Below are 57,671 nucleotides of genomic sequence, written 5' to 3' on the forward strand. Positions count from 1 at the left end.
ATCGGCGTATTGGTGACGATGATCCGCGCGAGCTCGGCCAGGGCGATCGTCGCCATCGAGAAGTAGTGGCCCTTCAGCCGCAGCGTCGGCCGGCCGACGACGAGCGCCAGCAGGAGCGACACCGCGACGCCGAAGGGCGCGCCCAGGATCGGCGCCCATTCGAACCAGGTGAAGCCCAGCAGCGACGCATAGGCGCCACAGCCGAAGAACAGCACATGGCCGATCGAGATCTGGCCGGCATAGCCGCCGACCAGGTTCCAGGCCGAGGCGGACAGCGCGGCCAGCATCACCAGCGCGCCGACGCGCTGGTAGAACTGATCCTCGATCAGCAGTGGCCAGACCAGCACGGCGGCCAGCACCAGCGCGCCAAGGAGCAGCCGGCTCGCGGCGCGGGGCGCTGCCGGCATCGTCTTCGCGCTCATGCCTTGCCCAGCAGACCCTGCGGCCGGAACCACAGAACGGCGAGGAAGAGAATGAAGACGACGACGTCCTTGAAGGCCGGCCCGATCCAGAAGGAGGTCAGGGATTCGATGATCCCGATGGTCAGGCCCGCCACCAATGCCCCCGGCACGCTGCCGAAACCGCCCAGACAGACGACCACGAAGGCGATCAGCGCGAGGGATTCGCCCACCGTTGGCGTGATGTAGAAAAACAGCGCGATGAGGGCGCCGGCCACCCCCGTGCAGGCAGCACCTAGGCCCCAGGCCAGGGCCTGCATGGGATCAGGCCGGATGCCGACCAGCATGGCCGCGTTCCGATCCTCCGCCACGGCGAGCAGGCGGCTGCCCAGCGCGGTTCGCGTGAGCAGCAGATGCAGGCCGATGGTCAGGATCAGCGCCGCGATCCCCGCCACGACACGCGAGGGTTCCAGGCGCAGGCCGGCCACGGTCTGCACTTCCCCCAGCAGGTTCTCCGGCAGCGACAGGAAATTGGCGGAGAATATCCAAAGCGTGGCGTAGCGAAGGACCAAGGCCAGCCCGAAGGTGCCCAGGATCTGCGCCAGGATGGGGCCGCGCATAACGTGGCGCACCAGCCCGTAATAGACGACGACACCGAGAAGAAAGAGCATCATCGCGGCCAGCGGCACGAAGAACTCCGGCCCCAGATGCAGCGCCGTGAAGGCGATGAAGGCGACGTACATCGCGATCATGACGAAGTCGCCATGGGCGAAGTTGACCACGTTCATCATGCCCCAGATCAAGGTGAGGCCGGATGAGAACAACGCATAAACGGCCCCTACCAGGAAACCGTTCAGCACCACCTGCGCAAGGATCATGGGGAGTTGCTCACTCCCAGCCGCGATAGGGAAGCTGCAATTGCGAGGTGGCGGTCTCGGTCGGCCAGACCGAGACATATTCGCGGCCGCGCAGCTGCACCAGCAGAACGGAGGCCAGCGTGTTCTGCCCCTTCTCGTCGAAGCGCACGCCGCGATACCCGATCATCAGCTGCTCGGCCTTCAGGTCAGTCGCGCGCAGCGCCGCCTGGATGGCGGCCGGCTGCGTCGAGCCCGCGCGATTGATGGCGTCGCAGGTGACGAGGAAGCCCTGCATGGTGCGCGCGGTGGTGTCGTCCATCTCGCGGCCGGTGCGGGCCTTGTAGAGCGCGTTGATCTTGAAGGAATTGCTACCCGGCCGGCTCGGGTCGAAAGCGCTGCGGTTGATGATGCCCTGCGCGGTGTCGCCCGCCGTCTGCACGAAATTGTCGTCCGAGAAGCCGGAGTTGTCGCCGATCAGGATGGGCGGACGGTAGCCCTGCGCGCGCATGGTGCGGGCATAGAGGATGGCATCCGAGGTGTAGCTGATGAAGATCGCAACATCGGGCTGCGCGTCCTTCAGCTGCAGCACCTGCGCCGAGACGTCGGCGCTGTTGGCCGCGTAGGGGATCTGCAGCGCGATGGAGAGGCCATGGGCATCGGCGGTGCGGCGGATGACGTCCGCGATCGACGTGCCGTATTCGGTGTTCTCGTTGACGATCGCGATCTTCGAGATCGGGCGGTCATTGACGCGGGCCGCCTTCAGGAACTCCATGTAGATGGCCGCGATGTCGGGGCCGATGGGCGTCGTGCGGAAGAACCAGCGGAAGCCGCGCTCCGTCAGGTTCGTCGCGACGGACTCGCCGTTCACGTAAGGAATGCCGTGCCGCTCGGCGATGGCGCTGGCCGTCTGGGTCAGGCCCGACTGATAGCCGCCGGTCAAAGCGACGACGCGCTCCTGCGTGATGAGGCGCAGCGCCTGGTTCTGCGCGACCGAGGGACTGCCCTGCTGGTCCGCCAGGACGAGCTGCAGCGGGCGGCCGCCGATCGCGGGGAAGCCCGTCGTCGCCATCAGCGGCATCGCCGCAAGGTCGGGCTGCGGCGTGTTGATCAGCTCCACAGCGAGTTCGAGGGCGGCTTTCGCGGCATTGCCGGCCGAGGCCGCGACCCCGGTGAGGGGGTGCAGCGCGCCGACCTTGATGGGCGCGCCCTGCGCCAGGGCGGGCACGCCAGTCAGCAGCGCGGGCGCGGCCAGCATGGAGCGTCGGGTGATGGACATTCGTTTTCCCCTGGGTGAACGCGGTCTTCGCCGCTGTTCATTACGAGGGCAGCCTAGCGACCTTGCGCGCCACCGCAAAGTGGCATCGCCCTTGCCTGCGGCGCGCAGCTGCGCGAGTTAGGCGCGACGAGGAGCGGCATCATGCAACGACGTGGATTGATGGGCGCGGCGGCGGGGGTTCTCGCGGCCGGCAAAGGGCAGGCGCAGAGCGCCGATCCGGCGGCGCGCTGGCCCCAGCGGGCGGTGCGCCTCATCGTTCCTGACTCGCCCGGCACCGGCAACGACACGACGGCCCGCCTCCTGGCGCCGCTGCTGGAAGCGGCGATGGGCCAGCCCTGGATCGTGGAGAACCGCGTCGGCGCCGGCGGGCGCATCGGCGTCGAGGCCGCCTATCGCGCGACGCCGGACGGCTACACCTTCCTGCTCGGCAATGCCGGCTCCAACGGCATCAACGCCGCGATCTACCGCGACCTTCCCTACGACCTCGCCACCGCCTTCGACCCGGTGTCGCTGCTGGTCGTGGGGCCCAACGTGCTCTTCGTGAAGCCCTCGCTGCTGCCGGTGACGACGGTCGCCGAGCTCGTCGAGACGATCCGGGCGCGGCCCGGCCAGTTCAGCTATGCCTCGGCCGGCGTCGGCTCCTCGGCGCATATGTCCATGGAGCTGTTCCGCCACCGCACCGGGCTCGACATCCAGCACGTGCCCTATCGCGGCGCCGCGGGCCTCGTTCAGGCGGTGCTGGCGGGCGAAACGCCGCTGGCCTTCGCCAACCTCGTGAACGTCATGCCGCAGCTGCGCAGCGGCGAGGTGCGGGCGCTGGCCGTGACCTCGCGCCGCCGGCAGCCCGACCTGCCCGAGCTGCCCACCATGGAGGAGAGCGGCCTGCCAGGCTTCGAGACACTGGCCTGGAACGCCCTGCTGGCGCCGCGCGGCACGCCGCCCGCCATCCGCGAGCGCGCCCGCGCGGAACTCGCGAAGCTGCGCGAAGATGCGGCGCTGAGCTCGCGCATCCGGCAGCTCGGCGGCACGCTCGTCGTCTCCTCGCCCGAGGAGCTGCAGGCCCGCCTCCAGAGCGACATCACGCAATGGCGCGGCCTGGCCGATGCCGTGGGGATCCAGGCGCAATGACCCGCATCGCGAGCGTCGACTTCCTCGGCGTCAACGTCACGCCCAAGACCAACTGGTGCTTCGTGCTCGTCCGCACCGAGGACGGGCTGACCGGGATCGGCGAATGCACCCTCGCCGATCACGAGGCGCTGCTGGAGGCCGAGGCCCGCCGGCTGGCGGCCCGCCTCGCCGGCGCCGATGCCCTGGCGCGCAACGCCATCGCGCGCCTCATCCCGCATGCGCCCGGCGGGCTGGTCGCGCATTCGCTGATCTCCGCGCTGGAGCAGGCGCTGTGGGACATCGCGGGCCAGGCGGCCGGGCGGCCGATCCACGCCATGCTGGGCGGCGCGCTGCGTGCGGCGGTGCCGCTCTATGCCAACATCAACCGCGGCGCGAACCCGCGCACGCCCGAGGGCTTCGCCGCCGCCGCGCGCCGCGCGCTGCAGGCCGGCTTCCGCGCCGTGAAGCTCGCGCCCTTCGAGCCCCTGGTCTGGGAGGACGCGGCCGATCCCGCCCAGCGCGCGGCCTATCACCAGGGCCTCGCGCGCATCGCCGCGGTCCGCGAGGAAGTCGGGCCGGCGGTGGACATCATGGTGGATGCGCATTGGCGCTTTTCGCCGGGCGGGGCCGCGGGCCTGGTGCGCGACGTCGCGCCCTTCGGGCTCTTCTGGCTGGAATGCCCGGTTTCCGAGGCGAACCACGCCGCGATCCGCGCCATCCGCTCGCTGGCCAACGACCGCGGCATGCGCCTCGCCGGCGCGGAGACGCTGGCCGGGCTCGGCGCCTATCGCACGATCGTCGAGGCCGGCTGCTATGACGTGCTGATGCCCGACATCAAATACGCGGGCGGGCATGAGGAGATCCGGCGCATCGCGGCGCTGGCGCAGACCGCGGGCATCGAGATCGCGCCGCACAACCCGACCGGGCCCGTCTGCCACGCCCATTCGGTGCATCTCTGCGCCACGCTGCCGAACCTGCTGCCGCTCGAGGTGCAGTTCGGCGAGACGGAGCGCTTCTTCACCATGGCCCCCGGCCACGACCTGCGCTTCGGCCCCGGCGAGGCCCGCCTGCCCGAGGTTCCCGGCCTCGGCATCGCGCTGGACGAGGACGGCGCCCGGGCAACGCCCTGGATCGAGATGACGCAGCCCTGGCTGGACCCGCGGCTGGGTTGAATTACCGCGATTGACGGAGCCGCCGGCGCGGCGCGACACTTCCCGGACCATCATCCGGGGAGGCCAGCGCCGCATGTGCGCCGCCGGCGAACATCCGCTGCCTTCATCGAAGCGCGACCGCGATGCGGGCACGCGCGAACACGCTCAGCCTGTATCCCCGTTTCCCCTGACCGGAAGGATCGTGCCATGCCGTTGGAAGGCCTGAACCACTACACCATCCGCGCCGTCGATCTTGCCCGGACGCGCGACTTCTACGTGGAGGTGCTGGGCCTGGAGGAGGGCCATCGCCCACCGCTCGGCTTCGAGGGGCACTGGCTCTATTGCGGCGGCGCGCCGACGGTCCATCTGGTCGGCGCAAGGCCACAGCGCGAGGCCGGCTGGCCCGATCGCGTCGCGGGCCCCACGGGGCTGTTCGACCATATCGCCTTCTCCTGCACCGGCCTGGCCGAGATGCGGGAACGGCTGAAGAAGAGCGGCGTCGCCTTCGAGGAGCGGATCGTCCCGCGCGACCGCCAGACGCAGCTCTTCCTGCACGATCCCGACGGCATCGCGGTGGAGCTGAACTACCCGCCCCGCGAGACCGCGCCCGCCTGACCGGCCGGCACCGAAAGGGCCATTGAGCATTCCCGATGCCGGGGAATAGGCTGGCGCCAAGGCCCGCATCCAAGCCGGGCCCTGGGAGATTCCGGTCCATGAGGAAACTGCTTCTGGCGAGCCTGGCCCTGCTGGCCCTCACCGCTGCGCCGCCCGTCCGTGCGGCCGATCCCCTGCCCCGCGCCGCACCGGAGGCCCTGGGCTTCTCGGCCGAGAGGCTGGACCGGATCCGCACCACGATGGAGGCAGACGTCGCGCGGGGGCAGCTTCCCGGCGCGGTCATCGCCATCGCCCGCCGCGGCCGGCTCGCCTATTTCCAGGCCTTCGGCCATCTGGACGGCGCGCGCACGCGCCCCATGCCGCTGGACGCCATCTTCCCCATCGCCAGCATGACCAAGCCGCTGACCGGCGTGGCGCTGATGACGCTGCTGGAGGAAGGGCGCCTCGCCCTCGGCGACCCCATCACGCGCTTCTTCCCCACGCTCGGCGACCGCCGCGTGGCCGTGGACGGCAACCCCGACAACACCGTGCCGGCGGTCCGCCCGATCACGCTGACGGACCTCGCGCGGCACACCTCGGGCATCACCTATGGCGGCCGGGGGACGACCGCGCTGCACCGGCTCTACCCGGCCTCCTCCAGCGCCGCCGCGCGCGACTACGACACGAACGGGCTGATCGCGAAGCTCGCCTCGCTGCCGCTGCTTTATCAGCCCGCCAGCGTCTGGGACTACAGCCTGTCCATCGACGTGCTGGGCGCCGTGGTCGAGCAGCAGACCGAGCAGCGGCTCGGCGAGGTCATGGCGCAGCGCATCTTCACCCCCCTCGGCATGGCCGATAGCGGCTTCCTGGTGAGCGAGGCGCAGCGGCCGCGCTATGCGACGCCCCTGCCGACGGATCCGACGACGGGCCGGCCGCAATCCGTGGAGATGGGGCTGAGTGCCCCGCGCCTGGACTGCGGCGGCGGCTGCGCCGTCTCCACCGCCGGCGACTATATCCGCTTCGCGCAGATGCTGCTGAACGGCGGCGCGCTGGACGGCCGGCGCATCCTCTCCCGCGCCAGCGTGGCCGAGATGGCGCGCGACCATCTCTACCCCGACATCCGCAACAACCTGACCCAGACCGAGGGCAACATGGTGAACTGGGGCTTCGGCCTCACCGTCGCCGTGCGGCGCGAGGGTGGCGCCACGATGCTCGGCAATCCGGGCATGTTCAGCTGGAACGGCGCCTATGGCACCGCGATGTGGGTGGACCCGCAGGAGGAGCTGGCCGTCGTCTTCATGGCCTCCACGCCCGGCGTGCTGCGCCAATACTATCGCCGCGTCATCAACGCCCTCGTCTACCAGGCGATCCTCGACTGAGGCCGGCCGGAAGGGGCTTCGCGCGGGCCGGGATCGGGGACAGCATCCCCGCCTGATTCGCGAGGATTTGATCATGCCCCTTCCCGCCCATCCCGTCTGGCGCTCCGGCCTCTTCGTGCCGGTGAATGTCGAGCGCTTCCTGGCCAAGGCTTCCTCGCGCGGCGCGGACGTCATCCAGCTCGACCTCGAGGACAGCATCGCCCCCGCCGACAAGGCCGAGGCGCGCAAGGCCTTGCCCGCCGCGGTGGAGCGCATCCGCAGGGAGGGCGTCTCGGACATCCTGGTCCGCATCAATCAGCCGCTGGAGCTCGCCGTGCGCGACCTGGAGGCGGCGGTGCTGCCCGGCGTCGACGGCCTCATGATCACCAAGGCCGAGGGGCCGGACCATCTGCGCCTGCTCGACGAGCTCGTCTCGCGGCTTGAGGCGCAGCGCGGCATCCCCGACCGCACGCTGCGCTTCATGGTGCTGATCGAGGCGCCGGGGCCGCTGGCCAACGCGCAGGAGATCGCGCGCGCCACGCCGCGCAACCTCGGCCTCTCGCTCGGCGCCGAGGACTACGCCACGGAGATGGGCGGCGAGCCGACGGCCGAGACGCTGCTGCTGCCCAAGCAGCAGGTGCTGCAGGCGGCGCGGACGCATGGGCTGATGCCCATGGGCACGATCGGCACCGTCGCCGACTACTCGGATCTGAAAGAATACGAGCGGATCGTGCGCCTCTCGGCCTCCTATGGCTTCGTCGGCGCCTCGGCGATCCATCCGGCGCAGGTCCCCGTCCTCAATGCCGGCTTCAGCCCCTCGGCCGAGGCGGTCGCGCGGGCCGAGAAGATCGTGACGCTGGACAAGGAGGCCGCGGCAGCCGGTCGCGGCTCCTGGTCGCTGGACGGAAAGATGATCGACATCCCCATCGTGCAGCGCGCCGAGGCGCTGCTGGTGCGCGCCCGGGCCATCGCGGAACGGGCGAAGCGCGCGGGCTGACGAGGCGCGGGGCGGGGCGGAACGGCGGCGGGTGCCGTTTCGCCCCGATGACCTGGTCGGCGAAGTTGACACCTCGAATTCCGGAGTCCAGATTTTCGTCAGTATATTACTGAAATCACTTAATATTATAGAGTGGCACGGAACCTGCTTTGCCTGATTGGTCGGCACTCCAACCCCGGGGCGCGACGAAACCAGGGAGAGCTATCATGTTCATGAATATGCGCGGCGCCGCTTCTGCCGCCGCCCTATCGATGGCAGTCATCTTCGGCCCTGCTGTCGCCAGCGCCGCCTCCGTCACCATCAATGCCACGGCGCCGAGCTGGTCGAACGTGGTCGGCGGCACCAACGTCAACACGGGCACCTCGGGCACCGGCAACAACACGGTCACGCAGGTCCATTGGGGCTCCCCCTCGAACAGCCAGAGCGGCCTGGGCTTCAATCCCGCCAACCCGCCGGCAGCCGTCGTCAACACGGACACCACCTTCCTGCTCGGCACGCTGACGCACTACAATGAGCCGATCAACAGCGGCACGGCGGCCAGCTCCGCCCGCCTGAACCTCGCGACCACCATCGCGGGCGCCGTGCCCAGCACGCAGACCTTCAGCTACCAGTTCCTGATCGACGAGACCCCGAACACCCCGCCCTGCGCCTATCCCAGCACCACGCCCTGCGCGGACCGCATCACCTTCAACAACCTGACCACCTCGTCGTCCTTCATGATCGGCGGCGTGCCCTACACGATCGAGCTGCTCGGCTTCTCGAGCAATGGGGGCGCCACCATCAGCAGCTCCTTCATCAGCCAGGAAGGCGGCTCGAACAGCATCCAGCTCTATGCGCGGATCACCACCCCGACCCCCGTGCCGGAGCCTGCCAGCTTCGCGATCCTCGGTGCCGGCCTGCTTGGCCTCGCCGCGGCCCGCAAGCGCCGCCAGAGCTGATCTCCGGATCGCTCGATGGGGAGAGGAAGGCTTGCCTTCCTCTCCCGCCTTCCGCTGCGGCGCCTCTCGGAGAGGCGTAAAGTTTACCTGCAGCTCCGTTTAAAATCCTTGCATTGTTGCGATGCGGCATACATTTCGCCGCCACCGACCAGGCGCGATCCGTCGCGTTTCCAGCCCAGGACCGCCGAAGGCGGGGACCGGCTCGGGGAGGACGGATGGCAGCAGACTGGCGCAATCGCCCGCCTCGCCGGCCACCCGGCCTCTCCTCCCTGGCCCTCACGACGCGGCCCTCATCAGGAGATCAGCCACGCGGCCTCGGTCGCAGCGCCCCATCCCTATGGCAAGTCCTATATCCAACACCGGCGATACCGCGCTCACGCGCGCCATCGCCTCGTGCCGCGGTCTTTTCTGGACCGTCGGCGTCTTCTCCGGCGTCGCGAACCTGCTGCAGCTGACGGTGTCGCTGTACATGATGCAGGTCTTCGACCGCGTGCTGACCACGCGCAACACCGACACCCTCGTCTATCTGACCATCATCGCGATCGCGGCCATCGGCGTCCTCGCCGCGCTGGACGCGATCCGCGGCGCCATCATGCGCCGCATGGCGGGATGGATGGAGCGCCGGATCGCGCCCGAGGGCTTCGCGCGCGCGCTGGAGGCGCGGCTGCGCGGCCGGCCCTATCGCATGGAGGCGCTGCGGGACCTTTCCACGGTTCGGGGCTACCTCGGTTCGCCCGGCATGCTGGCGATCTACGACCTGCCCTGGGTGCCGGTGTACCTCTTCGTGATCTTCCTCCTGAACCCGATCCTCGGCGCCGTGGCGCTGGGCGGCGCCCTGCTGCTGATGCTCCTCACCCTCGTCAGCGAGGCCGTGACCACGCGCCTGCTGCGGGAGGCGGGAACGGCGGCCCAGGCCACGCAGCGCCGCGCCGACGCCATCGGCCGCAATGCCGAGGTGATCGACAGCATGGGGATGCTGCCGGCCGTCCTGTCGCGCTGGCAGGAGGAGGTGGCGCGGATGATCCCGCCGCAGTCCCGCGCGGCCGACCGGGCCAGCTGGATCACCGGCCTCACCCGCTTCGCCCGCCTCGCCGTCCAGCTCGCGATCCTGGGCCTCGGCGCCTGGCTGGTGCTGCGGCAGCAGATGACGGCGGGCTCCTCCATCGCGGCCTCCATCATCATGGGCCGGGCGCTGGCCCCGGTCGAACAGCTGGTCGGCGCCTGGAAGCAGCTGGTCGACGCGCGGCAGTCCTTCCGCCGGCTGCAGACCTTCCTGGCCTTGCCCCGCCTTCGACCCGAGGGGATGCGCCTGCCCTCCCCGGCCGGCTGGCTCTCGGTCGAGCGCCTTTCCTACGTGATCCCGGGCAGCCAGGAGGCCGTGCTCAAGGGCGTCGGCTTCGCCCTCTCGCCCGGCGAATCCCTGGCCATCATCGGCCCGTCGGCCGCCGGCAAGACGACGCTGCTGCGCCTGCTGGTCGGCGTGGCGCCGCCTTCCACCGGCCATGTCCGGCTCGACGGCGCGGATGTCTTCCTCTGGCAGCGCGAGGATTTCGGCCGCCACGTCGGCTACCTGCCGCAAGATATCGAGCTCTTCGACGGCACCGTGTTCAGCAACATCGCCCGCCTGACCGATTCCGGGCCGGAAGCGGTCTTCGAGGCCGCGAAGCTCGCCGGCTGCCACGAGATGATCCTGCGCCTCCCCGAAGGCTACGACACGCAGATCGGCGAGGGCGGTATCCATCTCTCGGGCGGGCAGCGGCAGATGATCGGCCTGGCCCGCGCCTTCTTCGGCGATCCGAAGTTCGTCGTGCTGGATGAGCCGAGCGCCAGCCTCGACGGCGAGGGCGAGCAGGCGCTGGCCCGCGCCCTGGCCACGCTGAAGGAGCAGGGCACGACGGTCGTGGCCGTCACGCACCGGCCCTCGCTGGTCCAGGCCCTCGACAAGGTGCTGGTTCTGAAAGCCGGCACCGTCGCCACCATCGGGCCCAGGGGCGAGGTCATGCGCCGGCTGGCGCCGCCCGCCGCCCGCCTCGCCGCCGTTGCGGAGGAAACGCCATGAACATCCGCCAGGGCCTCGTGCCCGCCACCGCCATCGGCCTGGACTTCAGCACCGGCGACCGGGATCGCCCGCACACGAAGCGCCTCGTCGCCGCCGGCCTGATCATCACCGTGGGCCTCTTCGGCGGGTTCATGACCTGGGCGGTGCTCGCGCCGTTGGCCGAGGCGGCGATCGCGCCGGGCGTCATCAAGGTCGAGGGCACGCGGCGCACGCTGTCGCATCTCGAGGGCGGCATCGTCCGGGAGATCCTGGTGCGCGACGGCAGCCGCGTCGAGGCCGGGCAGCCCGTCATGCGGCTGGACGACGTTCAGTCCGGCTCGGCGCTCGAAGGCTTCCGGGCGCAACGCTTCGCGCTGCTCGCCCAGGCGGCACGGCTGGAGGCCGAGGCCGCCGATGCCTCCGCGATCAGCTTCCCCGCCGATCTCGCCTCCGCCGGGAATTTCCGCGCGCAGGAAGCCATGGCCGGCCAGCGCGCGCTTTTCGACGCGCGGCAGGCCAGCCTCGCCAGCCAGCTCACGGTCCTGGAATCGCGGGTGTCGCAACAGCAGGCCGCGATCGCGGGCGCCGAGGGGCAGATCGAGGCGACGCATCGGCAGCTCGATCTCATGCGGCAGGAGGAGGCGATGCGCAGCAACCTGGTGCGCCAGGGGCTGGCTCGCATTCCCGACCTGCTGGCCCTGCAGCGGGGCCTGGCGGCGCTGGAAGGCCAGGAGCAGGACCTTCTGGGCCAGGTGCGACGCGCCGAGGGCATGATCGCCGAGGCGCGGAACGGCATCACCCAGGCCCGCGACATGCGCCGGCAGGAGGTTGGGACCGAGGCGCGGGACGTCGCCGGGCGCCTGGCCGAGGCGGAGGAGCGCCTGCGCGCGGCCGCCGATGTCTCCGCGCGCCGCGAGCTTCTGGCGCCGGAGGCCGGCACGGTGGTGAACCTGCGCCAGTTCACGCTGGGCGCCGTACTGCGGCCCGGCGATCCCGTCATGGATCTGGTGCCCGCGGCCGATCGGCTGGTCGCCGAGGTCAATGTGCAGCCGAACGACATCGACGTGGTGCATGCCGGGCTTCCGGCCGATGTGCGGCTCCCGGCCTTCCGTGCGCGCCTGGTTCCGGTGCTGCACGGCCACGTGACCTTCGTGGCCGCCGACGTGACGACGGACCCGCAGACCCAGGCCAGCCATTTCCGCGCGCATATCCGCATCGACGAGGAGCAGCTGGCGGCGCTTCCCGGCGTGACGCTCGTCGCGGGCATGCCGGTTGAGAGTTACATTCAGATCGGGACACGAAGCTTCTGGAAATATTTGACTCAACCTATCCGCGACAGTCTGACCCGCGCCTTCACGGAGCAATAGGCTCCAGCTTTTCTGTCGTCGGCGCGGAAATATCGACGGATCATCCACGCCTGGGACGCTCCGACAAGGTGCGATCCCAGGGATGTGAATAACACTTACAATTAATTCTATTTTTGGACGCAAAAAGAAAATTAGTTTCACAAAATATAAAATTTACTCGTATTTTTCGCTGATTTTATTAATGGCGGCCAGTCGGCAATTCGGTATCATATAAACCAGAATGCAAACCGAGATGGCTCTCCCGATGACCGCCCATTCGCTCGGACAGCGATGACGAGGGGACGCGCTTGAACGCCGACTCCCCCAGCACCTGCCTGGCGGAGATCATCGTCACGCTGCAGGCAGAAGGATTGGAAAAGGCCGCGGATCTCCTGGCGGTCCTGCCGCTTGGCAGGCGGATGGGCTTCGTCCTCTTTCTCGACACGCAGGAACAGGTGGCCCAGCTGACGAAACAGCTGTCGACCTCGCCGCCCCTTCCGGCCGTCACCGCCGCCGATGGAATGCCCATCCTGGCCGACCAGCTTCACGTGAGCGCGGCGGGCGCCTTCAACGTGACGGCGGGGGCGCTGCATGCACTGGCGCCGGCCTCCCGCTCCGATCCGCGGGCTGCCTTCGACGACATGCTGCGCGACCTCGCGATGAGCCACGGCGCCAAGGCCGTGGCCATCATGCCGAGGGCCTCGCGACAACTCCCCGGGGCCGAGCTGTTCCGCGAGGCCGGCGGGCATCTCATCGACGCGGAACTTGCCCTCCGCCACGCCGGCTGGGCGGAGGAATTGTTCCAGGGCGAGACAACCCCCCCTGCCCGGCTCGACCCCAAAAGCGTCGAGGCCCGGCCGCTTCGCGCCCGCCGGGCGGCCCGGCGCGCAATCCCGCCCAGCGAAAGCCCGCGGATGGACGCCGCGATTGGTGCTGCTTCCCAGAAGCCGGAAGGCCTTCTCGGCGATCCCGCCGATCTTGCGATGCTCGAGGAACGCTTCCTGCCAGCGCTGGCCGCCGCCCGTGCCCCTGCCTCCGCCCACCTTCGCGTCTGGGTGCCAGGCTGCGGCACCGGCGAGGCCGCCTACGCGATCGCGATGGCCGCCAATGCGGCGGCCATCCAGGCCGGCCTCGCCCTGCAGGTCCTCGCTTCCGACCCCAGCGCGGCCGCGATCGATCAGGCGCGCCGGGGCATCTATCCGCGCGAGGCCGTCGCCAAGATCCCGCCCTCCCATGTCGGGCGATATCTTCGTGAGCAGGACGGCGAATGGCGGGTGGAAGACGCGCTTCGCTCCCGCATCGTCTTCGGCACGCATGAGCTCCTGCACGATCCCCCCTTCTCCCGCATCGACCTCATCGCCTGCCCGAGCCTGCCGGGCGCGCTTCTGCCGGCGACGCGATCGCGGGTCCTGGGCGCCTTCCGCTTCGCGCTGAACCCCGCGGGGCTGCTCTACCTGCCGGAAGGCGAGGAGGTTCCGGCCGATGCAGGGTTCGACCCGATCTCCGTACGGCCGCATCTCCTCCGGCGCATCGCGGCCATGGACAGTGCCCGGGCGCCGGCGCGGCGAAATGCCTCCGCCCAGGCGATGCCGCAGGACCTCGCCCTGGCCAAGCGCGCCGCCGCCGAGGAATTCAACCCCGCCGCCATCCTGATCGATGCAGCCAGGGGCGTGGCCGCCACGGTCGGCCCCGTCGAGCGCTTCGCCGAGGTGGCGATCGGCGACACGCCGGAGGATCTCCTCTCCCACGCCGCGCCGTGGCTTCGTCGCGGCCTTTCGCACGCTGTCACAAAAGCCTGGCGAACCGGCCAGGACCAGTCCTGGCAGGCCCTGCGCCCCGGGACGGATTCCATCGCCCAACCCGTCGCCATCCGCGCGCGGCATCTGCGCGACGGTGATCGGGCACTGCTGCTGGTCAGCCTGCACGAGCTGCCGGTTGCTGCCCCGGCCGGCGCACCGCAGCCGAGCAGACCCATCGACCCGGACCTGGCCGAGGAAAGCGAGACGCTGCGGGAAGCGATCGAGAGCCAGCGCCTGCAACTCGCCGCCCTTCGGCAGCAAGCGAGCCTCGCGCGCGAAGAGGCGTTGTCGCTTCAGGAAGAACTCGCCTCGGCCCATGCGCAGCTGGAGGAGGAGCGCCGGCGGCAGCGCGGCGTGGAACGGCTGCAGGATATCCTGCGCAGCTGCGGCATCGCGATGCTGGTGCTCGACCCGGCGCTCTCCATCCGCTTCTTCACCTCCTCGCCGCTGCTGCCATTCCGGATGATCCCGGGCGACATCGGCCGGCCGCTGGCCGATATCGCGCCGTTGGTCGACGACCCGGACCTCCTGGAGGGCGCCGCGCGCGTCCTGGCGACGCGGGGGACGGCTAGCCGGGAGCTGGAAGGGCCTGACGGGGCCTGGCTCATGCGGCGGATCCATCCCTGCCTGGACCGGCATGAGGCCGTGACCGGCCTGGTCGTCACCTATGCCGATATCCGGGAGACCAAGGCCGCTGGAAACCGCGCGGATGCGCTACGCGGCATGGCGGCCGACATCGTCCAGAGCTACGGCCGGCCGGTCGTCATGATGGACGCGAACCTGCACGTCGTCTTCGCCAACGACGCCTTCCACGAGACCTTCGGCTCCGATGACGGGCACGACGACGAGAATACGCTCCGCCTGCTCATCGGACCCGCGCTGCGCGCCGTGCCGCATCTCGCAACCTTCCTCACCGGCCGCGACGACCGGTTCGAGCGGATCGAGGACTGCGTGATCCAGGCCACCCTGCCCGCGATGGGCCTGCGGACGCTGCGGCTGGCGGTCAGCCGCGTGCCGCCGGGCCGGACGCTCATCGTCGTGGAGGATGTCACCGAGCGCGTCGTCGCGACCGCCGGCCTCGAAAAAGCGAAGGCGGCAGCCGAGCGTGCCAACCGCGAGAAATCGCGGCTCCTGGCCACCATCAGCCAGGAGCTGCGCCCCTCGCTGCGGGATATCGAGGAGCTGTCCCAGGGCCTGCGCGAGCCCGAAGGCCCGGCTGGTCTGACGCCGAAGCAGCGCGGCCTCGAGATCGGGCTGCGCGAAATGTCGGGCATCCTGGATGCCTTGCAGGACGGCGCCCGGCTCGATCTGGGTACCTTCAACATGAGCTCCTCGACCTTCGCGCTCGGCGCGCTGCTGGAGGAGATCGACCTGGATTTCACCCAGGAGGTCCGTGCGCGCGGCCTGCGCTGGCGCGTCCTTGCAAGCGAGCGCGTGGTGGTCAGCGACGCGCAGCTCCTGCACCAGGTGCTGAGGAACCTCATCTCCGTCCTCCTGCGCTATACGGCGACGGGGCGGATCCTCGTCGGTTGCCGGCGCCGGGGCGAGCTTCTCGGCCTGGAGGTCTGGAGCGAGGGGCTGCAGATCCCGCTTCCGGTGCTCCGCGCCTCCTTCGATCCCCGCGTGGACGGGCCGGCCTTCGGCGAAAGTGCAGATGCTTCCCGCTTCGGCCTGGAGGTCGCGCATCGCCTGAGCGAGCTCCTCGGCCATCCGATCCGCCTCGAAACACGCGTCCCGGGCACGCCGGCCTTCATCATGGAACTGCCGACGGCCGCGCGCCCGGCAACGCGTCTGCTTTCCGGCGGGGATCAGGAGGGACAACGGCCGATCCTCATCGTCGGCGAGATGTCCATGCTCGCCGACTCGCTGCGGCTCCTGCTCGAGCAGGACGGCTATACGGCGATGCTGGCGACGGACGCCCCCTACGCCATCGGCCTTGCCGTCGAGCACCCGCCGGCGCTCATCGTCGCGGAATACGAGCTGCCTGGCCGCCTTACCGGCCTCGATCTCGCACGGCGGATCGGCGACACGCAGGACCCGCCGCCGCCCGCCATCCTGCTGACGGGCGATCTTCCAGCCGCCCTGCTGCATGACATCGCCAGCGCCGACTTCACGCACGTGCCGGAGTCGATCCGGCCTGAGGAACTGCTCGAACTCATCCGACGCCAGCTTCCACGGGCCAGCGCGCCCGCCACGATGCCCGCCTCGCTGGGCCGGATCTTCATCGTGAACAGCGATGCCACCTCACGCCTCGCCATGGGGGAATGGCTGCAGAACCACGGCTGGGTCACGGAATGCTTCGCAAGCGCGGAGGTCTTTCTCGACAGCGACACGCCGGAACGCCGCGGCTGCGTGCTGGTCGACTGGTCGCTGGCGGGGATGGGCGGCCTCGCGCTGCTGGGCATCCTGCGGCCTTTGAGCCACCGGCTGCCGGTGATCATGCTCGCCGAGCAAGGCGACATCCGCCTGGCGGTGCGGGCGATCTCGGAGGGCGCGATCGATTTCATCAAGCGCCCCGTCCAGTACGACGCGCTGCTGCGAAGCATCGAGAAGGCCATGCTGAAGGTGGCAGCCAGCGCCCAGCACCAAGCCTCAAGGACAGAGCTGACGGTGCGCCTGGCCAGCCTCACGCAACGCCAGCGCGAGATCCTGGAAAGGATCGTCGCCGGCATGCCGAACAAGATCATCGCGGCGGAATTGAACCTGAGCCAGAGGACGGTCGAGAACCACCGGGCGGCCCTGATGTCCAAGCTGGGTGCGCGGTCACTCTCGGAACTGATCCGGATCGTGGTGGCCGCGCCTTAACCGGCGTACGGAGGAGGCTGTGGTCCTACTCCGCCGTGAGGGCCTCATCCGATCCCGGGCCACGGGCGACGGCCCGGGCAAAGGCAATGAGGGCGAGCCGCCGGCGCGGATCGCTGATGGCCCCATAGGCCTCGACGAGCTCGACCAGATCGTCGGACGCCGCGCCGTCGAGCAGCTGGGCGGGCATGGCCGGGGTGGTCGCCTTGGCGCTCATCAGCACCTCGGGCCGCGTGCCCAGAGCAGCTGCGATGGCCATGAGCCGGCTCGCGGCGACGCGCGTCGCGCCCGTCTCGTAGCGGTGGAACTGCGCGCCGGTCACGCCGATCGCCATGGCGATCTCCTTCTGCGTATGACCGGCGGCGCGCCGGAGCTCCTTGATCCGCACACCGACCCGAGCATCGGCGGAAGTCGGCGATCGGTTATTGAGCCCCACCTCGTCGGCCAGCTGAGCGCGGCCGGCGTTTGTGTCGATCCGGCCATCGCCAGATCCGATTTTCACACTGTGCAGCATCCCTTACCCTCCTTCACTTCCATATGCCGCCGTGACCTGGACATAACTGACCTATGCCTCGGTGAAGCCTGGTGACGCCGCTGTGGCGCTCGGCATCAGCCCTCAATACGGATAGGACGGCTGAGTTTCCCTTCCAGTTGATCGCGCCGTGCGGTTTTCGTCACACGACTGATCGAGAAGGAAATTACCTGACGCCCTGCCGCCGTGACAGGATCGGAAAATACTCAGGCCAGGACATGGATTTTTGGGTCGGCAAGGGCCCCTCGGGCGCCAACTCGCCCGAGGGTTGCAATCATTATAGGAGCCGGGCGTCGCTCTGCGGAAAATACCCGGCCCCAAATTGCGCAGAACGAAGAGCGTGGATTGCACGCAATCTCATAGCTAACGCAATTAACTATTTAATCGACTGTCCTAGAACGAGAAAATCGCATCTCCCTGGTGGGGCACCGGGGTTTGGACATGATGCTCCATCTCGTTGGATGACACGACCTCAACGTAAAGGTTGTGATCCGCCGGGGCAGTCCCCACGCCGTCCTGCAGGGAAGCGGCCGCCGGATCATGCCCCTGGTCGATCGAATGCTGAAGCTCGATTGCCTCCGCCTCGGTCTGGGCCTGCGAAGCGGTCGCGGCGACCTCTTGCCCCGCCCCCTCACCCGGCGTGGCCGCCGTGACCCCGTGCCCGTCCTCCGAGACGAGGATCCGGGAGACATCCGCCGCAGCGAGCGCCACCGGTGCCGCCGCCTTCGCGCCACTGAAGGAGAAGGCCGCATCGCCTTCGTTGAAAAGGCTTGCGGCGAAGTGGAGATCCACTCCGTTCAGCGAAGCGGAATCGAGGTAGAGGTTTCGATCCGTATCCGCGGTTCCGCCCCAGGCATCGTTGAGGAAGCGCACCGTCACCGCATGCTCGCCGTCGGAGAAGTTGCCCGTCAGCTCGAGGAACTGCTGCTCCCCCGCCGCATGCGACGCCGTGACCGCGCCGCGGCTTACCTCCTGCCCATCGACCAGGACGGCGTACTGGGCATCGCCCCGCCATTCGTCCTGCGACAGCGCGAGGCGCAGCACGTCCGGCCCGGTCGACGGCGCGGTGCCACCTTCCGTCTGGCCCGGCGGCGTCGTGCCCGGAGAGGTGGGCGAGATGGCGAAGTCCGCCTCGCCATTCTCCAGCAGTGCCTGGTGCTGGCCGGTGTCCACGCCATTCACCAGCACGGCCTGGACATGGAGGTTGCGATCGGTGTCGGCCGACCCGCCCCAGGCATCGTTGAGGAACTCCACGGTGATCTTATGCGCCGCGTCCGCCGCGTAGTCGCCGAGATCGATCTTCTCGCCGCCGGCGGTGTGCTGGGCCGAGACCGTCCCGCGGAACACCTCCTCCCCGTCGACGCGAATGACGGCGAGAGGGTCGCCATTCCAGCTCTCCGCGCCGAGCACGACGGCAAGCGAGACGTGGTCGCCAGGATGGCCGGCTTCCGGCTTACCGGGTGTCGTGCCCGGATCGGTGCCGGGATGGGTACCGGGATCCGTGCCGGGATGCGTTCCCGGATCCGTCCCGGGGATCGTGCCCGGATCCGTCCCCGGATGCTCGCCCGAACCGTTGCCGGGTTCAGGCGGCGTCACCACCGGCACCTGGCCGACATGGTCGGGGCTGACCCCCGGCTTCGGCGCCGAACCGTCCGGTCCCGCGATGGCGTAGGTCGGGTCGCGCTGGTAGTCGCTCGTCCCGGTGAAGGGCGGCGCGTCGTGCATCAGCGCGTCATAGGCCGCCTTCGCCTCGGCCGAGCCGGTCAGCCGGTAGATGCCCGCCAGCGTCGCCAGCGCCAGCTGCGCATAGTCGCCCTGGGTCTGGGACCAGCCGTCCCCGTTGCTCCAGCCGCGCGCCTCGGTCTGCTCGCCGATCTGCGCCCAGGTCGTGTAGGGCGCGGAACCATCAGCGGTATCGCTGATGGCGATCAGATAGGCCGCGCCATCATGCTGGTCGAAGCCCTCCGCCGCATGGGTGAAGCGGCCCACGAGGAAATTGGCCTGCCAGTTCAGGAAGGTCAGCGCATCCGCGTTGCCGCGGCTGGCGGCCGCGATCACGGTGGAGGCGAAGTAGTCCTGCTGCCAGGGCGGCATCGCGCCCGCGGCGCCATAGTTTCCCGGCACCCAGCCATGCGCCTCGCCCTGCTGCGCGGTCCATTCCGGGATCTTGGAGACGAGCCAGGCGTAGTTGTCGGCCGAGGCTTTCTGGAAATAGGCCTGCTCGGGGCTGCCATCCGGCGCGGTCCAGGCCGCCTCGTCGATCTCGCGCAGCGCCCAGGCCGCGCCTCGCACCTGGTTCTCGTTGATGACGTTGTCGTCCGCACCGCCGCGCGTCGGCGGGTACTGGCCGAGGATGTTGGAGGCAGCCTGCGCCGAAAGGTTGTCGAGCATCCAGCGCTCGCCCGTCAGCACATAGGGCACGAAAGAGAGGTTCGGCTGGTGGGCGACGTCCACGGTCCAGCCCGTGTCGTCCGGCACCTGCTGGGTGAGCCCGCCCGAGTTGGCGTCGCCGGGCGTGCCGGTGCCGCCGCGGCCATCCGTCCAGAGCTGGGGATAGTCGTCGGTGCTCAGCCAGGTCTTGTTCGCGGCGTCCCAGAAGTTCCAGGGCACCGAGCCGGAAGCTTCTGCCTGGCCCATCGCATAGGCCGCCGCATGCGCGTCCTGGCTGATCAGCCAGGAGGTATTGGCCAGCGTGGTGAAGCCGATATCCGCGCGGCCGCCAGTGCCCGGCATGTAGGGCGAGACGCCGTTCATCGCGAGCGGATCGCCCCAGCCCGCGGCCTGGGTGGCGGCGGCATATTCGGCGAGAAGGCTCGGATTGACCGAAAGCCCCAGGTCGTAGCCGGCGACGACGCCGGCCTCCTGCAGATGGGAGACGTCGTGCCGGATGTTCAGCCAGCCGGCGCTGGGATCGCCCGTCCCCTGCCCGCCATCGGCGGCGTTGCTGGAGAAGCTCTCGTGCCAGTTCTGGTACTGGGCCTGGCTTACCGTCTCGCGGGCCGCCTCGCGGCCGTCCATGTGGACGGTGAGGTCGTAGTCGACGCGGCCGCCCGAGGCGCCCATGGCGCCGTCGTTGTTGAACTGGGCGTCGACCGAGAAGCCGCCGCCCTTATAGGCCGTCACGTCGAAGACGAGGCGCTGGGAGCCGGCGAGGTCGACCTCCACGCGCGCCTGGGTCGCCAGCTCACCCTGCTGCCAGAAGCTGGCGGTGCCGGCGGCCATGGCCTTCTGCAGGGCGTCGAGCACGTCCACGCTGACATGCGAACCGCCATGGATATCGAGATCGACCACGAAGGAGTGGCCGGACAGCGCCTGGTTGAGCTCGATGGCAGCGGCGGAGGTGGGCGCGCCGGTCGCGAGCTTGACGTCGAGCGTGGTGCCGGCGGCGATGGCGGGACGCTCGACGGACAGCACCGCCATCTTCACCGAACCATCGGCGTAGCGTGTCTTCACATCGAGCTGAACCGCGTGGGAGACGCCGCCGAAATCGGCGGTGAGCGAAGAACCCTGGGGAACTTCACCGGGAAGGAAGACCTGGCCGAAGCTGGCCACTCCGGCCTGCAACGTCGAGATGCCAGCATTCTCGAAACCGAGACTAACAATGTCGGGCAATGGATTCTCCGATAGTTCTCACACAGCGGCGCTCATCTGCCCGCCAGACCGCCGAAACCAAAGCGAAGAATCATTAAATCCGACGACAAGAAATTTACCAAAACAAAAAATTTATAATTACTTATAAACATCAAAATGATAAATAAAAAAATTCTTATCAATGATAAAACTCTATACGTCTTAAACTTCACTTTCTGTCAAAAATCTTTACATACCTGTATATTTAGCATAACAGGGAATGAACCACGATTTTGCCACATTCCAAAACCAGCAAGGTAGGCCGTCATTGCATGTCAACTCCCCTTCACTTCCATGATCACCCCTAGTGTTGGATGGATGGTTACAGGAAGAGGGAACGTTTCAGTGGCGATCTCGTGGTTGAGCGCCCTCATCTCCCAAAGCAGGTAAGCTTAGCGGGCCGAGGCCGAAACTCTCTCGATATCCCTGCATCAAAGACCGGTCGGAGATGGGCTCGCCATCACGGCGCCGGCCGAAGAACCAGCATCCGCCCGCCGCATCCGCGCCGTTGGGCAGCCACCGGTCGAAACGCCGGAGGATTGGCGTCGCCATCAGCGACACCGCCCGCGCCCCCGCCCGCCACCAGTTCCGGGAAGAGACGGAGAGCAGCACACTCTGCAGCGCCCAGGCCGCGACGCTGCCGGTGCCCATCGCGACGCCGGCCGCCACCTCGTCGAAGTGACGGAAGAGGCGGCGATGGCCGATCGGCGTGAAGCGCGTGAAGTCGTAGGCGCCCATATGCACGGGCTGCAGGAAGGGCGTCACCGCATGGATGTATCCACCCGGCGCCAGGACGCGATGGAACTCCGTCACGCAGCGCTGCGGATCCGCCACGTGCTCCAGCACCGCGACCGCCACCACCAGATCGAAGCTCGCATCCGGGAAAGGCAGGTCATGCGCGTCGGCGATGGTGTCGACGCCAGGCGCGAAGGCGACGTCGGTCTGGATGACGCAATCGCCCGGCCTGCCCAGCCGCAGGCCGCCCGAGCCCACGACGAGGACGCGCGGGTCCTGATGGAGGCGCGCGACATAGGCCAGCGCGTCGTCCTGACCCGGATGCCGGATGGACGAAGGCGCCTCGGCGAGGCGCCGCATCCACCGCCGCCAGAGCCGCCGCGGGCCGCTCGCGCGATCCGCGGCCCGCCCATAGGCCGCGCCCTCATAGCCAGGCCCTTCCGTGTAGTCGGCCACGGCGAAGACGGACCGCTCGTCATGGATGAGCACCGGGATGCCGCTGATCACCGGATAGGACTTGCCGCAATGCGTGCAGAATAGCGTCGACGCCCCTGGCATGAGAGGCTGGCCGTCGCCGGGGCAATGCAGCGGGATCCCGCGCAGGGAGGCCGGGTTCGGCCGGCCGGTGCCACCATCCATCAGGCGATCTCCCTGCCATCCAGGAGGACGGCGTAGGACTGGAACATCGCCTCCTGGTCGAACTCCCGCTCCGCGCGGGCACGATTGGCCTCGCCGACGGCCAGGCGCAGCGCCGTATCCACCAGCAGGGCGTGCAGCGCCGCGGCGAAGGCGACATCGCTCAGCGCCGAGACCTGCCCCAGATTCTCGGGCGCCAGCATGGCGCGGACGTCGCCCACATCGGTCGTGGCCACGGCCAGGCCGCTCGCCATCGCCTCGAGGATCGAGAAGGGCATCTGCTCCGTGCTCGACGACAGGGCGAAGAGGTCGAAGGCGCGATAGGCCGCGGCGGGATCGGGCATGGCGCCCACGAACCGCACGCGATCCCCGAGGCCCAACTCCTCCGCGAGGCTTTCGAGCGATGGCCGCTGCGGGCCGTCGCCAATGATGGCGAGGCGGAACGGCGTTCCGGACTTCATCACCAAGGCACAGGCGCGCAGAAGCCGGTCGAGCGCCTTTTCGGGCCGCAGGGCCGCGACCGTCCCGATGACCGGCCCCTCGCCCGGAATGTCGAGCGGCGCCACCGGCCCGTCGGGGCTGAACCGCGCCAGGTCGATGCCATTGGGAATGTAGCGAAGGGCCCCGGGCGGCAGCCCCCACTCCTCCTGCGCCAGGCGCAGCAGCCGCGTGGAGGGCAGGATCACCGTGCTGCGCCGCAGGGCCCATTGGCGCGCCAGCACGCGGCGGCGCAGCTGCGTCACCGCCTCCTCCGGGCCAAAGCCGTCCTCCATGTGCAGATGGCGGATGCCAGGCGGCAGGCGATTGGCGATCGCCCATTCCATGCTGCCCCAATTGCCGGTCACCAGCACATCCGGTCGCCATTCGCGCAGCAACTGCCAGATGCGCCAGATCCGCTGCGGCATCGTGCAGCGGGAGAGGTCGGGCGCGGGGATCATGGTCAGGGGCACGCCCGTCCCGATCCGCTCGGCGCAGGCATCGTCGCCGTTCAACGAGAGCACGCCGTGCCGCCAGCGCCCCTGGAACCGGTTGGCGAGCGCGGCGAAGCGGACCTGCGCGCCGCCGACGGCGAAGCTCGGCAGGACGTGAAGCACGCGCGGCACGTCGAAACGGCTTGCGAGTTCCTGCATCAGGCCGGGTCCCGTCGGCAGATCCATCACGGACGTCCCGCGAGCGGCAGGCGCGCGCGGCGCGGCCGTCCGCGACCGAGCGCCGCGATCTCGGCCTCCGCGATGGCCACCACGCGGCGCGCATTGCCCTCCCAGGTCAGGTCGCGGCGCAGCACCTCCCCGCGGGCGGCGGCGCCCAGGCGCGCGCGCAGCCCGGCCGAGGAGGCCAGCCGATGCACCGCCTGCCAGAGCCCGCGCGGATCCCTGGGGTCGAAGAGCAGCGCCGTTCGCCCCTCCTCCAGCACCTCGCGGATATTGGGCTGGTCGGGCGCCACGATCGCACGCCCGGCGGCCATGTACTCGAAGACCTTCAGCGGCGAGGCATAGGGCACCGAGGCCGGCTGCAGGGCCACGTCGAAGCCCGCGACGAGGGCCGGGATGCGCTCGCGCTCGGCCAAGCCGGTGAAGCTCACGCGGTCGGCGATGCCGAGCTCCCGCGCCTGGCGCTCCAGGCTCGCCCGCGCCGGCCCGTCGCCGACCACGACGAGCGAGAGCGCCGGCGGCCCCTGCCACTCGGCCATGCCGCGCAGAACGCCGTCCAGCCCGTGCCAGTCGCGCACGAAGCCCACGAAGCCGAGCACGAGCGGGTCACGCTCCGCGATCGCCGGCGGTTCGGGAAATTCGTCGAGATGGATGCCGTTCGGAACCACGGCGATGCGCTCCCGCGCGACGCCGCCCGCCAGCAGCCGGCCGGCCAGCACCTCGGTCACGGGCAATGCGCGATGGGCGCCCCGCCAGGCCAGCCGCTCGATCCAGGCGGCGAGGCGCGGCAGGCCCAGACCGCCGAAGCGCGCCCGTTCCTCCGCCAGCGGCGCATTGACCTCCAGCAGCAGCGGGATGTCCCGCAGCCAGGACACGATGCGCCCGGCCAGATGGTAGAGATTGGCCCTTTCGTAGATCACGTCGGGCTGGAATTCGGCCGCCGCGCGCGCGAGGCGCCAGGTGGCCGGCAGCGCATAGGCGAGCTCCGCCAGCTCGGCGACGCCGCGCGGCAGGGCTCGGCGGAGGCGGCCGACCCAGGGGCTGTCCCCGCCCAGCTGCGCCTGGTCGTAGCTCGCGGGACCGACGAGGCGCACCTCGTGGCCCTGGGCGCGCAACGCGCCGACCATGGCGTCCAGATGCACGCCCTGCCCGTCGCGCGAGGCGATGCGGTGGCTGTAGAGGATCTTCATGCGCCGCGTCCCAGCAAGGTCGAAAGCCGGTGCCGCGCCACCGCGGCGAGCCCGGCCGGATGCCAGGCATGCGCCAGGACCGCGCCCATGCGCTGCCGGCGGCGCGAGGCCCAGAGGCGCTTATAGGCATCGTCGCCCCGGCCGAAATCGAGCTCCCGCACGCCGTCGCGCTCGATGAGGCTCCGGATCATGAGGGCGGTCAGCGCGGTGCCGGGCGAGGCGCCGCGCGCGGCCTCGACATGGCAGAGCTTCAGCACCCAGGCGCGCCCGCCCGAGACCAGCCAGTATTGGGCGGCCACCGCGCGGCCGTCCGGCTCGCGCAGCAGGCCGAGGCGCAGCACGCCCTGCCCCGCCGCCGCGCGCATCAGCACGGCATCGAAGCCCGGCGAGGGTTCCGGCGGCTTCCAGCTCGCCGCGCGCACCTCTTCATAGGCGGCGATGCCCGTGCCCAGGGCGGTGCCCGGCGCGTCCAGCAGCTCGAAGCGGAAATCCCGTGCGGCGCGGCGCAGCTTGCGCTGGATGGTGTTGCGCAGCTCCGAAGGCCGGTCGGCCAGGTAGCTCGCCCAGCCGGTATCGGCCGCCAGCGGCTCGTGCCAATTGCCGAAATGGCGATAGGCCAGGACCGAGATGCCTGCCTCGGCGACGCCTTCCAGGAAGGCCTCCAGGCCCGGCGCGGCGGGATCCATCGCCTCCAGCCGCAGCGGCGGCCGGCCGCGCAGCCAGGCGCCGAAGCCGCGCCCGGCGCCATGCACCGTCGCTTCCTCGCCGGACGCCGGAAGCGGCCGCCATTCGAGCGTATAGGGCGTCGTGAGGGAACCGAGCGGGCCGGGCCCACGCCGCAGCGGCACCAGGGCCGCGCCGTCGCCGATCACGGCGAGCTCCGCCGCCGCATTCCGGGGCAGTGCCTGGGCGAGCGTGGCGTCGTACCAAAGGCGCGAGGCGAAGATGTCGCCGCCATCGACCGGCGCCAGGAAGGGCTCCGCCCAATCGGGCATGGCGCGGAGCGGCGCCCCATGCAGCCGGACGGACGAGGCCGGAAGCGCGCGCCTCGCCCTCTCCTTCGCCCTGGGGGCCATCGGAAGCGCCGGCTGCTTTTCCGCCGCCATGCTCAAGACACGGCCTTTGCGCTGGCAGGCGCCGTCCGGTCGGGCAGAGGCGGGGGTGTCATGCGGCAGCGTCCTCGATCTTTCGGCAGGAATGGGACGTGTGCAGGAAGCAAGATGTGAGCCACCTGAATTCAACTGGAATGCCAGCGACTTGGCGCGAGTTGCGCGGCGGGCGCGGCGGATCCGTAAATTTTGCCGACACCCCCTCTGCCGGGTCGTCCCGCAGCATGTAGACGAGCCGGCCGAGCCATTCGCGCAGGGCGAACCAACTTTCGGCCATGCGGTCCGGCCGGGGCGCGAGGTCGGACCAGCTGCCTCGCGGCCGGTCCTCGATCCGGACGGGCCGTGCGTAGACGGGGAAGCCGGCCCGCCCGAAGGCCTCCATCGCCCGCGCCATGTGCCAGGAATGCGTAACGAGGAGCGCCGCGCCCATCCCGCTCTCCCGCAGCATGGCGGCCGAGAGCAGCGCGTTGTCGCGGGTGTCCCGCGCGCGCGGCTCGACCCAGCGCACCGGGATGAGGAAATCGTCCTTCAGGCTGCGCGCCATCAGGGTCGCGAGCGGCGGCTCGCCGGGGCCGAGGACCCCTCCGGTGACCAGGATGGGCAGGCCTGTCGCGCGATGCAGAGCGGCCCCGGCGCGCAGACGCTCCAGCGTGAGCGACCCCGGCTCGTCGCCCGCCCGGCCATGCGCGACGTCGCCGCCCAGGATGATGATCGCCGTGGCATCGCCGGCCGGCTGGTTCATCGGCACCCCACGCTCCAGCGAGGCGATGAGCAGCCCCGCGACCAGCGGCGTCGCCATCGCGAAGAGGCCGAGCGCGCAGATGGCGGCGAGGAGCCCCGCCCAGGCGGCGCCCCGCCAGGCCAGCAGCCCGCAGAGCAGGATCAGCCCGGCCAGCAGCAAGGGCGGCAGCAGGAGCGCCGGCAACAGGCCCTGGAGAACGGCCATCACCCCATTCACTGGGCGGCCATCGGGACGCGCGCCGCCTCGCCGAAGCGGACGTCCCGCCAGCTTCCGAAGCGGCCGCCGACCTCGCCGGAGAAGAAGCTGTAGAATTCGTCGAGCCAGACGAGGAAGCGCGTCAGATCCTCGGCGCTTCGCACATAGGGCGTGTTGCCCGGCACCAGCGAGGGCGTGTGGTAGGTCACCACGAAGACGCGATGGCCCTCGGCCAGCATATGGCGCGTCAGGCGCCGCGCCTCGTCGATCGTCATGCCCTCGGGGCTCAGGCGGATGCGCTCCATCAGTCCGAGGCGCGACATGGCCCCCGAGACGTGCATCCGCTGCATCCGTGGGTGCAGCACCAGCGGCGCGACCCGCGTCGCCTGCGAGAGCCGGCCCACCAGCGCGGCGGAGACGGGGATCTCCATCAGCGTCTTCTCGCGGTCCGCCCAATAGGGGCGCGCGGAAAGCCAGGGCCGCATCACGCCCTCGGGCGGCCAGCAGGGGGTGACGCTGCTGTCGGCGGCATAGCCGAGGGATTTCAGGATATCGCCCGTGCGCGGGCCGGCGCCGAAGCGCCCGGTGCGGAAGATGCGGGGCGCCTCGCCGAAGGTGTCGCCCAGCACCTGCGTGAGGCGGCGTGCCTTGGCGAGCTCCAGCTCCACCGGCAGGTTGCCGGCGTAGCTGTTACGCTCGCCCAGCGGCTCGTCGAAGGGAGGCGTGACCCAGGGATGCAGCTGCGCCCCGATCTCGCAGGCGCCGTCGCGAAGCAGGTCCTGCAGCGGTTCCCGCCCCGCATCCTGCGCCGCGACGGGATAATCCGTGAGATAGAGCGGCACCACGCCGTGGCGCTCGAAGATGCGATGCGCCCGCCATTGCATCCCCATGGAGGTCACGTCCGTCGCGTCGCGACGGAAGGGGGCGGACCAGTCGAAGGCCTCCTCCGCATCCACCATGGTCACCAGCAGCGGGCGCGCATCGCGAGCCACCGGTGCCGGCGAATGGAAGCGCGTATCGAAGATCGAGGCGCCGCTGCCCAGCCCGGTCGCCTTCCTCTGCTCCAGATGCGAGGCCGCCGGGGCCCGGGCGCCATAGATGCGCAGATAGGTCGCGGCCACGTTGCCCATGCCGAAGCGCTCCGTGGCGAGTTGCTTCGCCGCCGCGCCGATGCGCGCCCGTGCCGCCGTGTCGCGCAGCAGCCCGTCGACGGCCGCGACGTAGCGGTCGGCATCGTCGAAGAGGAAGCCGGTGCGCCCCTCGATCACGAAGCCGTCATTGACCTGCGGCAGGCGGCGCACGACCACCGGCAGGCCATGCGCCATCGCCTCGGGCACCACCGTGCCGAAACCCTCGAGATGCGAGGCGAAGACGAGGAGGTCCGAGGCCGCGAACCAGGGATGGGGATCGGCCTGCTCGCCCGCCAGATGGACGCGCTCCTCGATGCCGGCCATGCGCGCGGCCCCGGTCAGCGCGTGAAGATGGTCGGGCTCCAGCACCGGCCCGACGAGCACCAGATGGGCGCGCGGATGCGAGGCGAGGATGCGCGGCATGGCCTCGACCAGGAAGAGCGGATCCTTCCGCGCGCAAAGCCCGCCAACGAAGAGAAGGACAGGGTCCTCCGCGCCGATGCCGAGCCGCAGGCGCAGGCGCGCGCGCGTCCCCGGCGCGGTCTCGGGAATGGTGATCCCGCAGGGCACGAGATGGCAGCGCTCCGGATCGGCGAGGCCCTTCGTCTCGTTCATGAGCTTGGGGCTGATGCTGACGAAGGCGTCGAAGAGCCTGAAGCCCGCCGTCGCGAGCCGCCGCAGGCTGGACCGATACTGGCCGACCAGCACCGGCAGGCTGTCGTCGAGCGTGGCCGAGAGCACGAGGCGGCGGCGCATCAGCCGCGCCAGCGCGTAGCTCACGAAGTACCAGTCCGCATGCGTGCGGAAATGCACCGTGTCGTAGCGGTGCAGGTTGCGGAGGAACCAGGCGGCCAGGGCGGTCTGCCTACGCCAGGTGCCGACCGGTTTCGACGACAGGTAGATCACGCGCTCCAGCGTCGAGCAGGCGGCCATCTCCTGCGCCGGCTGCGGCGTGTGCGTGACCAGGAGGTCGTGCGCGATGCCCGGCTCGATCTCCTGCATGACCGCGCTCGATCGTTCGAGGAAGACGCCTTCCCCCGTGAAGGCCGGGCGATAGTATTTGAGCACGTGGAGCACGCGGCGCGGGCCAGGGCGTTCAGCGGTCATGGCACAGGTTTCGCTTGCGGTGGCGGAGGATCGGCGGGCAGATGGCCAGGTGAATATCGCGGTCTCCCGGCATCACAGCCTCGATGGACTGGAAGCGCTCTGGCGGGGATTGGAGCCGGAAGTGCCGGGCCTTTCCTTCTTCCGCAGCTGGAGCTGGGTCGGATGCCTGATCGAGGAACGCTTCCCAGATCCGCTGGTGCTGAAGGCGATGCAGGGCGGGCGCCTGATGGGCCTGGCGCTGTTCAACCGGCGCGGCGGCCGGCTCTGCCTGGGCGAGAGCGGCGATGCCGCGCTGGACGCGCCCTTCGTCGAGCATAACGGCCCGCTGACCCTGGGCACGCCCGACATCGGCCGGGCCCTGCTGCAGGCCGCGGTGGACACGCGCGGCATCCGCCGCCTCATCCTCGGTGGCGTTCCGGCCGAGGTGCTGGCCCTGGCGCCGGGCATCGCGCTCCGTCGTCAGGAAAGGCTCGCGCCCCGCCTGGATCTGGAAGCGGTGCGCGCGGCGGGCGGCGATCCGCTGGCGCGGCTCAGCGCCAATGCGCGGCAGCAGATCCGTCGATCCGCCCGGCGCTACGGTCGGCTCGCGCTTCGTCGCGCGGAGACGGTGCCCGAGGCGCTGGCGGTCTTCGCCGAGATGGTCGAGCTGCACGGGCGGAGCTGGCGCGCGCGCGGCAAGCCGGGCGCCTTCGCCTCCCCCTTCATGCGGCGCTTCCACGAGGCGCTGATCGCCCGCGCGATGCCGCGGGGCGAGGTGGACCTGCTGCGCATCGAAGGCGACGGAGGTCTCGTCGGAATCCTTTACAACTTCCGCCTGGGCGGCCGCGTCTCGGCCTATCAGAGCGGTTTCGACCTCGCCGGCGCCGGCCCGCACGGCAAGCCCGGCCTGACGTGCCACAGCCTCGCCATCGCGCGCGCCGCCGAAGCCGGGGAGGCCGTCTATGATTTCCTGGGTGGCGCCGATCGCTACAAGCTCACCCTCGCACAGGAAAGCGAGGCGCTGTTCTGGGCGGAGATGGTGCCGGCCCGATCGATCGAGGGCCTGGGCGTGCGGGCGATGGAATTCCTTCGTCATCCCGGCCTCGCGGCCAGGAGGCGCGGCTCCAGCTCCGAAGGCGACGGCTCCGGGCGGGCCTGACGCATGAGCGCCAGCGCGAGGCGCGCGAAGGGATCGCGCTGCAGGGCTGGCGTGCGTGCCTCCGGATCGGCGGCGATCCAGTCCAGGACCATGCGGTCCGCGTCTTCCGGCAGGCTCGGGAAGCCGCCGGCATAGATGAGCTCGCGCAGCGCCGCCGTCTGCAGGCGTCCCCTGCCCTGCTGCAGCATCCGGCGGGCGACGCGGCGCACGTCCCGGCAGCGCCAGGGCGCGGCGGGCGGCACGGTCCAGCTGGCCTCCCCCTCCACCACGACGCGCTCGGTCACCCAGCCGCCGCCCAGGGCGTCGAGGTCGTGCATCACCAACGAGCCGATCAGCCCGTCGCCGCGATAGAGGTTCCGCGGCAGCCGGATGCCGGCGGCGACCAGGCGCTCGACGAACTCGCCGCGCAGCATGAAGAGCGAGCCGTGCAGGCCCGGATAGTCGAGCATCTGCTGGCGCAGCGCGGCCGCGCTCCGTCCCGTGCGGGGAACCGCCGCCGCGGCCAGCGCGTCCGGCCGCCGCCGCAGCGCCGCGGCCAGGCGGTCCAGCGCCGGCGGCTCCACCTCGGCATAGCCGTCGATCATCGCGTAATGCGCGGCCGAAGGGCGCAGCTGATGGAGGAAGAGGTTCATGGCATGCGACTTGTCGCCATAGGCGATGTCGTAGATGGCGCCGGCCAGCCCCTCCTTCTCCATGACCCTTTCGGCGACGGCGGCCGATCCGTCGGTCGTGCCGTTCAGCAGCAGGGTGACGTGCAGCCGCGGCGCGGCCTCGCAGCGCGCCAGGGCGCGGAGGCAGGGGCCGATCCGCTCCGCCTCGTTGCGGGCGAAGACGGCGACGGCGCAGAGCCCGGCCTCCGTGGCGTCCGCGCGCCTCGTCAGGGGCATGCCAACCTCGCCCATCAGCTCGCCTCGAGCTGATGGCGCAGACGCAGGCGCAGGCGTCCGATGATCCGCCGCAGGAGACCCAGCAGATCGGCCTCGGCTCCCGGAGGGCGGCCGGCCAAGGCCCAAAGGAAGCCGAGCGTTCCGATATAGACGAGCGCGCCCAGCGACACGCCGGCTGCGAGCTGCTCAGTCGCCAGCAGGGTCGAGGGCTCCGGCGGGGCCCAGCCGAGCCCGACCTCCCAGAGCAGGCCCGCCATCGCGCCGGAGGCCAGCACGGGGCGCCACAGCACCGGCACCAGCCGCACCGCCTGCAGGCGCAGCAGGCGGAAGGCGAAGACGACCAGCATCAGATGCTCGGCCAGCACCGCGCCCGCCACCGCGAGCGCCGCGCCCGTGACGCCAAAGGCCGGCGTCAGCAGCAGTAGCAGGCCCACGCGCAGCGTGGCGGCCGAGACGGTCACGCCGAACAGCCGGCTGAGCCGGGCATGCGCGTTGAGCATCGCCGCGCTCACATTGCCGAGCGGCGTCAGCACGCTCGCGACGCCCAGCACCGCGACCACCGGCACCGCCGCCAGCCAGGCATAGCCGAAGGCGAGCACCACCACGGGCGCAGCGACGAGCGAGATGCCGATGCCGGCCGGGAGGGTCAGCGCCAGCAGCAGCGCGAGGATCCTGAGATAGTCGGCGCCGCCGCCGTCCTCGCCCTCGCGGCGGCTGGCGGCGAAGCCCGGCATGCAGGCGCGGCATATGGGGTCCACGAGCTCCGTGGCCGCCAGGGTCGAGACCTCGACGCCGACCGTGTAGACGCCGACCGGCGTCGGCCCCAGGACGCGGCCGATGACGAGGCTGTCGGCCCGGTCCTTGACAACGGAGGCCACGCTGAGCGCCCAGCTCCAGGCCGAGATGCCGGCGAATTCGCGCCAGGCCGCGAGCGACAGCCGCGGCCGGTAGGGATGCAGCACGTAGCTCATCGCCACGACCCCCAGGCGGTTCACGAAGATGCCGATGACCAGCGCCCAGTGGTTGCGCAGGATGAAGGCCAGCGCGATCGTCGCCGTCATCCCGGCGAGGCGCGGCAGGATCTGCATGACGAATTCGCGCTCGAAGCGCAGCTCGCGCCGGAAATCGACGGCGCCGATATTGGCGAGGCCGGAGAGCAGCGCCGAGATCGCCAGGGCGAAAAGCACCTCCTCCAGCCGGAGGTCGCCGAAGAAGCGGGCGGCGGGCGCCGCGGCGATCGCCACCAGCCCGCCGACGACGGCCCCGCGCAGCAGGTTGATCGTGAAGGCCGTGTCGTAGAGCTGGCGCGTCGGCCGGTCGGCGCGGATGATCTGCTCCTCCACGCCAAGGGCGAGGCAGATGTCCAGCGAGACCGCGAAGGCCGCGGCCAGCGCCACCAGCCCGAAATCGCTCGGCGCCAGCAGGCGAACCAGCGCCAGCGTGCTGCCGAGGCCGAGAAGCCGCGTCGACATGCGCCAGGCCACGACCCAGCCGGCGCCGCGCGCCGTTCTTCGAAGGATGCTGTCGTCCTCGCCCGCCATGCTCAGCCCCGGATGAGCTGGGACTGGGCCAGCATCGGCGCCTGGCCATGGCCGCTCAGGAAGCCTTCCAGCACCAGCAGCTGCCACAGCGCCTGCGAATGATCGCCGCGCTCGGCCTCATGGGCGTCGATCAGGGCGTTCACGGCCGAGGGGTCGATGAGGCCGGAATCCCGCATGGCCTCGCCGCCCAGCCGCGCGCGGAGGCTGCCCGCCTGGACGCGGAACTGCCGCCCGATCGAGGCGGCGAAGCCCTGCTTCGTGCCTTGCAGCACCTCGGCCGGCAGATAGGGCGCCATCGCCTGGCGCAGCACCTGCTTGCCCACGCCCCCCTGCAGCTTCAGCCCGGCTGGCAAGGCAAGGCCCCAGGCCACGAGCTCATGCGCCAGCAGCGGCGGCCTCGTCTCGAGCGAGGAGGCCATGCTGGTGCGGTCGAGCTTGGTCAGGATGTCGCCCGGCAGATAGGTGTGCAGATCGGCGTATTGGGCCTGCAGCAGCGGATCGTCCGGATCGCACTCGCCCATCAGGGCCAGGAAGCGGTCCGACGGGTCGTAGCCGTCCACCGCCGAGCGCATCGAGACCGAGAGCAGGCGGCGCCGGGCGTCGAACTGGATCTTGGACAGCATCCGGTAGTAGCCGAGCGCGCTGTCCAGGCTGAGCTCGGTGAAGGTGCTGCGCGCCCGCAGCCAGCGCGGGGCCCAGTGCATCGCGGGATAGGCCGCGGCCAGGCCGCGGAACATGCGCCGCCGCACGCCCGGAGGCAGCCGCCGCCGGACGCCGTCGGCCAGGCTGTGGAAGCGGTAGCGGCGATAGCCGGCGAAAACCTCGTCACCCCCGTCGCCGGACAGCGCGACCTTCACGTGCCGGCGGGCCAGGGCGCAGACCGCCATGGTGGGAACGGCGGAATGGTCGCCGAAGGGCTGCCCGAAGATCCGCGCCTGCTCGGCCGCCATCTCCACATAATCGGCGGTGCCGCTCTGCGCGCGGTGGCGCGTGCCGAGCTGCCAGGCGACGCGCGCGGCCACCGGCCGTTCGTCGGCCCCGTCCTCGAAGCCGATGGTGAAGGTGGAGATGCCGGCCATGGCACGGGCGGCCATGGCCGTGACGGCGCCGGAATCGAGCCCACCCGAGAGGAAGCTGCCGAGCGGGACGTCGGCCATCAGCCGGTCGCGCACCGCGATATCCAGGCGGGCGGCCAGCTCCCCGGCCGCATCGGCCGGCGCGGCCACGGCGGCGGTGGGCGCGCGCCAGTAGCGGATGGTGGTCGCCTCGGCCTCGCCGCGGCGCAGCAGCAGCGCGTGGGCCGGCGGCAGGGTCCGCACATCGGCATAGATAGTGGCGGGATCGGGCACGTAGCCGAGGGCCAGGAAGTCATCCAGGGCGGCCGGGTCGATCCGGCCCGAGACGCCCGGGACTGTGAGCAGCGCCGGAATCTCCGAGGCGAAGGCCCAGCCGCCATCGGGCAGGCGGGCGTAATGGAGCGGCTTCTCCCCGAGGCGATCGCGTGCCAGCAGCAGCTGGCCCTGGTCGGCGTCCCAGAGCGCGAAAGCGAACATGCCGTCGAGATGGCGCAGGACATCCACGCCCCATTCCCGCCAGCCATGCAGGATGGCCTCCGTGTCCGAGCGCGTGCGGAAGCGATGGCCGAGCGCACCGAGCTCGCGCCGGAGCGCCCCGTGGTTGTAGATCTCGCCATTGAAGGTGATGACGACGCGCCCGTCCTCCGTCGCCATGGGCTGGGCGCCGCCGGCGAGATCGACGATGGCGAGGCGGCGATGCACGAAGCCGAGATGCTGCTCGGCATGCAGGCCCTCGCCGTCCGGCCCGCGATGGCGCAGACGATCCGCCATGCGCCTCAGCGTGGCCGGGTCGGGCTCCGCCGGGCGGAAGGCGTGAAACAGGCCCGCGATACCGCACATGTTACTATCTCCAGGGACATCGGATGGGCAGATTTATTATTCACATGGGAGAATTTTGTTATTCTCACCGACAGACAACTTCAGAACGGAAAGGCGAATTCATCGGACTTCGCGGAGTAATTTCGAGTATCAGGATTTGTCTTGGCGAATCCGCGAAGCGCCTGCACCGTCATCGCCGAGAGCAAGTGATGGAGATGGCGCCGTGCTGAGGTCGGCCGGGCGTCGCCCGATGAATCCCGGCGCGCAGGGCCAGGCATGACCAGACGCAACCGCTGGTCGTGGCGGGTCTCGATCGTGGTGATCCTGCTGCTGTCCGCGACGCTCTGGCTCGCGCTCGCGCGGCTCCTGCGAGCGCTGCTGGGCTGAGACCAGCCGCCCTGTTGCGCGTCAGGCATTGCGGGAGGCCGGCCCCAACGCGGAGGCCATCGCCCCCACGGAGACCAGCGTCGGCGCGCCCGACCCCATCCACGCCAGCACCCGCACCAGCCCTGCCTCGATCGCCATGGGCGGCGGCAGCGCCAGGGCGGCGCGAGCGCGGAGCGTCGATCCGACGGAATGCCGGATATCGCCCGCGCGCGAAGGCCGGAACTCGATGGCGGCGCGGGAACCGGCGGCCGCGGCGATCAGCTGCGCCAGCTTCCTCACGCTCGTCGCGCGTCCGGTGCAGACGTTGAAGACGGGGGCGGCGGTGCTGGCCGCGCCCATGCCGGCCAGCAGGGCCGCCACCACGTCGGTCACGAAAACGAAGTCCCGCGTCTGGGCGCCGTCGCCATAGATGACGATCCCATCGCCGCGCGACAGGCGCTCGCAGAAAATGGAAATCACGCCGGAATAGGGCGATCCGGGATCCTGTCGCGGCCCGAACACGTTGAAGAACCGCAGCCCCAGCGTGGGAATGCCATGGACCGCGCCCGCCACGCGCGCATGCAGCTCGCAGCCGAGCTTGTCCGCCCCATAGGCCGATAGCGGCCCGGGCGCCGCATCCTCGCCGAGAGGAACGGAGGCCGGCGCGCCGTAGATCGCCGCCGAGGAGGCATAGACGACCGGAACCGGCCGCCCGCGCTGCGCCGCCGCGACCCGCGCGGCCTCCAGCACCGTGATCGTGCCGGTGAGGTTCGTCCGATGGGTCGCCAGCCAGGCCTCCGTGCCGCGCTGGACGGAGGCGATCGCGGCGAGGTGGAAGCAGGCGTCCACGCCGACCATCGCACGGGTGACATCTTCTGGATTGTCCACGCTGCCGATCACGAGCGTCGCCCCGGGTGCCAGATTGTCCAGCGAACCCGTCGAGAGGTCGTCGAGCACACGAACCTCGTGTCCCTGCGCCAACAACGCTTCGCAAAGATGCGATCCGATGAAGCCGCAGCCGCCGGTAACCAACAGCTGACCCATGATGCCGGAACTCCTTCCGGGCCGGAGAGGACCACCGGCCCGGTATCGCATCAAGTATAAAATCGTCTATTTCTCGTTTTTTACTTACCATTCTATAAAGTTTAGGCAAATTTACGTTTATATAAAATTTGATTTACCATAAATATACAGAATATGTTGCGCTATTCATTTACAATGAAGGCGAATCCCGACTAGGTTCCCGACCACTATCGAACCCCAGTGACTTGGGAGCCCGCGGATGCAGACCAGCATCATCTGCCCCGTCTTCAACACGGCCCCATCCCTGCTCACCGCCGCCGCCAGCTCCCTCCTCGATGACCGGTCCCCCTTTCTCCGGCAGCTCATCCTGGTGGACGATGCGTCGGACCGGCCGGATACGCTGAGCGCCCTCGACGCCCTCGCCGCGGCGGATCCGCGCGTCCTGCTGGTCCATGCGCCACGCAACCTGGGCCCCGCCGGCGCCCGCAACCTCGGCCTCGCCGCCGCGACCGAGGAATGGGTCGGCTTCCTGGATGCGGATGATGTCTGGCTTCCCGAGCAGCCCGCGCGTCTGCGGCGCCTGGCCGCGGCGCATCCCGAGGCCAGCTGGTTCGGCGTCAGCCACCGGCTGATCGACCCCAATGGCTCCTGGCGGCCGGCCCGACGCCTGACCTGCCCGGTGGCCAAAAGCCTCGGTGGGGGCGTGCTCCGCTTCGAGGCGCCCGCCCTCACCCGGATCCTGCTCAGCGACTTTTTGCTGCACCTTGGCGCCATGGTCGTCCGCCGCGCGTTGGTGAAGCAGGTCGGCGGTTTCGCCGAGGGGCTCTGCTACTTCGAGGACTTTCTCTTCATGGCCAAGCTCTCCACCCTCACCCCGCTCTTCTACCTGGGCGTCGACGGATATGGATGGCGCCGCGGGGGCGAGAGCCTCGTCACCAATCCGCGCCGCCTGGACCTGTCCTCGCTGCGCATGCATCGCATCGCCGCGCGCGACCCGGCGCTGCGCGACTACCGGCGCGAGATCCGGTGGGCGCGCTACAGCGCCATCAAGGGCCTGGCCGTCAACAACCTGCTGGCCGGCCGCCGCCGGCGTGCCCTGGCCATCGCGGTGCGCGGATGGACCATCGACCCGCGCGAGGTGCGCGACCTCCTGCTCTTCCTCCGCCTCTGGCTGCGGGGATCGGAGGAGGCCGGCGCCGCCTACAGCTCGACGGAGCGCTTCGGGGCGCGCGGCGCATGAGGGCGGCGATCTCCCCCGGCCTGAAGGACCTCGCGATCCGCGCGGCCTGCGCGGCCTGCGCCACCTATCTCCAGCGGATGCCGGGCCAGCTCGGCAAGGTTCCGCTTTGGGATCGGGTGGTGACGCGGCACCTGCTCTGGCGGCAGCTGGACATCGAGGCCCGCTCCAGCTTCGGCGCACGCTTCGCCGGCAGCTTCCCCGACAGCGTGCACGGCTTCCTCTATTTCTTCGGCGTCTGGGAGCCGGCGATCACCGCGCTCTACCGCGCCGCGCTGCGGCCGGGCGACACGGTGGTGGATATCGGCGCCAATGTCGGCACCCACGCGCTGCTCGCCGCCCATCTCGTCGGGCCGGAAGGGCAGGTCCATGCGGTGGAGGCCTCGCCCTGGATCCATGCGCGGCTGCGACAGAACCTCGAGACCAACCGCGTGCGCAACGTGACGACCTACAACATGGCGGCCACGGCCGAGCCCGGCGAGGTCACGGTCTTCCTGCACGACGGCACGAATCTCGGCGGGACCACCATCGTCGCGAGCGAGGCGGCGCGCGTGGGCGCTGCGCGGGAGGCCGTGGTGGAGGGCCGACCGATCGCCGACATCGTGCCGTTGGAGGCGCTGCTGGCCGCGCGCCTCATCAAGATCGACGTGGAGGGCGCGGAATGGCTCGTGCTCCAGGGCATGCGGGACCTGCTGCCGAGGCTCCGCCAGGAGGTGGAGATCCTGGTCGAGGTGAATCCCGGAGCGCTCGCGCAGTTCGGTGCCTCGCTGGAGGACTTCCTCGCACCCTTCAAGGCGGCTGGCTTCGAGCCCTTCGAGATCGCGAATCCCTATGAAGGCCGTTTCTACATCGAACGGCCGGCTCCTTTCTGCCGGCCGCTCGGCGGGAGCTCCGGCACGCTCGATCTCGGATTCCGGCGCCCCTAGCGATGATGGCCTCACTCCGCATCAGCGTCATCATTCCCACCTTCAATCGCGCCGCCCTGCTGAGGGAGACCCTGCGCCACGTGCTCGCGCAGACCTCCCCGGCGGAGGAGGTGATCGTCGTGGATGACGGCTCCACCGACGGCACGGCCGAGATGGTGGCCGCGGATTTCGCCCCCCAGGTGACGGTCCTCCGCATCGCGAATGCCGGCGACCTCGCCGCGCGGAACCACGGGCTTTCCGTCGCGACGGGCGATCTCGTCGCTTTCTGCGACAGCGACGATCTCTGGGACGCCGGCTTCCTGGCGGAGATGCGCGGCATCTGGCGACGGGAGCCCGGCCTCCGCGTGGCCTATGCGAATTTCCGCATCCTGGCCGAGACTGCTGACCAAAAGGACGACAAGTTCGGCGACGCGCCGCCCGGCTTCTGGGAGGGAATGCGCGAGCTCGGAGAGGACCAGGCCGTCTTCGACCGGCCGATCGTCGACCGGCTGGTCCGCTTCCAGCCCTTCTTCCCCTCCTGCATGGTCGCCGACCGCGAGTTCCTGCTCTCGATCGGCGGATGGGATGAAAGCGTGGGCCGCGTGGTCGGGACCGATTTCGCGACCGTCCTGCTCCTCGGCGAGCATGCGCCCTTCGGGGTCATCCGGCGGCCGCTGGTCAGCATCCGCAAGCACGAGGCGAATTACTCGGGCGACGTGCAGACCATGAACCTGGGCGACGCCGCCATCCTCGAGCATGTACTGGCGCGGCGGCCCACCCTGCGCCCCCTGGCGCGGGAGATCACGGAGAGCATCGCGCGTCGCCGGCGCGAGGCCTTCGACATCGCCTTCGCCCGCCACGACTTCGAAGCCGTCCTCGCCATCGACGCGATGCTCGGCGCTTCCGGACGAAGCGCGTCCCAGCGCGTGAAGGCGATGGTCGCGCGGTGGCCGCCCCCGTTCAGCGGCCTGGCGGCGGCCTCCCTGCTGCGACTCGGCAGCTGGCGCGCCGGGACGTCATCGGCAGGCTGAGCGCGCGGCCTCGCGCGGCACGATGTTCAGGATCGGGTCGCGGCGGAACGCCTCCTGATGGGTGAAGGGCGCGCCCGCATTGCGCAGCCAGTGCCAGGCGGCCCGGGCCTGATCGTCACCCGTCACATCCGAGAGCATGGCCAGGGAGGCGAGGGCGAGCTGCGCATAATCGCCCTCCGTCTTCGACCAGCCATTGCCGTTGGAGAGGTTGCGGCCGCGCGTCGCCTGGCCGATCTCGGTCCAGCTGCGCAGCGGCGCGCTGGCATTGGCATCGGCATTGACCGCGATCAGATAGGCCGCGCCGTCATGCGGGGCGAAACCGCGCCGCTCGGACAGGAAGCGCCCGGTCAGGAAATTGCCCATCCATCGCAGCACCGCGCCGGCATCCGCATTGCCGCGCCGCGCCGCCGCCGCGGCGGCGAAGGCGAAGTAGTCCTGCTGCCAGGGCGGCAGGAGGCCGGGAACGCCATATTCCCCCGGGATCCAGCCATGCGCCTCACCCTGCGCCGTGGTCCAGGCCGGGAGGCGGGAGCGCACCCAGGCCCAGTTGGCCGCGGCGGTGGCCTGCAGCCAGGGCTTCATGGGATCGTCGTCCGGCGTGGCCCAGGCCGCGCCGTCCAGCTGTCGCAGCGACCAGGCGGCGCCGCGCACCTGGTTGTTGCGCACGACATTCACGCCTTCCGCCACGCCCGGACGGTCCGGCGTGCCACGCGTGCCGGTCCATTGCCCCAGGACGGACCAGGAGGACTGGGCCTGCAGCTCGTCGAGGAAGGCCCGCCGGCCGGTCAGAAGGTAGGGCACGGTCGAGAGATCGGGCTGATGCGCGCTGTCGAGCGTCCAGCCCGTATCGGCGGCGATGGGCTGCCGCAGCCCGCCGGGCGGCGGTCCGCCCCGCGCATCGGTCCAAAGGCGCGGCCAGCGCCGCGTATCCATCCAGCCACCGTCCCAGAAGTGCCAGGGAATGGCGCCGGCGGCCTCCGCCTGGCCGCTGGCGAAGGCGGCGGCGCGGGCATCGCCCGTCTGCAGCCAGATCGCCTGGGATTGCGTGACGGGGCCGATATCCGGGCGGGCGCCCGTCTGCGTCATGGTCTGCGCGATGAGGCGCGGATCCAGCGGCCGCGCCCAGGCCGGGGAGCGCGTGGCCTCGCCCAGCGTCGCGAGGAGGGCGGGCGACACGCCGGTCGAAAGGTCGTAGCGCGGTACGGCGCCCGTCTCGGCAAGATAGGCCGCATCATGCCGGACGTGGGGCGGTGCCGGCCCCGTGCCCGCCAGGCGGCCCCAGCCGGTATACTGATGCTGCCGCGCGATCTGCGCACGCAGGACCTCCCGCCCATCCAGCGCCAGCCGCATCGAATAGGTCACGGGCCCGCCGCCCGCGCTCATGGCGCCGTCATTGCGCAGCCAGGGCTCGACCCAGAGGCTGCCATCGGCCCGGATCGCGAGATCCGCGACGAGCCGGAGGGAGGTGACGCCCAGATGCGTCAGCGGCACCGAGACCCGCGCCTGCGCTGCCAGCGGGCCGGACTGCCAGGGTCGCGCATCGGGGGCGGCCAAGGCCGTCCGCAACAGCTCGACGAGGTCGATCCGGCGGTCGCCGACCCAGAGCTCGGCGCGGTGCGTGCCCATGAGCGCGGGCGCATCGAGCCGGCCGCCCGGCGCGCTGTCGCGCGTCAGCACGACGCCCTGCCTGGCCCCGGCCGCGAGCGCCGGCGCCGCCAGCGCCATCACGGCGAAGCGCACCGAGCCGTCGGGATGGCGGGCCTTCACGTCGCATTGCGCGACCATGGGTCGGCCGTCGGCGAGACGGGCGCCGGCCGTGGCACCGCGCGGCAGATCGCCGGGCCGGAAGCACTGGCCGAAGACGACCACCGTATTGGCGGGCGCGCCCGTGCCCTCCAGCAGAAGGCCCACGACATCGCCCGGCCGGGTGGGGCACGGAAGCGCCGCACCGCCGGATTGCGCCATGGCGCAGGCCGGCAGCACCGGCAGGGCGGCGAGCGCCAGGGCCGCGCGGCGCCTCATGCCAGCACCCGGCGGAAGAGGGCGATCTGGCCCGCCGTCGTCGCATCCCAGCCGAAGCGCTCGGCATAGGCACGGGTAGCCGCGCGCGAGGGCGGGGCCGCCAGCAGGGCACGGACCGCGGTGGCGATGGTGTCCGGCGTTGTCTCGTCCAGCACCATCCCGGCCTCCGGCGCGGCCACGGCCTCGCGGCTGCCCCAGGCGGGGCTGGCGATGACGGGCGTTCCGCAGGCCATCGCCTCGAGCAGGACATTCGCCCAGCCTTCGCGGCTGGAGGCGAGGATCATCACGTCGGCGGCGTTGTAGAAGCGCGGCAGATCCTCATGCGCCTGCAGACCGGCGAAGCGGACGCGATCCGCCACGCCGAGGCGCCGGGCCAGCCCCTCCAGCGCCGCACGCTCCGGCCCCTCGCCCACCACGACCAACTGATGGCCGGGCAGCGCGGGCAGCGCACCGATGACGAGGTCATGCCCCTTGCGGGGGATGAGATGGCCGATGGTGAGCAAGGTCGGCATCGCCGAGGGAATGCGCGCCACCGCCGGGCGGAAGGCATGGAGGTCCACGCCGTTGCGCAGGACCGTCACCTTCTCCGGTGGTGCGCCGAGCTCCACAAGGCCGCCCTTCAGCCCCTCGCTTACGGCGATGAGCGCCGCAGCCTCCCGCATCGCCTCCTGGATCAGGCGGCGCGGCAGCGCGTATCGCGGCAGCTGGCTGGTGTCCGAGCCGCGGGCGGTGATCACCACGGGAAGGCCGAATTCGCGGCCGAGGCGGATGGCCGCGACGCCATCCGGATAGAGATAATGCGCGTCGATCGCGTCGAAGCGGGCGCCCTCCGCCCAGAGGCGCCGCAGGACACGGCGGGCGGCGGCCAGCACGGCCAGGGGCGCGGTGTACATCCCGAGCCCGGGCGGAGCCAGGAAGCGGGGATGGTGCACGGTGATCCCATGCCGCGTCTCGCAGGCCGGCACCGACCTGCCCCGCCCCGGGAACCAGGGCACGGGCGCCAGCACCTCGGCCCGGGCCTCACCGCCGGCGAGAAGATGCCGGAGGCGATTCTCGACGAAGACGCCATGATGCGGCCGCGCCGGGCTTGGGTAGAGGGTGCTGAAGGTCAGCAGTCGCAGCGGCGCGGGCGCGCCAGCCGCGGGCGCGGGCTTCGGCGGCCTGACGGGCGCCGTCCGGGTTGCCGACATCAGGCTTCTCCTCGCGCATGTCGAAGGGCCACCAGTAGCGGTCCTCCGCGCCCGGGTTGCGCGCCGCCCAGACGGCTAGCCAGGCCATGCCGCCCAGCATGGCGACGAAGTAGAGCGAATCCATGCCGTGTCTCCGTCATGCGGTGCGCCACCCAGGCTGCGGGGCGCGGGTCCCCGGCCAGGTGCTCGCGCGTGCAGCGGCAGGCGCCACCGCACGCCGCACCTGCGTCCAGGCCGCGCCGATCACCACCAGCAGCGTCCAGTAGAAGTCCCAGTAGCTCAGCGAGAGGAAGGTGCCGCTCACCAGATAGGCCACGATCGAGACCTGGCTCATGCGCGCCAGGTCATAGGCCCAGGAGAGCTCGGGCTTCCCACGCGTCGCGCCGATGAGCCGCTGCGCCCAGAAGAGGCCCATCAACGTCATGCCGAGCCAGACCGCGAAGGTGACGAAGCCCTGCTCGCCCAGCAGCTCGAACCAGATGCTGTGCACCGCGCGCGCCGGCCCGCCGGGCGCCACCCGATCCACGACCTCGCGGTTGTAGGGCCCCGTGAAGCCGGAGCCGACGAGCGGCCGCTCCAGCGCGAGCTTCCAGGAGATACCCCAGAGCACCAGGCGCTCCGTGGCCGAGCCGTCCTCCTGATACTCGGTGATGCTGTTCATGCGGTCCATCCACTGGGGCGGCATGAAGGTGATCGCGCCCGTCAGCGCCACGGCCAGCATGGCCGCGGAGAGGATCTTGGAGTCGCTGCGCCACCACAGCACCGCCACCACCGCACCGAGGCCGAGGAGCGCTCCGCGCGAGTAGCTGCTGACCACGGCCAGCAGCGTCAGCGCCATGGCGACGGCCAGGCCCACGCGGACGATGTGGTGCCGGGACTGGAGCCGCAGGTAGTTCATGAGCGGCAGCGTCACCAGCATCGCGGCGGCGAGGTGGTTGTTGTCGTTGATCATCGTCTGCGGCGGGCCCCAGACGCGATAGTTGCCGCCGGTCATGATGGCGAAGATGCCGCCGCGCACGCCGTAATAGCCGATGGCGATCACCATCGCCCAGACGACGCCATGGATGCGCCGCCGCTCGGTCAGCAGCGCCGAGGTCAGGATCAGGCCCAGGATCACCTTCATCACGGCATCGTGCTTGGCCCAGACCTCGGCCGGCACGCCGAGCGCCGTCACGGAGGTGACGGTGATGCAGGTCAGCAGCGCCAGCAGCAGCCAGGTCATCGCATCCACCCGCGGCCGCGTGATCTCGGTGGAAACCACCGCGCCGATCAGCGTCGCGGCGAAGATGGCAACCGCCCAGGGCAGCTCCATCGCCACGCCGTAGACCAGCCGGTGCGGATTCATGAAAGAGATCCAGCACCACAGCAGGATGCCCACGAAAGGCCGGAACACCGCCAGCGGCAGCAGCCCGGCCATGGTCAGGATGAAGACGGCGTCGCGCATCCGGGATCAGGGCTGCAGTTCGGCGCGCAGGCGCTCGGCCTGCGAGCGTTCCGGGAAGGTCGTATCCGTCGCGAGGACCGGCGTGAGCACGCGCAGCGCCTCCTGCCGCTCCCCGGCCTTCTGCAGCGCATAGGCCAGGCGATAGGCGGTACCGGCCCTGTCGCCGCCCTGCCGCAGCAGCGTGACGGCGAGGCCATGATCCGGGCCGCGCGCCAGGATCCAGCCCAGCGTGTCGGCCGTGTCCGGGTTGGGGGCCAGGTAGAAGGCCCGCTGGGCAAAGCCGCGCGCCTGCACCAACGAGTCGGGATCGCCGCGCTCGCCCAGGAGCCATGCCAGGTTGTTCAGCGCCATGGGATGCTCGGGCGCGATGGCGATCAGCTGCCGCAGCCGCGCCTCGGCCGCGGCGGTGCGGCCGGCCACGATGTCGAACTGCGCGAGGGCGTTCAGGACCTCTACATCGTCCGGCACCGCCTCCACCCTTGCCCGCAGCGCGGCGGCCGCCTGGTCCGGCTGGCCTGCCGCCTGCAAAGCGGCGGAGAGGCGCAGGGCCAGCGGCCCGCTGGGGCTCGAGGGCGTCAGGGCCGCGAAGGCCTGCGCCGCCTCGGCCGGCCGGTGCGCGGCCATCAGCACGTCGCCGCGCAGGGTCGCCGCCGCCGGCAGGGCATCGGCCTGGGAAGCGAGCTGCGTCGCCTCCGCCAGGGCCGCATCGACGCCCCGGTTCTCGGTGATCAGGCCCATGAGCGCCTGCTGGAGCATGGCATCACCCGGCGCTGCCCGCAGCCCTTCCCGCAGCAGGGCCTCGGCCTCCCGCGGATCGTTCGCGCGCATCCTCAGCCGCGCGAGCTGCACCCTGGCGCGCGCGGAGGAAGGATCCTCCGCCAGCGCCTCGCGGGCGGATTCCTCCGCCCGCGCCGCCTGGCCGGCGGCCGCCTGGATCTCCGACCGCGCCAGCGGGATGGCGGTGCCCCTCCCCTGGCGAAGGGCATCGCCCCCGAGTATCGCGATCGCGCGATCCGCCTGGCCGTTCCGGGCCAGCGCCTCGGCGGTGGTGATGGCGAGGGCCGGCTGCGCCGGGCTCGCTGCCTGCTCGGCGACCAGAGCCGTCAGGGCCGCCGGGCCGGCGGGGCCGGTCGTGAGCTCGGACATGCGGCGGATCGCCTCCGCATTGGCCGGATCCTGCCGTAGCACTTCCGCGACGAGGCGAATGGCCTCCTCGCCACGGTCCTGCAGCAGCGCGACCCTGGCCAGGCCGAGGCGTCCGATCTTGCTGGCGGGCGCCTGGCGGATGGCATTCTCGAATTCCGTGCGCGCGGCCGGAAGGTCGAGCCGCATCAGGCTGAGCGTGCCGGCGAGCGAAGACGCCACCTCGCCGCGCCTCGTATCGGCCGGCAGGCCGGCAAGCTCGGTTTCCGCCGTCGCCAGATCGCCGCGCGACATCGCCGTCGCCACCAGCATCTCGCGCGCGCCGGGCAGTGCGGGGCCGTGCTTCAGCGCCTCCCTCACCGCATTCTGCGCCCCTTCGGCATCGCCGACGGCGAGCCGCGCGATGCCGAGGCGCGTCAGCAGGGTCGGGTTCTCCGGCGCTATGGACACCGCCTTCTCCAGCGCCTGCACGGCCTCCGCCGACCGGCCCACGGTGGAATAGGCGCGGCCCAGCAGCTCATAGAGCTCGGGGTCGCGCGGCTCGCGCTGCGTGGCCCGCGCCAGGACGGCCACGGCCTCCTCGGGCCGGCCCCCATCCAGCGCCATGCTGCCGAGCAGCCGTGCGCCGCGCGGATCGTCGGGGAAGCGCGCCACATGCCGGCGGGCGGCATCCTCGGCCTGGGCGGTCTGGCCGAGGCCGCGCTTGGCCATCGCCTGCATCAGCAGACCGTCCGGGAAGGCCGCGACCTGCGGGCCCAGGCGCTGCAGCGTGGCATCGGCGGCGCGCCAGTTCTGCTGCAGGCTGAAGGCCATGGCGCGCAGATAGACGGCCATGGCGTTGTTGGGCACGGAGGCCGAGACGGCGTCGATATCGGGTGCCGCGCGGTCGACCTGGCCCATCCGCAGCAGCACCTCGGCGCGGCGCAGGCGCGCCGTCACCTCGCCGGGCGCGGTGGAGACGATGCGGCCGAAATTCTCGAGGGCGCCCGTGGGATCGTTCCGCTCGAGCTGGAGCTGCGCCTTGATCAGCAGGGCCTCGCGGGCATTGGGATGCGCGGCCAGGGTGCGATCGATGCGCGCCTCGGCCGCGGCCTTGTCGCCCTCAGTCATCGCCAGGGAGGCAGCGGCCACGCCCGCCTCCATGCTCGCGCCGTTGAGCCGTTCCGCCGTGGCCACCGAGGCGCGGGCGCCTTCGACGTCGCCGGAGCCGATCTGCGCCAACGCGCGCCCGGCCGCCACCTGCAGGGCCACGGCCGGTGGAAGGTCCGGCGCGGGTTCCGGGAATTCCGAGAGCACGTCGCGGAAGCGGCCCTGGCTCAGCAGCACGCGCATCAGCAGCGCCGTGCCGGCCGCGCGGTCGTAGCCATTGGCCAGCGCCGCGCGCGCCTCGCGCTCGGCCGTGTCGACATCGCCGATATCCAGGCTCGCCGAGGCGAGCCCGGCCCGGATCGCGCCGACCGTGGGCTCGGCGCGCACGGCGTTTCGCCATTCGATCTGCGCCGCGCGCAGCTCGCCCCGGGCCTGGGCGAGCACGGCGCGGTCCCTCGCGGGATTGGCCATGGCCGGCGACGTCGCGGCCATGGCGGCAGCGACGACCAGGGAAAGCATCACGGGCTGGCGGATCATGATCGCCTCCGGTCAGGATTTGGGGGGTTTGGGTTCGAGAGGCTTGTCGTCCGCCGGCTCACGCTCCGGCGTCAGCCCGTGGGTCGCGAGCAGGCCGTAGAGCGTCGGACGGCTGATCCCGAGCACGCGCGCCGCGTTCGAGAGGCTGCCGTGGCTGCGCGCCAGGGCACGGGAGATGGTTTCCCGCTCGGCCCGGGCGCGGGCGGCGCGGATGTCCAGGTTCTCCGCCTCACCGCCGGAGCCGGGCGCGAGCTCGAGATCGGCCGCGGTGATGAGCGGTCCCGCGGCCATGAGCACGGCGCGCTGGACGCGGTTGCCCAGCTCGCGGACATTGCCCGGCCACTGGTATTCCAGCATGGCGTCGAGGGCCGCATCCTCGAAGCCGCGCAGGCGCCGCTGGAATTCATGGGCATAGCGGGCGAGGAACCATCGCCCGAGCAGCGGGATGTCGCCGCTGCGCTCCCGGAGCGGCGGCACGCGCACCGTCATGGGATTGAGGCGGAAGAGCAGGTCGCCGCGGAACTTCCCGGCCCCCGCCTGCGCCTCGAGCGGCTGGTTGGTCGCGGAGACGACGCGCACATCGACCCGGACGGGCACGCGCCCGCCCACCCGCTCGAAGGTCTGGTCCTGGAGGAAGCGAAGCAGCTTGGCCTGCAGGCCCTGCGGCAGGTCGCCGACCTCGTCGAGGAAGAGCGTGCCGCCATGGGCCTGCTCCACGCGCCCCGTCGTCTGCTTCACGGCGCCCGTGAAGGCGCCGCGCTCATGGCCGAAGAGCTCGCTTTCCAGGAGCGCCTCGGGGATCGCCGCGCAGTTGATGGCGATGAAGGGCCGGGCGGCGCGCGGCCCCATGTCGTGCAGCGCCCGGGCCAGCGCCTCCTTGCCCGTGCCACTCTCGCCCAGCAGCAGGACGGGCGCGTTGACCGTGGCCAGGCGCTCGACCATGCGGCAGACCCGCAGCATGCCCTCATCGGCCGTGATGATATTGGCGATGGGGCTCGGCCGGGGCGCCGCGGCCAGGCGCTGGTTCTCGTCCTCGAGCTCGCGCAGGCGCAGCGCGCGGTCAAGGATGGTGCGCAGCACGTCGAGGTCGACGGGCTTCTCGCAGAAGTCATAGGCGCCGACGCGCAGCGCGCGCAGCATGTTCTCGCGGTCGCCCTGGCCGCTCGCCACCACCACCGGCATGTTCGCCGAGAGGGCACGCAGCATCGCCAGCGTCGCGAAGCCCTCGGACACGCCCTCGGGATCCGGCGGAAGGCCGAGATCCACCAGGGCGATGGCGGGCTGCTCGCGCCGCGCCGTCGTCTCCGCCTGCCGGCGGTCATGCGCCAGGAGCACGCGGTAGTTGGGGAAGGCCCAGCGATACTGGGCGCAGAGGCCCAGATCGTCCTCGACCACGAGGAGCTTCGGCTTGCTCATGCCGCCACCTCACGCACCAGCTCGGCTGCCGGCAGGCAGGGCAAGGTGACGCGCATGGTCGTTCCCCTGCCCGGCGCCGTGATCACGTCGATGTCGCCGCCCGCGCCGCGCAGCAGGTCGCGCGCCTGCCAGGCGCCGATGCCGTTGCCGCCCGCGCGGCCGGAGGAAAGCGGCCGGAACAGCGTGTCCCGCACGAATTCGGCGGACATGCCGGGCCCGCGGTCGGTGATGTCGAGCACGAGGCGCGCCTCCTCCTGCCTCAGGGTCACCCACACCGGCACGTCGGGGGGCGAGGCCTCGGCCGCATTGTCGAGAAGATGACGCAGTGCCGCGTCGAAGCGCCCGGCCGCGATCGGGACCCGGCATTCCGCGGCGCCCTGATCGCGGATCTCGACGGCATGGCCGATGTTCCGGGCGATGGTGCGCAGCCGGTCGAGCGGCGCGACGCGCGCGAGGCTCTCCTCCGCCTCCGGGTTCCGCAGGCGCGCCACCAACGTGGCGATGCGCGCCGCGGCCGCGCCGACCGTGGTCAGCAGGTCGGCCTGGAACTCCGGGTCGTCCATGTGATGTTCGGCATTGGCGTGCAGCATGGAAAGCTGGTGCGCCACGGTCTTCACGTCATGCGCCACGAAGGCGAAGCGGCGCGCATAGTCCTGCAGGTCGCGCTGATCGCGAAGGCGCTCGGCGGCCCGGCGCTCGGCCAGGAACATCGCGACCGCGCGGCCGACGGCGCGCAGCAGGTCGAAGACCTCGCCGTCGAGCGCGAAGGCCGCGCGCGGCGGCGCCAGCAGCACGACGCCCATCAGGCCGTCCAGGTGATGATAGAGCGGCACGGCCAGCCAGAGCGGGCCGATACCCTCCGCCACCTCGACCGGCACCTCGGTCGCGATGCGCTCGCCCTCGCCCAGGGCGGCGAGCAGCGCCTGGTCGGCGGCGGGGCTGAGGTCGACCTTCGGCATGTTCCAGGCGCCCGCCCAGCTCAGCCGGCCATTCTCCGGATCGCGCAGGAAAAGCAGCCCGGCCGGGCTGTCCACGGGATCGGCGATGGCGATCACCGCGCGGCGCTGCGGATCCTCGGCATGGCCGGAGAGGGTGCGGATGCAGCGCAGCCACTCGCGGCGATAGTCGAAGCGCGCGGTGAAGAAATGATCCACCACCCGCGCCCGCAGCCAGGACCGAGCGGAGCGCGAGCCGGCCGCCACGGCGAGGACCATGACGCCGCCGGCCAGCAGGCTCGCCTGGGCCGCGCGGGTCCAGTCCGCGCCCAGATGGCGCAGCACCTCGCCCGCGGCGCCGACGCCGAGCAGGAAGGTGCCGGCGAGGATGAAGGTGGTGCCGTGGAAGACCGCCTGACGCGAGACGGGCGGGTCGCGGCGCCAGCGCCGGTCGCGCGCCGCCGCGACGACGAGGAGCGGCATGGCCAGTGCGGCCACGGCCGCACGGCCGTCGAGCAGCGCCGGGGAATAGCCCCGCGACAGCGCGGCATCCGCATGCAGCAGGACGTCGAAGGCGGAGACGAGGCCGAGCGCGATGCAGGGCATCACCACATGCCAGCGGGTTCCCTCCTCGGCATTGCGCCAGAGGTTCTCGGCCACGACCAGCACCAGCAGCGCGAGGCCGAGGCGGGCGAGCAGGCCGGGCGAGCCCAGCGTGGGGAAGCTCGGCGTGCCCGGCAGCAGCGCCACCAGGGCCAGGACTGTCAGCAGCGCCGCCGCGGCGGAAAAGCGCCACATCAGGGCCGAGGACCATCCATTGCCGAAGCGGCGCGCCAGCCAGAGCAGTACCGCGCACCAGACGGCGCTGCGCAGCACCTCGAGCACCGCGGCCGTGCCGGAGAGCGGCTCGGAAGGCGCGAGGGCGACGGCGGCGGCCCAGGCGGCGGTGGCCAGGCAGGCCAGCGCGAGCACGAGGGCGGTGCTCCCCCTCCCCACCACCAGGATCAGGACGATCCAGGCCAGGCAGATGGCGGCGCTGCCCGCATGCAGGATGGGAGAGGCGGTGGCGATCATGTCGCCCGCCATGAACCCGAAAGGCGGCGGATCATCGCGCGCCTTCCTGGAAGAGCACCACGCGCACGGTGGCGAGCAGGATCAGCAGGTCCAGGAAGAAGCTGCGGCGGCGGATGTAATAGAGGTCGTAGGAGAGCTTCATCCGCGCATCCTCGACCGAGGCGCCATAGGGGTAGTTCACCTGCGCCCAGCCCGTGATGCCGGGGCGAACCACCGCGCGGTCGTGATAATGCGGGATGACCTGGCCCAGCTGCTCGACGAAGCGCGGGCGCTCCGGCCGCGGGCCGATGAAGGACATGTCGCCGCGCAGAACGTTCATCACCTGCGGGATCTCGTCGATCCGGCAGAGCCGCAGGAAGTAGCCCACCCGTGTCACGCGGGAATCGCCCTGCGTGGCCCAGACGGGGGCGCCCTTCACCTCGGCATTGGGCACCATGCTGCGGAACTTCAGCAGGTTGAACCGGCGGTTCCCCAGGCCCACGCGCTCCTGCCGGTAGAAGATGGGGCCGGGCCCGTCGAGGCGGATGGCCAGCATGGTCACCAGCAGCAAAGGCAGCGTCAGCGTCAGCAGGGCGAGCGAGAGGAGGATGTCGAAGGCGCGGCGCAGCCCCCGGCTCCAGAGGGATTCGCGCAGGGCATTGGCCGAGGCGAGCCAGCCGTCCGGCAGCCGCTCGATGTCGATGCGGTTCAGGCCCTTCTCGCTGAACTCGCTCTCGGTGAAGACCTGCAGCCCCTCGACGCCGCAGCGCCGGCGCGTGGCGGGCGCCAGCGGCGCCTGGACCGCGGCGACGACGGCCCAGATGCGCCAGGCGCGCAGGCGGCCGCGCTCCACCGCCTCGATCAGCGCCTCGCCGGCCGGCAGGGCCAGCGTCACCTCGAAGGGGCGGTAATGCTTCTGCAGCGCCTCGGGATCCGCCGCGCGGCCGACGAGGGCGACGCGGGGAAGCGGGAACTGAAACAGGCCGAAGGCGAATCGGAGCAGGGCCATGGACGCCAGGCTGCCGAGAAGCGCCGCGCTCATGAGCGGCAGGAAGCTATGCGGAGGGAAGCCGAAGGGCAGCACGCCGAGGAACCCCGCGACCAGGAGGGCCAGCAGGCCGCATCCCGTCACGCCCCGCGCGACCGAGGGGAAAAAGCCCTGCAGCGCCACCGGCCGGTACAGGCCGATCGCGCCGGCGGCGAAGCCCGCCAGGAGGGACACGAGCACGGCGAAACCGGCGGCGGCGGCGATGCTCGGCCCCGTCTCGTCGAAGGGCAGCACCCCCATCACGAGGGCGAAGACGGCCAGCGCGATGGCGGCGGTCTCGGCCAGGTAGAGGGCCAGCATCTCCGACCGGACCGTGTGATTGAACAGGCTCGTCATGTTTTTCGTCCCCGCCGCGGCCCACCAGCTGCGATCGACATTCAATCCACAAGGACGGTTTTCAGCAATGAAATTGTCGTGTTCACTAAGGTAATGCACAATAAATAACGTGTAAAAGCTTTACATTTGATAACTAATTTCCTGTAATAATTGAATTTAGTGATAACTAATTGAATTATAAGCTGTAAAATTTTCACTTAATACCACATAGTATTGCATTGCCATGGTCTAGTATTTTGTGGATATTTGAATGGCCGCATGGGTCTTGGACCGGAAGCGGCCCCGCGTTCAAGACGAGGAAGAAAAGATGACCATGAGCTGGCGAAAGGGTGCTGCCGCCCTGCCCTTGTTGGCGATGCTCGCGGCCTGCGACACGCCAAGGCAGCTTGGCCCGGTTTCCGCCGAAGCCGGCCAGCAGGCCCCGAATTATCTCCTGGGCCCCGGGGATACGCTGACCGTCTTCGTCTACCGCTCGCCCGAACTGAGCGCCGCCGACCTGCCGATCCGCCCCGACGGTCGGATCTCGCTGCCGCTCATCCCCGATATCCAGGCCGCGGGACGCACGCCGACCGACCTGGCCCGGGACATCGAGGGCAAGCTTCGCCAATACGTCCGCGAGCCCAACGTCACCATCATGGTGCGGACCTTCATCGGCCCCGCCGACCAGCAGATCCGCGTGATCGGCGAGGCGTCGCAGCCCATGGGCCTGCCCTATCGCGAGGGCATGACCGTCATGGACGTCATGATCGGCGCCCGCGGCCTCACCCGCTATGCCGCCGGCAACCGGGCGGAGATCATCCGCCGTGACGTCTCGACCGGCCAAAGGGAGGTCATCCGCGTCCGCCTGAACGACCTGCTGCGGGGTGGCGACATCTCCCAGGATCTGGCTATGCGGCCGGGCGACACGCTCGTGATCCCGCAGGGCTGGTTCTGACGCATGTCACCGATCGCACTCGCGCGGCGAGCCATCGCCGCGGGCGCCCGCCACCGCTGGCGCGCCCTTGCCCTGGCCTGGCTGGTCTGCCTCGCCGGATGGACGGTCGTGGCGAACCTGCCGAGCCGCTACGCGGCGACCACCCGCGTCTACGCCGATGCCGATGCGATCCTGGGCCTGCTGCTGCGTGGCATCGCGATCGACAGCTCCCCCGCCGGGCAGGTGGAGATCCTGCAGCGCACGCTGCTCAGCCGCCCCAATCTCGAGAAGATCATCAGCCGCACCGGCCTCGATCAGCGGGCGCCTGACGATCTGTCGCGCGAGAAGCTGATGAACGACCTGGCGCGCGACATCCGCATCACGACGCAGACGCGCAACCTCTTCACCATCGACTATCGCGATTCCGACCCGCGCGTCGCCCAGGAGGTGGTGCAGACGGCGCTGAACCTCTTCATGGAGGCCGCGACGCTGACGGACCGCCAGCAGATGGAGAATGCGCGCTCCTTCGTGAACCAGCAGATCGCCTCCTACGAGGTGCAGCTGCGGCAAGCGGAGCGGCGGCGCGCCGCCTTCCAGGCCCGCTACATCGACGTCCTGCCTTCCGAGGCGCTGGGCGGCATCACGCGCCTGGAGGCAGCCCGTTCGCGCCTGGCTCAGGTCCAGGGCGAGCTGCAGGACCAGCGCCGGCGGCTCGAGCTCACGCGCCAGCAGCTGGAAGCCATGCCGGCCGCCGCGCCCGTGATCGCGGGCGGCGGGGGCGGCGGATCGCGCCTCGCCGAGGCGGAGCGCTCCCTTTCCGAGCTGCGCCTGCGCTACACCGACGCGCATCCCGACGTCGTGGCCGCGCGCCGCATCGTCGGCTCCCTGCGCTCCTCCGGGGGCGGCGGCGGCACGGGTCCGGCGCGCGAGGTCTCGCGGGTCAATCCGGCCTATGAGCAGATGCGCCTGCGCCTGATCGACGTGGAGGCGCAGATCGCCTCGCTCGAGCGCCAGGAGCGCGAGGGCCAGGCCGAGGTGGTACGCCTGGACAACATGGCGCGCAGCGAGCCCGAGGTGCAGGCCCAGTTCCTCAACCTCGACCGCGACTACTCCGTCCTGCGCCGCAACTACGAGGAGCTTCTCGCCCGGCGCGAATCGCTCCAGCTCGGCGGCGCGGCGCGCAGCAGCTCGGACCGCGTGCGGCTGGAGGTGGTCGATCCGCCTTCCGTGCTGGCGCAGCCCGTCTCGCCGGATCGCCGGCTGCTCGCGGCGGGCGTGCTCGTCATCGGCCTCGGCGCGGGGGCGGCCCTGGCCTTCCTGCTGTCCCAGTTCGACCGGACTTTCTACACCGTCCAGGATCTCCGCCGCCTCGGACCCACGGTGCTGGGCGCCTTCTCGGCCCCGCCGCGGCGCGGTGTCCTCCTCGGTCGACTGGGCTTTGCGAGCGGCATCGCCATGCTGCTCCTCGCCTTCGGCGTGACCGTCGCCGGCGGTCCCCTCCACGTGGCGAGGATGTTCATATGACGACCGGTTCGGTTAACCGCGCCCACCTCGTGGAGCGCGCGCTCGAAGCCATGGGCGCGTCCCCGCTGCCGGCCCCCCTCGGCCCGCCGGCGCCGCCCGCCGCCGAGCGCCAGCCGGCGGAACCGGCCGAGCGCCCCGTCTATGCGCCCGCCGCTCGCCCCCTGGCAGAGCCGCGCCCGGCCATTCCGATGGCCGCGCTGCGGGAAGCCGGCCTGGCCTTCACGGTCGAGGCGAAGGCGCGCTCCAAGTTCATGGAGGAGCTGGCGCTCGTGCAGCACCAGCTGTTCCGCGCGCTGGAGCCCGCGGTCGGCGAGGCGCGGGCGGCCGCGCGCCGCCAGATCATCATGGTCACCAGCGCCCGGCGCGGCGAGGGCAAGAGCTTCACCTCGCTCAACATCGCGGCGAGCATGGCGAGCACCACCGCCCGCCCGGTCCTGCTGGTCGACGTGGACGGGGGCGCGTCGTCGCTCACGGCCCGCCTTGGCCTGACGGCGGAGCGGGGGCTGATGACCCTCGCCCGGGAGAAGGATTTCTCCCGCGAACTGCCGCTCAGGCCGACCGCGATCGAGCGCCTCTCCTTCCTTCCGCATGGCAGCGCGACGGTGGCCGAGGCGCGGGCGGCGAATTCCGACACGCTCGCCCTGGCCATCCGCTCGCTGGCCTCGGCCCTGCCCCGCCACGTGCTGGTGCTCGACACGCCGCCGGCGCTGGCCACGAGCGATGCGCAGTCCCTGGCGGCCGTCGCGGGCCAGGTCGTCATGGTCGTGCAGGCGGAATCGACCCAACGCGACGAAGTCGAGGCGGCGCTTGATCTTGTCGACAATTGCCCTCTTCTTCAACTTCTTCTGAATCGCACACGACTCACGACAAATGATAGCTTTGGCGCTCATGGGGATTACGGAGCGACCGAGCATGCGTGAAGCCTTGCAGGACCTTTCACCGTTCCGGCACCGATTTCTGGGGGCGGTATCGGTTCTCTTCGTGGGTGCATCCCCTGCCTTCGCCGAGCCGCCTCCCCTTCCTTCGGATGTCGGCCCGGGCTCGCTGCCCACCACCCGCGCGGCAGCAGCGGCGGCGCTGGCCGAGGAGGGTGGGATACCCGCCCCTTCAACCCTGTCGCCGGCCGTGAGGCTCGGCGCCTTCGGCTTGCCGACCGGCGGCCCGCCGGCCGAGGGGCCGCCCCCGGCCGATGCGGAGCCCACCCGCCGCTGGACCATCTCGCCCAGCCTCGGCGTGCAGGTGATGGGCACCGACAACGTCTTCCAGACGGCGCAGAACCGGCGCTCGGACATGATCACGACGATCATGCCCTCGCTCATCCTGGGCGCCGACACCTCGCGCCTGCAGGGCGTGCTGAACTATTCGCCGAACATCCAGATCTACGCGAATACGCGCGGCCAGAACCGCATGGACCAGCGCTTCAACGGCCAGGGCCTCGCCACGCTGGTGCCGGGCCTGCTGTTCCTCGACGTCCGCGGCGCCTCCGCCGTCCAGACGCTGACCGGCGGCATCGCGCCGGAATCGACGCTGGTGACCGACCGGCGGAACACGCTGCAGACGACGAGCTTCCAGATCTCGCCCTACATCATGCATCGCTTCGGCGACCTGGCGACGGTCCGCGCCGGCTATGCCTTCCAGTACGTCGACCAGAAGACCGACTCGCAGTCGGGCCAGTTCACGCTGACGCCCGGCGGCCTGCCGACCTTCCAGAACCAGAACTTCACCGCGCACGAGGTCTATGCCGTGGCGCGCAGCGGGCCCGACCTCGGCCGCCTCGCCCTCGAAGCCCGGGTGGACAGCACCTCCTATATCGGCACGGGCGTGCTGGACGGCGCCTATCGGCGCAATGCGGCGATCCAGGCGCGCTACGCCATCGTCCGCGGCTTCTCTGCCCTCGTCGAGGGCGGCTACGAGCAGCAGCGCTATGGCGGCGTGCCGGGCGTGCACATCAGCGGCCCCATCTATTCCGTCGGCTTCCGGCTCGACTTCTCCGACGAGAGCCGGATCATCGCGAAATACGGCCGGCACGACGGCTTCGACTCCGCCTCGCTGGACGCCTCCCTTGCCCTGGGCGGAAGGACGCGCCTCTCCGCCAGCTACAATGAGCGCCTATCCACCTCGGCCGGGCTGGCGGGAGACCTCCTGGCCACGACCTCGCTCGACGCGCTGGGCAATCCGATCGATCTCGCCACCGGCCTGCCCGTGGTGCAGCCCTTCGCCAATTCCTTTCTCGGCGCGCAGACGAGCCTGATGCGCGTCCGCTCCGCCGCCGCCGCGCTGGTGCAGAACTGGCCGCGCGACACCATCGCGCTGACCTTCAACTACGAGAAGCGCGACCCGATCTCCGCGGTGCCCGGCACGGCCAGCTTCCAGCAGACCGGCACCTCGGGCGCGGTCTCCTGGTCGCACGCGCTGACCGAACGGACAACGGCCTTCGCCTATCTCCAATATGGCGAGTTCACCAACGGCATTCTCGGCAAGGGCGACTTGGTGACCGCCAGCCTCACCTTCACGCACCAGCTGCAGCCGCGGCTCACGGGCACGCTGCAATTCGCCACCAGCAGCCGCAGCGACGAACGCAGTACCGGCCGCGCGACGCAGAACCTCGTTCTCGTCGGCCTCCGGCAGAGCTTCTAGGGGAATCGTCATGATGCTCACGGATTTCTACGGGCTGCGGGAGCATCCATTCCAGATGACGCCCGACGCGCGCCTGTTCTATCCGAGCACCGTGCATTCCCGCGCCTATGCGCATCTCACCTACGGCATCGCGCAGCGCGAGGGCTTCGTGGTCGTCACGGGCGAGGTCGGCGCGGGGAAGACCACCCTCGTCGACCGTCTTTGCTCCGAGCTCGATCCCGTGGGCTTCGCCGTCGCGCGGATCAGCACCACCCAGGTGGCCGGCGACGACCTGCTCCGCCTCGCCGCCGCCGCCTTCGGCACCGAGGCGGATGGCAACAAGGCGGCCGTGCTGCGGGGCATCTCCGCCGCGCTGCGCGCGGGCGACCGGCGCTTCCTCCTCATCGTCGACGAGGCGCAGGGCCTGAAGATCGACGCGCTGGAGGAGCTGCGCATGCTCTCCAACGTGACCGAGGGCGGGCAGGCGCCGATGCAGACCATCCTGCTCGGCCAGCCACAGCTCCGGGCCATGCTCGCCAGCCCCGACCTCGAGCAGCTGCGGCAGCGCGTGCTGGCCAGCTACCACCTCGGCGCGCTCTCGCGCGAGGAGACGCACGCCTATGTGAAGCACCGCATGCGGGCCGTGGGCTGGCAGGAGAACCCGCGCTGGGAGGACCGCGCGCTCGACCTCATCCACCGCCACACGGATGGCCTGCCGCGCCGGATCAACCGCCTCTGCTCGCGCGTGCTGCTGAGCGGCATGCTGGAGAAGTCCGACGTGCTGAGCGCTTCCATGGTCGAGGCGACGGCGCTCGAACTCGAGGAGGATCTGGGCCCGACCATGCTGCGGACGGCCCGCGGCGGAGCTTCCGCCGATTACGACGCCGCCCTGCGCGACGTCCAGCAGCGCCTCGCGACGCTCGAGCGGAATGCCGGGCAAAGGGAACGCCTTTTCAATCGCCTCGCGGAGATATTCTTCGACGGCGTGAGGGACCGACCATGAAATCCATCGCGATCGCCCCCGAGGTCGCACAGCACCGCACCCGCTCCCGCAACGCCATGTCCGTGGATGTGGAGGACTGGTTCCAGGTGCAGGGCTTCGCCGACGTCATTCCGCGCGAGGAGTGGGATTTCCTCGACTGTCGCGTGGAAGCCAATACGGATGCGGTGCTGCACCACTTCGAGGAAGCCGGCATCCGCGCCACCTTCTTCACCCTCGGCTGGGTCGCCGAGCGCTATCCGCGCCTGATCCGCCGCATCGTCGAGGCCGGCCATGAGCTCGCCAGCCACGGCTACGGGCACCAGCGGGTGGACCAGATCGGCCCCACGGCCTTCCGCGAGGATATCCGCCGCGCGCGCACGATCCTGGAGGATGCCGGCGGGGTGCGGGTCTCGGGCTATCGCGCGCCGACCTTCTCGATCGGCCCCGCGACGCCCTGGGCGCATGGCATCCTGGCCGAGGAGGGCTACCGCTATTCCTCCTCCGTCTTCCCGGTGCGGCACGATCTCTACGGCTCGCCCGACACGCCGCGGGTCGCGCACCGGCCGAGGCCGGAGGGCGTGG

At 70.7% G+C, this 57,671-nt stretch carries 41 protein-coding genes (2 of these 41 running past the window's edge); 19 read left to right on the top strand and 22 right to left on the bottom strand.

The window, feature by feature from the left end; genetic code table 11:
- The 3 genes in view from KHU32_RS13730 to KHU32_RS13740 are tightly spaced (at most 10 nt apart) and all read right to left on the bottom strand, a layout consistent with a single transcriptional unit that may run on beyond the window.
- Window positions 1-422, bottom strand: the start of a protein-coding gene (locus KHU32_RS13730) for a branched-chain amino acid ABC transporter permease (RefSeq protein WP_213670643.1). The gene continues 574 nt to the left of window position 1, outside the view; the window shows 422 of its 996 coding nt (coding positions 1-422); the start codon lies at window positions 420-422; its stop codon lies beyond the left edge, outside the window.
- Window positions 419-1,276, bottom strand: coding sequence for a branched-chain amino acid ABC transporter permease (locus KHU32_RS13735; RefSeq protein ID WP_213670644.1), 858 nt, complete (start codon window positions 1,274-1,276; stop codon window positions 419-421). The genes KHU32_RS13730 and KHU32_RS13735 overlap by 4 nt, the downstream gene beginning before the upstream one ends.
- A 10-nt stretch (window positions 1,277-1,286) precedes the next feature.
- Window positions 1,287-2,531, bottom strand: a complete 1,245-nt coding sequence (locus KHU32_RS13740; RefSeq protein ID WP_213670645.1) for an ABC transporter substrate-binding protein — start codon at window positions 2,529-2,531, stop codon at window positions 1,287-1,289.
- 141 nt (window positions 2,532-2,672) lie between these two features.
- On the opposite strand from KHU32_RS13740, the gene KHU32_RS13745 reads away from it, so the two are divergent.
- From KHU32_RS13745 to KHU32_RS13785, 9 genes are all read left to right on the top strand, one after another.
- Window positions 2,673-3,659 carry a Bug family tripartite tricarboxylate transporter substrate binding protein gene (locus KHU32_RS13745; RefSeq protein WP_213670646.1) on the top strand — a complete coding sequence of 329 codons (987 nt, stop codon included), beginning with the start codon at window positions 2,673-2,675 and terminating at the stop codon, window positions 3,657-3,659.
- The gene (locus tag KHU32_RS13750) at window positions 3,656-4,810 is read left to right on the top strand and encodes a mandelate racemase/muconate lactonizing enzyme family protein (protein WP_213670647.1); all 1,155 of its coding nucleotides are present in this window, start codon (window positions 3,656-3,658) and stop codon (window positions 4,808-4,810) included. Before KHU32_RS13745 ends, KHU32_RS13750 begins: the two co-directional genes overlap by 4 nt.
- Window positions 4,811-4,996: 186 nt before the next feature.
- The gene (locus KHU32_RS13755; RefSeq protein WP_213670648.1) at window positions 4,997-5,404 is read left to right on the top strand and encodes a VOC family protein; all 408 of its coding nucleotides are present in this window, start codon (window positions 4,997-4,999) and stop codon (window positions 5,402-5,404) included.
- Between the two features lie 98 nt (window positions 5,405-5,502).
- Window positions 5,503-6,762 carry a serine hydrolase domain-containing protein gene (locus tag KHU32_RS13760; RefSeq protein WP_213670649.1) on the top strand — a complete coding sequence of 420 codons (1,260 nt, stop codon included), beginning with the start codon at window positions 5,503-5,505 and terminating at the stop codon, window positions 6,760-6,762.
- A 73-nt stretch (window positions 6,763-6,835) separates the two neighbouring features.
- Window positions 6,836-7,738, top strand: coding sequence for an HpcH/HpaI aldolase/citrate lyase family protein (locus KHU32_RS13765; RefSeq protein ID WP_213670650.1), 903 nt, complete (start codon window positions 6,836-6,838; stop codon window positions 7,736-7,738).
- A gap of 206 nt (window positions 7,739-7,944) precedes the next feature.
- Window positions 7,945-8,676 carry a THxN family PEP-CTERM protein gene (locus tag KHU32_RS13770; RefSeq protein ID WP_213670651.1) on the top strand — a complete coding sequence of 244 codons (732 nt, stop codon included), beginning with the start codon at window positions 7,945-7,947 and terminating at the stop codon, window positions 8,674-8,676.
- 337 nt (window positions 8,677-9,013) lie between these two features.
- Window positions 9,014-10,735: a type I secretion system permease/ATPase gene (locus KHU32_RS13775; protein WP_213670652.1), complete on the top strand. Its 1,722-nt coding sequence runs from the start codon at window positions 9,014-9,016 to the stop codon at window positions 10,733-10,735.
- Window positions 10,732-12,081, top strand: coding sequence for an HlyD family type I secretion periplasmic adaptor subunit (locus tag KHU32_RS13780; protein WP_213670653.1), 1,350 nt, complete (start codon window positions 10,732-10,734; stop codon window positions 12,079-12,081). Before KHU32_RS13775 ends, KHU32_RS13780 begins: the two co-directional genes overlap by 4 nt.
- Before the next feature lie 287 nt (window positions 12,082-12,368).
- Window positions 12,369-16,664, top strand: a complete 4,296-nt coding sequence (locus KHU32_RS13785; RefSeq protein WP_213670654.1) for a CheR family methyltransferase — start codon at window positions 12,369-12,371, stop codon at window positions 16,662-16,664.
- A gap of 25 nt (window positions 16,665-16,689) precedes the next feature.
- On the opposite strand, the gene KHU32_RS23320 is transcribed toward KHU32_RS13785, so the two are convergent.
- The 8 genes from KHU32_RS23320 to KHU32_RS13825 form a co-directional block, all read right to left on the bottom strand.
- Window positions 16,690-17,163 (bottom strand): helix-turn-helix domain-containing protein, encoded by a 474-nt coding sequence (locus KHU32_RS23320; protein WP_213670655.1) that lies wholly within the window; start codon window positions 17,161-17,163, stop codon window positions 16,690-16,692.
- Window positions 17,164-17,586: 423 nt separating this feature from the next.
- Window positions 17,587-20,805 (bottom strand): carbohydrate-binding domain-containing protein, encoded by a 3,219-nt coding sequence (locus KHU32_RS13795; protein WP_213670656.1) that lies wholly within the window; start codon window positions 20,803-20,805, stop codon window positions 17,587-17,589.
- Window positions 20,806-21,165: 360 nt separating this feature from the next.
- Window positions 21,166-22,197 (bottom strand): methyltransferase domain-containing protein, encoded by a 1,032-nt coding sequence (locus tag KHU32_RS13800; RefSeq protein ID WP_213670657.1) that lies wholly within the window; start codon window positions 22,195-22,197, stop codon window positions 21,166-21,168.
- Window positions 22,197-23,351 (bottom strand): glycosyltransferase, encoded by a 1,155-nt coding sequence (locus KHU32_RS13805; protein ID WP_213670658.1) that lies wholly within the window; start codon window positions 23,349-23,351, stop codon window positions 22,197-22,199. Before KHU32_RS13805 ends, KHU32_RS13800 begins: the two co-directional genes overlap by 1 nt.
- Entirely contained in the window at window positions 23,351-24,535 is a 1,185-nt protein-coding gene (locus KHU32_RS13810) for a glycosyltransferase family 4 protein (RefSeq protein ID WP_213670659.1), read from the bottom strand. The genes KHU32_RS13805 and KHU32_RS13810 overlap by 1 nt, the downstream gene beginning before the upstream one ends.
- Window positions 24,532-25,530, bottom strand: coding sequence for a GNAT family N-acetyltransferase (locus KHU32_RS13815; protein ID WP_213670660.1), 999 nt, complete (start codon window positions 25,528-25,530; stop codon window positions 24,532-24,534). Before KHU32_RS13815 ends, KHU32_RS13810 begins: the two co-directional genes overlap by 4 nt.
- A 169-nt stretch (window positions 25,531-25,699) precedes the next feature.
- Window positions 25,700-26,590, bottom strand: a complete 891-nt coding sequence (locus tag KHU32_RS13820) for a YdcF family protein (protein WP_213670661.1) — start codon at window positions 26,588-26,590, stop codon at window positions 25,700-25,702.
- A gap of 8 nt (window positions 26,591-26,598) precedes the next feature.
- Window positions 26,599-28,818: a glycosyltransferase gene (locus KHU32_RS13825; RefSeq protein WP_213670662.1), complete on the bottom strand. Its 2,220-nt coding sequence runs from the start codon at window positions 28,816-28,818 to the stop codon at window positions 26,599-26,601.
- Between KHU32_RS13825 and KHU32_RS13830 the strand changes: the two genes are divergently transcribed.
- Window positions 28,817-29,956: a GNAT family N-acetyltransferase gene (locus KHU32_RS13830; protein ID WP_213670663.1), complete on the top strand. Its 1,140-nt coding sequence runs from the start codon at window positions 28,817-28,819 to the stop codon at window positions 29,954-29,956. The genes KHU32_RS13825 and KHU32_RS13830 overlap by 2 nt on opposite strands.
- On the opposite strand, the gene KHU32_RS13835 is transcribed toward KHU32_RS13830, so the two are convergent.
- The 4 genes from KHU32_RS13835 to KHU32_RS13850 form a co-directional block, all read right to left on the bottom strand.
- Window positions 29,890-30,843, bottom strand: coding sequence for a glycosyltransferase family protein (locus tag KHU32_RS13835; protein WP_213670664.1), 954 nt, complete (start codon window positions 30,841-30,843; stop codon window positions 29,890-29,892). The two genes, KHU32_RS13830 and KHU32_RS13835, sit on opposite strands and share 67 nt — an antisense overlap.
- Before the next feature lie 14 nt (window positions 30,844-30,857).
- On the bottom strand, window positions 30,858-32,384 hold the full coding sequence (locus KHU32_RS13840) for an oligosaccharide flippase family protein (protein ID WP_213670665.1): 1,527 nt from the start codon (window positions 32,382-32,384) through the stop codon (window positions 30,858-30,860).
- A 2-nt stretch (window positions 32,385-32,386) separates the two neighbouring features.
- Entirely contained in the window at window positions 32,387-34,300 is a 1,914-nt protein-coding gene (gene asnB / locus KHU32_RS13845) for an asparagine synthase (glutamine-hydrolyzing) (protein WP_213670666.1), read from the bottom strand.
- Window positions 34,301-34,687: 387 nt separating this feature from the next.
- Window positions 34,688-35,689 (bottom strand): NAD-dependent epimerase/dehydratase family protein, encoded by a 1,002-nt coding sequence (locus KHU32_RS13850; RefSeq protein WP_213670667.1) that lies wholly within the window; start codon window positions 35,687-35,689, stop codon window positions 34,688-34,690.
- A gap of 238 nt (window positions 35,690-35,927) precedes the next feature.
- Between KHU32_RS13850 and KHU32_RS13855 the strand changes: the two genes are divergently transcribed.
- From KHU32_RS13855 to KHU32_RS13865, 3 genes are read left to right on the top strand one after another with little or no spacing between them, the layout of a single operon-like run.
- A complete protein-coding gene (locus tag KHU32_RS13855; RefSeq protein ID WP_213670668.1) occupies window positions 35,928-36,908 on the top strand; it encodes a glycosyltransferase family 2 protein in 981 nt (326 codons plus the stop codon).
- Complete coding sequence (locus KHU32_RS13860) at window positions 36,905-37,831, top strand: FkbM family methyltransferase (RefSeq protein ID WP_213670669.1); 927 nt, start codon at window positions 36,905-36,907, stop codon at window positions 37,829-37,831. Before KHU32_RS13855 ends, KHU32_RS13860 begins: the two co-directional genes overlap by 4 nt.
- A 2-nt stretch (window positions 37,832-37,833) precedes the next feature.
- Window positions 37,834-38,841 (top strand): glycosyltransferase family 2 protein, encoded by a 1,008-nt coding sequence (locus KHU32_RS13865; RefSeq protein ID WP_213670670.1) that lies wholly within the window; start codon window positions 37,834-37,836, stop codon window positions 38,839-38,841.
- Here KHU32_RS13865 and KHU32_RS13870 read toward each other — a convergent pair.
- The 7 genes from KHU32_RS13870 to KHU32_RS13900 all read right to left on the bottom strand — a co-directional run bounded on the left by KHU32_RS13870 (window position 38,827) and on the right by KHU32_RS13900 (window position 51,054).
- On the bottom strand, window positions 38,827-40,863 hold the full coding sequence (locus tag KHU32_RS13870; RefSeq protein ID WP_213670671.1) for a hypothetical protein: 2,037 nt from the start codon (window positions 40,861-40,863) through the stop codon (window positions 38,827-38,829). The two genes, KHU32_RS13865 and KHU32_RS13870, sit on opposite strands and share 15 nt — an antisense overlap.
- Window positions 40,860-42,053 (bottom strand): glycosyltransferase family 4 protein, encoded by a 1,194-nt coding sequence (locus KHU32_RS13875; protein ID WP_213670672.1) that lies wholly within the window; start codon window positions 42,051-42,053, stop codon window positions 40,860-40,862. Before KHU32_RS13875 ends, KHU32_RS13870 begins: the two co-directional genes overlap by 4 nt.
- Window positions 42,054-42,189: 136 nt before the next feature.
- The gene (locus tag KHU32_RS13880) at window positions 42,190-43,497 is read right to left on the bottom strand and encodes a putative O-glycosylation ligase, exosortase A system-associated (protein ID WP_213670673.1); all 1,308 of its coding nucleotides are present in this window, start codon (window positions 43,495-43,497) and stop codon (window positions 42,190-42,192) included.
- A 6-nt stretch (window positions 43,498-43,503) separates the two neighbouring features.
- Window positions 43,504-46,266: an XrtA/PEP-CTERM system TPR-repeat protein PrsT gene (gene prsT / locus KHU32_RS13885; protein ID WP_213670674.1), complete on the bottom strand. Its 2,763-nt coding sequence runs from the start codon at window positions 46,264-46,266 to the stop codon at window positions 43,504-43,506.
- 12 nt (window positions 46,267-46,278) lie between these two features.
- Window positions 46,279-47,682 (bottom strand): PEP-CTERM-box response regulator transcription factor, encoded by a 1,404-nt coding sequence (prsR, locus tag KHU32_RS13890; protein ID WP_213670675.1) that lies wholly within the window; start codon window positions 47,680-47,682, stop codon window positions 46,279-46,281.
- Window positions 47,679-49,691 (bottom strand): XrtA/PEP-CTERM system histidine kinase PrsK, encoded by a 2,013-nt coding sequence (gene prsK / locus KHU32_RS13895; RefSeq protein ID WP_213670676.1) that lies wholly within the window; start codon window positions 49,689-49,691, stop codon window positions 47,679-47,681. Before prsK ends, prsR begins: the two co-directional genes overlap by 4 nt.
- A 31-nt stretch (window positions 49,692-49,722) precedes the next feature.
- On the bottom strand, window positions 49,723-51,054 hold the full coding sequence (locus tag KHU32_RS13900; RefSeq protein ID WP_213670677.1) for an exopolysaccharide biosynthesis polyprenyl glycosylphosphotransferase: 1,332 nt from the start codon (window positions 51,052-51,054) through the stop codon (window positions 49,723-49,725).
- Window positions 51,055-51,367: 313 nt separating this feature from the next.
- Between KHU32_RS13900 and KHU32_RS13905 the strand changes: the two genes are divergently transcribed.
- The 6 genes in view from KHU32_RS13905 to KHU32_RS13930 are tightly spaced (at most 10 nt apart) and all read left to right on the top strand, a layout consistent with a single transcriptional unit that may run on beyond the window.
- Window positions 51,368-51,988, top strand: a complete 621-nt coding sequence (locus KHU32_RS13905) for an XrtA/PEP-CTERM system exopolysaccharide export protein (RefSeq protein ID WP_249681028.1) — start codon at window positions 51,368-51,370, stop codon at window positions 51,986-51,988.
- 3 nt (window positions 51,989-51,991) lie between these two features.
- Window positions 51,992-53,491, top strand: coding sequence for an XrtA system polysaccharide chain length determinant (locus KHU32_RS13910; protein WP_213670679.1), 1,500 nt, complete (start codon window positions 51,992-51,994; stop codon window positions 53,489-53,491).
- Window positions 53,488-54,411, top strand: a complete 924-nt coding sequence (locus tag KHU32_RS13915) for an AAA family ATPase (RefSeq protein WP_213670680.1) — start codon at window positions 53,488-53,490, stop codon at window positions 54,409-54,411. Before KHU32_RS13910 ends, KHU32_RS13915 begins: the two co-directional genes overlap by 4 nt.
- On the top strand, window positions 54,404-56,128 hold the full coding sequence (locus tag KHU32_RS13920; RefSeq protein ID WP_213670681.1) for a TIGR03016 family PEP-CTERM system-associated outer membrane protein: 1,725 nt from the start codon (window positions 54,404-54,406) through the stop codon (window positions 56,126-56,128). Before KHU32_RS13915 ends, KHU32_RS13920 begins: the two co-directional genes overlap by 8 nt.
- A 10-nt stretch (window positions 56,129-56,138) precedes the next feature.
- Window positions 56,139-57,110 carry an AAA family ATPase gene (locus tag KHU32_RS13925; RefSeq protein ID WP_249681029.1) on the top strand — a complete coding sequence of 324 codons (972 nt, stop codon included), beginning with the start codon at window positions 56,139-56,141 and terminating at the stop codon, window positions 57,108-57,110.
- On the top strand, window positions 57,107-57,671 hold the 5' portion of the coding sequence (locus tag KHU32_RS13930; protein ID WP_213670682.1) for an XrtA system polysaccharide deacetylase. 356 nt of this gene lie beyond the right edge of the window; only the first 565 of its 921 coding nucleotides appear in the window; it begins with the start codon at window positions 57,107-57,109; its stop codon lies beyond the right edge, outside the window. Before KHU32_RS13925 ends, KHU32_RS13930 begins: the two co-directional genes overlap by 4 nt.

This window comes from Roseococcus pinisoli (assembly GCF_018413645.1).
Classification (GTDB): domain Bacteria; phylum Pseudomonadota; class Alphaproteobacteria; order Acetobacterales; family Acetobacteraceae; genus Roseococcus; species Roseococcus pinisoli.

Coding starts and splice junctions, on each gene's coding strand:
- KHU32_RS13735 (WP_213670644.1), bottom strand. CDS start 1,276: ATGATCCTTGCGCAGGTGGTGCTGAACGGTTTCCTGGTAGGGGCCGTT.
- KHU32_RS13740 (WP_213670645.1), bottom strand. CDS start 2,531: ATGTCCATCACCCGACGCTCCATGCTGGCCGCGCCCGCGCTGCTGACT.
- KHU32_RS13745 (WP_213670646.1), top strand. CDS start 2,673: ATGCAACGACGTGGATTGATGGGCGCGGCGGCGGGGGTTCTCGCGGCC.
- KHU32_RS13750 (WP_213670647.1), top strand. CDS start 3,656: ATGACCCGCATCGCGAGCGTCGACTTCCTCGGCGTCAACGTCACGCCC.
- KHU32_RS13755 (WP_213670648.1), top strand. CDS start 4,997: ATGCCGTTGGAAGGCCTGAACCACTACACCATCCGCGCCGTCGATCTT.
- KHU32_RS13760 (WP_213670649.1), top strand. CDS start 5,503: ATGAGGAAACTGCTTCTGGCGAGCCTGGCCCTGCTGGCCCTCACCGCT.
- KHU32_RS13765 (WP_213670650.1), top strand. CDS start 6,836: ATGCCCCTTCCCGCCCATCCCGTCTGGCGCTCCGGCCTCTTCGTGCCG.
- KHU32_RS13770 (WP_213670651.1), top strand. CDS start 7,945: ATGTTCATGAATATGCGCGGCGCCGCTTCTGCCGCCGCCCTATCGATG.
- KHU32_RS13775 (WP_213670652.1), top strand. CDS start 9,014: ATGGCAAGTCCTATATCCAACACCGGCGATACCGCGCTCACGCGCGCC.
- KHU32_RS13780 (WP_213670653.1), top strand. CDS start 10,732: ATGAACATCCGCCAGGGCCTCGTGCCCGCCACCGCCATCGGCCTGGAC.
- KHU32_RS13800 (WP_213670657.1), bottom strand. CDS start 22,197: ATGGATGGTGGCACCGGCCGGCCGAACCCGGCCTCCCTGCGCGGGATC.
- KHU32_RS13805 (WP_213670658.1), bottom strand. CDS start 23,351: ATGGATCTGCCGACGGGACCCGGCCTGATGCAGGAACTCGCAAGCCGT.
- KHU32_RS13810 (WP_213670659.1), bottom strand. CDS start 24,535: ATGAAGATCCTCTACAGCCACCGCATCGCCTCGCGCGACGGGCAGGGC.
- KHU32_RS13815 (WP_213670660.1), bottom strand. CDS start 25,530: ATGCCCGATTGGGCGGAGCCCTTCCTGGCGCCGGTCGATGGCGGCGAC.
- KHU32_RS13820 (WP_213670661.1), bottom strand. CDS start 26,590: ATGGCCGTTCTCCAGGGCCTGTTGCCGGCGCTCCTGCTGCCGCCCTTG.
- KHU32_RS13830 (WP_213670663.1), top strand. CDS start 28,817: ATGGCACAGGTTTCGCTTGCGGTGGCGGAGGATCGGCGGGCAGATGGC.
- KHU32_RS13825 (WP_213670662.1), bottom strand. CDS start 28,818: ATGACCGCTGAACGCCCTGGCCCGCGCCGCGTGCTCCACGTGCTCAAA.
- KHU32_RS13835 (WP_213670664.1), bottom strand. CDS start 30,843: ATGCCCCTGACGAGGCGCGCGGACGCCACGGAGGCCGGGCTCTGCGCC.
- KHU32_RS13840 (WP_213670665.1), bottom strand. CDS start 32,384: ATGGCGGGCGAGGACGACAGCATCCTTCGAAGAACGGCGCGCGGCGCC.
- asnB (WP_213670666.1), bottom strand. CDS start 34,300: ATGTGCGGTATCGCGGGCCTGTTTCACGCCTTCCGCCCGGCGGAGCCC.
- KHU32_RS13850 (WP_213670667.1), bottom strand. CDS start 35,689: ATGGGTCAGCTGTTGGTTACCGGCGGCTGCGGCTTCATCGGATCGCAT.
- KHU32_RS13855 (WP_213670668.1), top strand. CDS start 35,928: ATGCAGACCAGCATCATCTGCCCCGTCTTCAACACGGCCCCATCCCTG.
- KHU32_RS13860 (WP_213670669.1), top strand. CDS start 36,905: ATGAGGGCGGCGATCTCCCCCGGCCTGAAGGACCTCGCGATCCGCGCG.
- KHU32_RS13865 (WP_213670670.1), top strand. CDS start 37,834: ATGATGGCCTCACTCCGCATCAGCGTCATCATTCCCACCTTCAATCGC.
- KHU32_RS13870 (WP_213670671.1), bottom strand. CDS start 40,863: ATGAGGCGCCGCGCGGCCCTGGCGCTCGCCGCCCTGCCGGTGCTGCCG.
- KHU32_RS13875 (WP_213670672.1), bottom strand. CDS start 42,053: ATGTCGGCAACCCGGACGGCGCCCGTCAGGCCGCCGAAGCCCGCGCCC.
- KHU32_RS13880 (WP_213670673.1), bottom strand. CDS start 43,497: ATGCGCGACGCCGTCTTCATCCTGACCATGGCCGGGCTGCTGCCGCTG.
- prsT (WP_213670674.1), bottom strand. CDS start 46,266: ATGATCCGCCAGCCCGTGATGCTTTCCCTGGTCGTCGCTGCCGCCATG.
- prsR (WP_213670675.1), bottom strand. CDS start 47,682: ATGAGCAAGCCGAAGCTCCTCGTGGTCGAGGACGATCTGGGCCTCTGC.
- prsK (WP_213670676.1), bottom strand. CDS start 49,691: ATGATCGCCACCGCCTCTCCCATCCTGCATGCGGGCAGCGCCGCCATC.
- KHU32_RS13900 (WP_213670677.1), bottom strand. CDS start 51,054: ATGACGAGCCTGTTCAATCACACGGTCCGGTCGGAGATGCTGGCCCTC.
- KHU32_RS13905 (WP_249681028.1), top strand. CDS start 51,368: ATGAGCTGGCGAAAGGGTGCTGCCGCCCTGCCCTTGTTGGCGATGCTC.
- KHU32_RS13910 (WP_213670679.1), top strand. CDS start 51,992: ATGTCACCGATCGCACTCGCGCGGCGAGCCATCGCCGCGGGCGCCCGC.
- KHU32_RS13915 (WP_213670680.1), top strand. CDS start 53,488: ATGACGACCGGTTCGGTTAACCGCGCCCACCTCGTGGAGCGCGCGCTC.
- KHU32_RS13920 (WP_213670681.1), top strand. CDS start 54,404: ATGCGTGAAGCCTTGCAGGACCTTTCACCGTTCCGGCACCGATTTCTG.
- KHU32_RS13925 (WP_249681029.1), top strand. CDS start 56,139: ATGATGCTCACGGATTTCTACGGGCTGCGGGAGCATCCATTCCAGATG.